Source organism: Dialister succinatiphilus YIT 11850 (genome assembly GCF_000242435.1).
GTDB classification, from domain to species: Bacteria; Bacillota; Negativicutes; order Veillonellales; family Dialisteraceae; genus Dialister; species Dialister succinatiphilus.
The window spans coordinates 674,252-731,866 of record NZ_JH591188.1; the positions used below are offsets into that span (position 1 = coordinate 674,252).

At 46.2% G+C, this 57,615-nt stretch carries 54 protein-coding genes and 3 pseudogenes; 51 read left to right on the forward strand and 6 right to left on the reverse strand.

All coding sequences use genetic code 11. The features are described from left to right. Positions 1 to 597 precede the first annotated feature (597 nt). From HMPREF9453_RS08565 to HMPREF9453_RS08630, 14 genes are all read left to right on the forward strand, one after another. Complete coding sequence (locus tag HMPREF9453_RS08565; RefSeq protein WP_008860152.1) at positions 598 to 954, forward strand: phosphomannose isomerase type II C-terminal cupin domain; 357 nt, start codon at positions 598 to 600, stop codon at positions 952 to 954. A 53-nt stretch (positions 955 to 1,007) separates the two neighbouring features. Next, positions 1,008 to 1,943, forward strand: a complete 936-nt coding sequence (locus tag HMPREF9453_RS08570) for a UDP-glucuronic acid decarboxylase family protein (protein WP_008860153.1) — start codon at positions 1,008 to 1,010, stop codon at positions 1,941 to 1,943. A gap of 79 nt (positions 1,944 to 2,022) precedes the next feature. Then, a complete protein-coding gene (locus HMPREF9453_RS08575) occupies positions 2,023 to 3,291 on the forward strand; it encodes a bifunctional heptose 7-phosphate kinase/heptose 1-phosphate adenyltransferase (protein ID WP_008860154.1) in 1,269 nt (422 codons plus the stop codon). Positions 3,292 to 3,357: 66 nt separating this feature from the next. Beyond that, positions 3,358 to 4,077, forward strand: a complete 720-nt coding sequence (locus tag HMPREF9453_RS08580; protein WP_008860155.1) for a nucleoside/nucleotide kinase family protein — start codon at positions 3,358 to 3,360, stop codon at positions 4,075 to 4,077. Then, the gene (locus HMPREF9453_RS08585; protein WP_008860156.1) at positions 4,052 to 4,729 is read left to right on the forward strand and encodes a hypothetical protein; all 678 of its coding nucleotides are present in this window, start codon (positions 4,052 to 4,054) and stop codon (positions 4,727 to 4,729) included. Before HMPREF9453_RS08580 ends, HMPREF9453_RS08585 begins: the two co-directional genes overlap by 26 nt. Positions 4,730 to 4,977: 248 nt before the next feature. Then, on the forward strand, positions 4,978 to 5,859 hold the full coding sequence (locus HMPREF9453_RS08590; RefSeq protein ID WP_198004151.1) for a glycosyltransferase family 9 protein: 882 nt from the start codon (positions 4,978 to 4,980) through the stop codon (positions 5,857 to 5,859). Continuing rightward, positions 5,846 to 7,045 (forward strand): aminotransferase class V-fold PLP-dependent enzyme, encoded by a 1,200-nt coding sequence (locus tag HMPREF9453_RS08595; protein WP_008860158.1) that lies wholly within the window; start codon positions 5,846 to 5,848, stop codon positions 7,043 to 7,045. The genes HMPREF9453_RS08590 and HMPREF9453_RS08595 overlap by 14 nt, the downstream gene beginning before the upstream one ends. Beyond that, positions 7,042 to 8,844: a hypothetical protein gene (locus HMPREF9453_RS08600; RefSeq protein WP_008860159.1), complete on the forward strand. Its 1,803-nt coding sequence runs from the start codon at positions 7,042 to 7,044 to the stop codon at positions 8,842 to 8,844. Before HMPREF9453_RS08595 ends, HMPREF9453_RS08600 begins: the two co-directional genes overlap by 4 nt. 4 nt (positions 8,845 to 8,848) lie before the next feature. Then, positions 8,849 to 9,805 carry a glycosyltransferase family 2 protein gene (locus HMPREF9453_RS08605; protein ID WP_008860160.1) on the forward strand — a complete coding sequence of 319 codons (957 nt, stop codon included), beginning with the start codon at positions 8,849 to 8,851 and terminating at the stop codon, positions 9,803 to 9,805. Further along, entirely contained in the window at positions 9,789 to 11,015 is a 1,227-nt protein-coding gene (locus tag HMPREF9453_RS08610) for a radical SAM protein (protein WP_008860161.1), read from the forward strand. Before HMPREF9453_RS08605 ends, HMPREF9453_RS08610 begins: the two co-directional genes overlap by 17 nt. Before the next feature lie 12 nt (positions 11,016 to 11,027). Further along, positions 11,028 to 11,858 (forward strand): MBL fold metallo-hydrolase, encoded by an 831-nt coding sequence (locus HMPREF9453_RS08615; protein WP_008860162.1) that lies wholly within the window; start codon positions 11,028 to 11,030, stop codon positions 11,856 to 11,858. Continuing rightward, the gene (locus HMPREF9453_RS08620) at positions 11,859 to 12,452 is read left to right on the forward strand and encodes an AAA family ATPase (protein ID WP_008860163.1); all 594 of its coding nucleotides are present in this window, start codon (positions 11,859 to 11,861) and stop codon (positions 12,450 to 12,452) included. A gap of 4 nt (positions 12,453 to 12,456) precedes the next feature. After that, positions 12,457 to 13,623, forward strand: a complete 1,167-nt coding sequence (locus tag HMPREF9453_RS08625; RefSeq protein ID WP_008860164.1) for a 7-cyano-7-deazaguanine synthase — start codon at positions 12,457 to 12,459, stop codon at positions 13,621 to 13,623. A gap of 291 nt (positions 13,624 to 13,914) precedes the next feature. Next, the gene (locus HMPREF9453_RS08630) at positions 13,915 to 14,196 is read left to right on the forward strand and encodes an ATP-binding domain-containing protein (RefSeq protein WP_008860165.1); all 282 of its coding nucleotides are present in this window, start codon (positions 13,915 to 13,917) and stop codon (positions 14,194 to 14,196) included. 396 nt (positions 14,197 to 14,592) lie between these two features. Here the strand turns inward: HMPREF9453_RS08630 and HMPREF9453_RS08635 are convergent, their stop codons facing one another. Further along, positions 14,593 to 15,468 carry an Rpn family recombination-promoting nuclease/putative transposase gene (locus HMPREF9453_RS08635; protein ID WP_008860166.1) on the reverse strand — a complete coding sequence of 292 codons (876 nt, stop codon included), beginning with the start codon at positions 15,466 to 15,468 and terminating at the stop codon, positions 14,593 to 14,595. Between the two features lie 133 nt (positions 15,469 to 15,601). On the opposite strand from HMPREF9453_RS08635, the gene HMPREF9453_RS08640 reads away from it, so the two are divergent. The 17 genes and pseudogenes from HMPREF9453_RS08640 to HMPREF9453_RS11105 all read left to right on the forward strand — a co-directional run. Continuing rightward, positions 15,602 to 15,805, forward strand: a complete 204-nt coding sequence (locus tag HMPREF9453_RS08640; RefSeq protein ID WP_008860167.1) for a hypothetical protein — start codon at positions 15,602 to 15,604, stop codon at positions 15,803 to 15,805. Positions 15,806 to 15,849: 44 nt separating this feature from the next. Further along, the gene (locus tag HMPREF9453_RS08645; RefSeq protein ID WP_008860168.1) at positions 15,850 to 16,164 is read left to right on the forward strand and encodes a hypothetical protein; all 315 of its coding nucleotides are present in this window, start codon (positions 15,850 to 15,852) and stop codon (positions 16,162 to 16,164) included. Next, the gene (locus tag HMPREF9453_RS08650) at positions 16,157 to 16,660 is read left to right on the forward strand and encodes a lecithin retinol acyltransferase family protein (protein ID WP_050805716.1); all 504 of its coding nucleotides are present in this window, start codon (positions 16,157 to 16,159) and stop codon (positions 16,658 to 16,660) included. The genes HMPREF9453_RS08645 and HMPREF9453_RS08650 overlap by 8 nt, the downstream gene beginning before the upstream one ends. A gap of 526 nt (positions 16,661 to 17,186) precedes the next feature. Then, complete coding sequence (locus tag HMPREF9453_RS08660) at positions 17,187 to 18,584, forward strand: hypothetical protein (RefSeq protein ID WP_008860170.1); 1,398 nt, start codon at positions 17,187 to 17,189, stop codon at positions 18,582 to 18,584. 11 nt (positions 18,585 to 18,595) lie between these two features. Continuing rightward, positions 18,596 to 19,603, forward strand: coding sequence for a hypothetical protein (locus tag HMPREF9453_RS08665; protein ID WP_008860171.1), 1,008 nt, complete (start codon positions 18,596 to 18,598; stop codon positions 19,601 to 19,603). Then, positions 19,603 to 19,923, forward strand: coding sequence for a YkgJ family cysteine cluster protein (locus HMPREF9453_RS08670; RefSeq protein WP_008860172.1), 321 nt, complete (start codon positions 19,603 to 19,605; stop codon positions 19,921 to 19,923). Before HMPREF9453_RS08665 ends, HMPREF9453_RS08670 begins: the two co-directional genes overlap by 1 nt. A gap of 109 nt (positions 19,924 to 20,032) precedes the next feature. Further along, positions 20,033 to 21,250, forward strand: a complete 1,218-nt coding sequence (locus HMPREF9453_RS08675) for a DUF445 family protein (RefSeq protein WP_008860173.1) — start codon at positions 20,033 to 20,035, stop codon at positions 21,248 to 21,250. Then, positions 21,247 to 22,521, forward strand: a complete 1,275-nt coding sequence (locus tag HMPREF9453_RS08680; protein WP_008860174.1) for a DUF445 family protein — start codon at positions 21,247 to 21,249, stop codon at positions 22,519 to 22,521. The genes HMPREF9453_RS08675 and HMPREF9453_RS08680 overlap by 4 nt, the downstream gene beginning before the upstream one ends. 568 nt (positions 22,522 to 23,089) lie before the next feature. Beyond that, on the forward strand, positions 23,090 to 23,908 hold the full coding sequence (locus HMPREF9453_RS08685) for a hypothetical protein (RefSeq protein ID WP_008860175.1): 819 nt from the start codon (positions 23,090 to 23,092) through the stop codon (positions 23,906 to 23,908). A gap of 234 nt (positions 23,909 to 24,142) precedes the next feature. Beyond that, positions 24,143 to 24,958 carry a hypothetical protein gene (locus tag HMPREF9453_RS08690; RefSeq protein WP_008860176.1) on the forward strand — a complete coding sequence of 272 codons (816 nt, stop codon included), beginning with the start codon at positions 24,143 to 24,145 and terminating at the stop codon, positions 24,956 to 24,958. 455 nt (positions 24,959 to 25,413) lie between these two features. After that, on the forward strand, positions 25,414 to 26,007 hold the full coding sequence (locus HMPREF9453_RS08695) for a hypothetical protein (protein WP_148363744.1): 594 nt from the start codon (positions 25,414 to 25,416) through the stop codon (positions 26,005 to 26,007). A gap of 31 nt (positions 26,008 to 26,038) precedes the next feature. Beyond that, a complete protein-coding gene (locus tag HMPREF9453_RS08700; protein WP_008860178.1) occupies positions 26,039 to 26,590 on the forward strand; it encodes a phosphoribosyltransferase family protein in 552 nt (183 codons plus the stop codon). Between the two features lie 732 nt (positions 26,591 to 27,322). After that, positions 27,323 to 28,861: a glutamine-hydrolyzing GMP synthase gene (guaA, locus tag HMPREF9453_RS08705; protein WP_008860179.1), complete on the forward strand. Its 1,539-nt coding sequence runs from the start codon at positions 27,323 to 27,325 to the stop codon at positions 28,859 to 28,861. A gap of 1,198 nt (positions 28,862 to 30,059) precedes the next feature. Further along, positions 30,060 to 30,362 (forward strand): ESPR domain-containing protein, encoded by a 303-nt coding sequence (locus HMPREF9453_RS11710; protein WP_083827282.1) that lies wholly within the window; start codon positions 30,060 to 30,062, stop codon positions 30,360 to 30,362. A 121-nt stretch (positions 30,363 to 30,483) separates the two neighbouring features. Further along, complete coding sequence (locus tag HMPREF9453_RS08710) at positions 30,484 to 30,714, forward strand: hypothetical protein (protein WP_008860180.1); 231 nt, start codon at positions 30,484 to 30,486, stop codon at positions 30,712 to 30,714. 20 nt (positions 30,715 to 30,734) lie between these two features. Further along, positions 30,735 to 31,574 (forward strand): annotated as a pseudogene (locus HMPREF9453_RS12450) (hypothetical protein); the annotation flags it as partial. After that, positions 31,550 to 32,371: pseudogene (locus HMPREF9453_RS11105) on the forward strand (YadA-like family protein); the annotation flags it as partial. The pseudogenes HMPREF9453_RS12450 and HMPREF9453_RS11105, both read left to right, overlap by 25 nt. 114 nt (positions 32,372 to 32,485) lie before the next feature. Here HMPREF9453_RS11105 and HMPREF9453_RS08720 read toward each other — a convergent pair. After that, positions 32,486 to 32,668, reverse strand: coding sequence for a hypothetical protein (locus tag HMPREF9453_RS08720; RefSeq protein WP_008860183.1), 183 nt, complete (start codon positions 32,666 to 32,668; stop codon positions 32,486 to 32,488). Between the two features lie 419 nt (positions 32,669 to 33,087). Between HMPREF9453_RS08720 and HMPREF9453_RS08730 the strand changes: the two genes are divergently transcribed. The 14 genes and pseudogenes from HMPREF9453_RS08730 to HMPREF9453_RS11270 form a co-directional block, all read left to right on the forward strand. Continuing rightward, positions 33,088 to 33,369, forward strand: a complete 282-nt coding sequence (locus HMPREF9453_RS08730) for a transposase (RefSeq protein ID WP_008860184.1) — start codon at positions 33,088 to 33,090, stop codon at positions 33,367 to 33,369. 8 nt (positions 33,370 to 33,377) lie between these two features. Further along, a complete protein-coding gene (locus tag HMPREF9453_RS08735) occupies positions 33,378 to 34,280 on the forward strand; it encodes an IS3 family transposase (RefSeq protein ID WP_232217349.1) in 903 nt (300 codons plus the stop codon). A 62-nt stretch (positions 34,281 to 34,342) separates the two neighbouring features. Beyond that, positions 34,343 to 34,816: a hypothetical protein gene (locus tag HMPREF9453_RS11110; protein WP_148363747.1), complete on the forward strand. Its 474-nt coding sequence runs from the start codon at positions 34,343 to 34,345 to the stop codon at positions 34,814 to 34,816. Continuing rightward, positions 34,806 to 35,144, forward strand: coding sequence for an AAA family ATPase (locus tag HMPREF9453_RS11115; protein ID WP_050805719.1), 339 nt, complete (start codon positions 34,806 to 34,808; stop codon positions 35,142 to 35,144). Before HMPREF9453_RS11110 ends, HMPREF9453_RS11115 begins: the two co-directional genes overlap by 11 nt. 2 nt (positions 35,145 to 35,146) lie before the next feature. After that, a complete protein-coding gene (locus tag HMPREF9453_RS08745) occupies positions 35,147 to 35,485 on the forward strand; it encodes a hypothetical protein (protein WP_008860188.1) in 339 nt (112 codons plus the stop codon). A 151-nt stretch (positions 35,486 to 35,636) separates the two neighbouring features. Next, entirely contained in the window at positions 35,637 to 35,948 is a 312-nt protein-coding gene (locus HMPREF9453_RS12290) for a hypothetical protein (protein WP_040380249.1), read from the forward strand. A gap of 442 nt (positions 35,949 to 36,390) precedes the next feature. Then, positions 36,391 to 37,905, forward strand: a complete 1,515-nt coding sequence (locus tag HMPREF9453_RS08755) for an SPFH domain-containing protein (RefSeq protein WP_008860189.1) — start codon at positions 36,391 to 36,393, stop codon at positions 37,903 to 37,905. Between the two features lie 22 nt (positions 37,906 to 37,927). Beyond that, a complete protein-coding gene (locus HMPREF9453_RS08760; RefSeq protein ID WP_008860190.1) occupies positions 37,928 to 39,028 on the forward strand; it encodes a TFIIB-type zinc ribbon-containing protein in 1,101 nt (366 codons plus the stop codon). Positions 39,029 to 39,041: 13 nt separating this feature from the next. Continuing rightward, on the forward strand, positions 39,042 to 39,794 hold the full coding sequence (locus HMPREF9453_RS08765) for a TPM domain-containing protein (RefSeq protein ID WP_008860191.1): 753 nt from the start codon (positions 39,042 to 39,044) through the stop codon (positions 39,792 to 39,794). A gap of 287 nt (positions 39,795 to 40,081) precedes the next feature. After that, positions 40,082 to 40,552 carry a hypothetical protein gene (locus HMPREF9453_RS08770; protein ID WP_008860192.1) on the forward strand — a complete coding sequence of 157 codons (471 nt, stop codon included), beginning with the start codon at positions 40,082 to 40,084 and terminating at the stop codon, positions 40,550 to 40,552. Between the two features lie 179 nt (positions 40,553 to 40,731). Further along, complete coding sequence (locus HMPREF9453_RS08775) at positions 40,732 to 43,095, forward strand: hypothetical protein (protein WP_148363748.1); 2,364 nt, start codon at positions 40,732 to 40,734, stop codon at positions 43,093 to 43,095. 12 nt (positions 43,096 to 43,107) lie between these two features. After that, positions 43,108 to 44,499, forward strand: a complete 1,392-nt coding sequence (locus tag HMPREF9453_RS08780; protein ID WP_008860194.1) for an ATP-binding protein — start codon at positions 43,108 to 43,110, stop codon at positions 44,497 to 44,499. 34 nt (positions 44,500 to 44,533) lie between these two features. Next, positions 44,534 to 45,157, forward strand: a complete 624-nt coding sequence (locus HMPREF9453_RS08785; protein ID WP_008860195.1) for a response regulator transcription factor — start codon at positions 44,534 to 44,536, stop codon at positions 45,155 to 45,157. A 95-nt stretch (positions 45,158 to 45,252) separates the two neighbouring features. Beyond that, positions 45,253 to 45,405 (forward strand): annotated as a pseudogene (locus HMPREF9453_RS11270) (GMP synthase (glutamine-hydrolyzing)); the annotation flags it as partial. A gap of 294 nt (positions 45,406 to 45,699) precedes the next feature. Here the strand turns inward: HMPREF9453_RS11270 and HMPREF9453_RS08790 are convergent. Beyond that, positions 45,700 to 46,068, reverse strand: coding sequence for a winged helix-turn-helix transcriptional regulator (locus HMPREF9453_RS08790; RefSeq protein WP_040380408.1), 369 nt, complete (start codon positions 46,066 to 46,068; stop codon positions 45,700 to 45,702). Positions 46,069 to 46,293: 225 nt separating this feature from the next. Between HMPREF9453_RS08790 and HMPREF9453_RS08795 the strand changes: the two genes are divergently transcribed. From HMPREF9453_RS08795 to HMPREF9453_RS08820, 6 genes are all read left to right on the forward strand, one after another. Then, positions 46,294 to 47,679, forward strand: a complete 1,386-nt coding sequence (locus HMPREF9453_RS08795) for a replication-associated recombination protein A (protein WP_008860198.1) — start codon at positions 46,294 to 46,296, stop codon at positions 47,677 to 47,679. A 214-nt stretch (positions 47,680 to 47,893) separates the two neighbouring features. Next, complete coding sequence (locus HMPREF9453_RS08800; protein ID WP_198004152.1) at positions 47,894 to 50,404, forward strand: excinuclease ABC subunit UvrA; 2,511 nt, start codon at positions 47,894 to 47,896, stop codon at positions 50,402 to 50,404. A 267-nt stretch (positions 50,405 to 50,671) separates the two neighbouring features. Further along, entirely contained in the window at positions 50,672 to 50,956 is a 285-nt protein-coding gene (locus tag HMPREF9453_RS08805) for a nucleoside triphosphate pyrophosphohydrolase family protein (RefSeq protein WP_232217345.1), read from the forward strand. Positions 50,957 to 51,169: 213 nt separating this feature from the next. After that, entirely contained in the window at positions 51,170 to 52,390 is a 1,221-nt protein-coding gene (locus HMPREF9453_RS08810; protein WP_008860201.1) for an FprA family A-type flavoprotein, read from the forward strand. Between the two features lie 2 nt (positions 52,391 to 52,392). After that, positions 52,393 to 53,490, forward strand: a complete 1,098-nt coding sequence (locus tag HMPREF9453_RS08815; RefSeq protein WP_008860202.1) for an efflux RND transporter periplasmic adaptor subunit — start codon at positions 52,393 to 52,395, stop codon at positions 53,488 to 53,490. Next, positions 53,487 to 54,077: a DNA-3-methyladenine glycosylase gene (locus tag HMPREF9453_RS08820; protein WP_008860203.1), complete on the forward strand. Its 591-nt coding sequence runs from the start codon at positions 53,487 to 53,489 to the stop codon at positions 54,075 to 54,077. Before HMPREF9453_RS08815 ends, HMPREF9453_RS08820 begins: the two co-directional genes overlap by 4 nt. A gap of 117 nt (positions 54,078 to 54,194) precedes the next feature. On the opposite strand, the gene HMPREF9453_RS08825 is transcribed toward HMPREF9453_RS08820, so the two are convergent. The 3 genes from HMPREF9453_RS08825 to HMPREF9453_RS08835 all read right to left on the reverse strand — a co-directional run bounded on the left by HMPREF9453_RS08825 (position 54,195) and on the right by HMPREF9453_RS08835 (position 57,509). After that, positions 54,195 to 55,031: a 5'-nucleotidase, lipoprotein e(P4) family gene (locus tag HMPREF9453_RS08825; RefSeq protein WP_008860204.1), complete on the reverse strand. Its 837-nt coding sequence runs from the start codon at positions 55,029 to 55,031 to the stop codon at positions 54,195 to 54,197. 239 nt (positions 55,032 to 55,270) lie between these two features. Then, entirely contained in the window at positions 55,271 to 55,474 is a 204-nt protein-coding gene (locus HMPREF9453_RS08830) for a hypothetical protein (protein ID WP_148363750.1), read from the reverse strand. 706 nt (positions 55,475 to 56,180) lie between these two features. Continuing rightward, on the reverse strand, positions 56,181 to 57,509 hold the full coding sequence (locus HMPREF9453_RS08835) for an IS4 family transposase (RefSeq protein ID WP_050805720.1): 1,329 nt from the start codon (positions 57,507 to 57,509) through the stop codon (positions 56,181 to 56,183). Between the last annotated feature and the right edge of the window lie 106 nt (positions 57,510 to 57,615).

Below are 57,615 nucleotides of genomic sequence, written 5' to 3' on the forward strand. Positions count from 1 at the left end.
ACGAGGAAAACGAGAATGGAGGAAAATCCTTTGAGCTTGCAAGCGTTGGCCGCGCGCAGAATCTGGCCGACATGATAACGACGGAAGAACGCCGAAGTTTTCTTCGAGATGGATTCCATCTGCTGGGTGGTTTGTGATATACTTTTCATAGCATGAGCCTCCGGTGCTTGGTATGTTTTTGAGCCAACATAATTATACCAAACTGGCAAGACTCATGCTATTTTTCTGTTTACAAAGCCTGGACTTTCAAGGGGTGCAGGGGATTTTTACCTGCGAAGTTTGAGTTCTTTATATTATTCTTTTTGCAAGCGTCGATGTTCCATCGGAGGCATTAGGAATTATCTCTTGCGTATATCTTTAACTGCGCTGGCATAGCTATTATTGAAGATACCATGTATGACGATAATAGTTATGCTACAACGTTGTTCATGCACGTTGACTTTGACAACGAACAAGTCCCTGATGCTGATACCTTGTTGAATTCAGCCATTAGCTGGAAAAGCATAACTGCTTTAATAATGCTTAATAATGCATGCTTGCAAAATTTGCCAGTAATGTAGCAATATCCTATAAAGGGTTTAATAGGGAGGTAAATATTTGCTAAATGAAATTGTTCATAAACCTTGGGGGCGTTATATTATTTTATATAGGGGGCTAAATTATAAAATGAAGCTTATTGAAATCAACCCTGGAGCCAAATTAAGTTTGCAGCTTCATGCTTATCGCAGTGAGCATTGGATCATAACTGGTGGAATTGCACTTTGTACTCTTGGAAATAAGAGTATGATTTTCAGAAAAGGGGAGAGTCTAGATATTCCTGTTGGGGTTAAGCACCGGTTAGAAAATATAGGGAATTCTTTGCTTTGTGTTATTGAAGAGCAAAGAGGGAAATATATTGAAGAAGATGACATTACACGTCTTGATGATATATATGGAAGAATTAAAGATAAGTAATTAATTGATGAGATGATAACCATTAAGATTATTACCAATATAAGGTGGATAAAATGAAAACAATATTAGTAACTGGTGGCGCAGGGTTTATTGGCTCACATTTATGTAAAAAGCTTTTGCAAAGTGGTAATAAGGTAATTTGTTTGGACAATATGTCTACTGGTTCATATGATAACATAGCCAGTATGCTTCCTAATCCTAATTTTAAATTTTATAATGCAAACATTGTTGATGCTCTTCAATTTGATGCAAATGAAATTTATAACCTGGCTTGCCCAGCAAGCCCAACTCAGTATCAGCAAGATCCAATAATGACATTAAGGACTTGCTTTTTAGGAGCATTAAATGTACTTGAATTGGCTAAGAATTTAGGTGCTCGTGTTCTACAAGCTAGTACTAGCGAGATATACGGAGATCCTTTGATACATCCACAGTTTGAAGATTATAATGGAAATGTTGATATTACTGGACCTCGTGCTTGCTATGATGAAGGCAAGCGTATTGCGGAAACTCTTTTTTTTGATTACAAGAGAAAATATGGAGTGGATATTTGTGTGGTTAGGATTTTTAATACATATGGTCCTAACATGTTGATTAACGATGGGAGAGTTATTCCCAATTTCATTGCTCAAGCTTTACAGGATAAAGATATTACTGTTTATGGGAGTGGCTTGCAAACACGAAGCTTTTGCTATATTGATGATTTAGTTAGTGGGCTTATAACTGCTATGGGAAAAAATAATTTTTCTGGGCCGATAAATCTTGGAAACCCATATGAAATGACAATATTAGATTTGGCAAATCTCATAATTAAGCTAATAAATTCAAATTCAAATATTATTCATATGAAATTACCAATGAATGATCCTGCTCACCGAAAGCCTGATATCGAAAAGGCACGAGCAGTCCTTGGGTGGAGGCCCTATACATCAATCGAGGAAGGAATTGAAAAGACGATTAAATATTTCAAAGAAAAGTATAAATTCTAAATGCCATTATTTTTATGTACAATAATAAAATAAATGAAAATGAGGAACTAGTGTTTTACCCGCTTGTGAAGTGACTATTATGAGAGAAAAAATCAATTATCTATTAAAGACAATTAATAACCTTTGCAATAAAAGAGTAATGGTTATAGGGGATGTATTTTTGGATGAATATGATTTTGGGGAAGTGAATACAGTTTCTACCGGTATAAAAGTTCCGATTGTAGAAGCAAAAATTAGTAGGAATTCTCTTGGCGGCGCTGGAAATGTAGCTGCGAATATATCAGCATTAACATCTAATGCCTCTTTTCTGACGCAGTATGCTAATGACGATTCAGGCAAGAAAATTGAACAATTGCTTATTCAATACAATATTTCAACTCGATGCTTCCCGGCAAATAGGAGTATAGTTAAAAAGCGTATATATATTGATCATCAACAGGTAATGAGACTAGACCAAAATGAATATACATATATTAATCATAAAATGATTCGCGATGAAATTAGAAAGAGCAAGTGTGATGTAATTGTTGTTGCGGACTATTCTTTCGGAATGGTAGATCAATTTGTTTTAGATTGTTGCAAAGAAAAGTCTTTGTGTGATCATATCCCCTTAATATTTTCATCTAGAAAAGTAGAAGAATTTGATACTAGTGACATTTCATTGATTGTAGTTAATGAAAGAGATGATTCGAAGTCCATTAAGTACAATTTCAATTTGCAAAATGATACAAATACAGACATCATAATTACAAGAGGCCCTTTAGGAATTAAGGCTCTTGTGAATCATAAAATTTATGATGTCTCAACTGTTAAAGATTTACCAGTTAATGTGTCAGGTGCTGGTGATACCGTATTGGCAATAGTATCATTGCTATATCAATCAGGTATTGACGTCGAAACATATCTATGCTTAGCAAACATTGCAGCTGGAATAGCAATCAAGAATGAATTGACTTATAGATTACGGCAAGAGGATTTAATATCACGTTTATTTGAATTAGAATGCATGCATGCTAAATACCATAAATGTGTAGATTTAGATTCTGCTAATATAATTGTTAATACATGGAAAAAGCAGGGGAAAAACATTGTTCTTATTGATAAGTGTTTAAATCCTTTAGACAGTGAATGGTTAATGATGCTTGAGAAAAATAAGAAAAATAATGATAAGATTATTCTTACAATACGAGCTAATGAGAGTGAAAATAGGCTCCTCATCAATAAGCTTAGTAATCAGACTATATTATTATCATTTATAGGATTGTTTGACTTAATTGTTATTCTTGGAAGTGAAGGAGCGAATGACGTAGTAGAGGTTGTCAAACCAGATATACACATTCAATCATAGCAATGATTAAATATTGTGGGTATTAATACTAATAATGATACCTGGCTGATATAGGAAGCGATATATATGACAGATTTAGATACATTATATGAAGTTATGAAAATAGTTTCTGGAGATAGCAGCAACAAGACGTCTGATATTCCATTATTTTCTTTTGAAGGACTTCCTGGTTCTGGTAAAACAACACAGATAAAACTGGTTACGGAACAATTGGAGCGTTCATATGGGAAAGGGTATTACATAGATTTACCAACAAAATCATCAATTGGATTAATTTTAAAAAACTTATATTCTAATCCAACAAAATGGAATGAATTACGGAAAAAGGCACCCTGGTTTAATCCTATTTTTATCTCAGCAGATTTGCGCTTAGCTTTGGATGAGGCTAAAAAAGAGGGGGCTAGATTTGCCATCATGTCTAGAGGTATTTTATCCACATACTACTATAATTTAGATGCTTATGATAGACAAAGTCTCAATGAACAATGGGATTCTTTGAAAAATGATTTAAAAGCATTTATCATTCCTACAGCTATTATTTTTTTGCGTTTGCCGGTAGAAGAAGCACATAAGAGGGTTATTATTCGAAATCGTGGGCCTTTACGTAAAATGGATGAAATCTCAGAAATGAAAAAAGATGAAGTCAAGTTGGGAGAATATCTGACACGGTTAAATCATATTCCGGTACATTATGTAAATGCAGCTGGTACAACAAAATCTGTAACTTCAAGAATTGTGAAAGTGTTAGAGGGTTATTTTCATGACAATCATAATGGGACAATATAATGGAGATAATTACCAATTAACGCGTTTTTATGAAAATGAAATTCCGGGTTATATTTTTAAAGCGATAGTGCAGCTTGTAAAAAATGAAAATGTAATTATTCGTGGTGGGTTATCGTACGTTTTATTATTTGAAAGGGAGAATTATATTCTGAAGGATATTGACCTTTTGGCATTAAATGGTAATGTGGATAAGTTAGTTCCTTATTTTTATAGTGCAGACATTGTGTATATAAATAAAAATACTCATGGGGAATGTGTAATAACTGCATTTTGGAAAAATCAGGATACCTATTACAAGGTTGATATTTTGATGAATTCTCAAATAGAAGGCGAAGAAACATGCTTTTGGCGAGGAAATAAATGCAAGACGATTACAAAGTCTTTCTTATGGATGGATCGAATGAGAAAAATAGCTGAGAGAAAGCAAAGACATCATTCTAAAGAGAAAACCTTAAATCATTATTGGGTTGCTAAGTATATTTGTGAATATATGTTATCGACAAAATATTTACTTCATCCAGAACATGCAAAGTTTATTTCTTCGAAAATAAAAGAAGTAAAAAATTCATTAGTAGATTTAGTAGAGGAAAAGGAACTCAATGCTTTTCTAAAGCTAAATGATTTTATAATAAATAAATCATTAGGCAATTAGGAACGATGGGATTCCAACAGAGTTAATGCTGATAACTTTGGAAACTTTGATAATCAAGTGTATTGATTGTATTCCTGCGAATTTTCTTTTATATTGAGATTGTCGGATCTTCTGATTTGGAGGTAAACTTGAGGATTTTAATTTGTCAATTGAGAAACCATGGAGACATTATAAGATGTTTTCCTTTGATTGATGCAATCAAAGCTATATATAAGGACGCTTTCATTGGGTTTACTTGCTTTCCGGAAATGATTGAAACCTGTGCTTTATGCCATAATATTGATGTTGTTATTGCTCAGCCTCGGTTTAAGTCTGTAACAGATACGCAAGATGAAACTAGAGTTCTTGATTGTAGTATTTTAGAGGATGCGGTAGCAGAAGCTAGAAAATATAATTTTGATTTGTATATTGATTTACATGGTGTATTTCAAAGCGCATTGTTTGGTGCGATATGTGGTATAAGAACACGCTTGGGAAGAAGTAAAGAAACAGCTAAAGATGGGGCATCGCTTTTTTATACTGTGATAGCAGAAGTAAAAGAAAAAGAACTTAATAGAATGGAGAGACATTTTATCATTACTCGTAAAATTTTAAAAAATGTCAAGCCTGTTTATATACAGGTAAAGAAAAAAGACTATATTACAATCTTTCCTGGGAGCAGCAAAAAAGGAATATTAAAAAGATGGAGTACGGATAGATATATAAAAATCGCTAATAAATATAGAGATAAATATTACGTTAGAATGGTCTTAGGTCCTGAAGAAAGTGATCTAGTGAGGTATATTCGTAATCGGATAGATATTGATATAGTAGAATGTAATTCTTGGGAAAAAATAAGTGAACTAATATCGGAAAGTGGTATTGTAATAGGAAATGATGGCGCATTTGTACATTTAGCAGTATGGAAGGGCATACCATCTATAATGATTTGTGGACCGTTGTCGCCGGTAGTTAATGGAATATGGAAATATGGTATTGGGCAAACTATTTCTGTCCCAAAACATTGTATATGTAACTATTTGTGGCAAGGAAAATGTGATTATAATCATTATTGCATTGATAAAATTACTGTTGCAGATGTGATTAAAGCAGTTAGTCGTTTGGAGATATATTTAAATGAGAGAATATAGAGCAGATTTTGCTGTGTATCGGAATAATCCGGATTTATGCTATTTAGACTATGCGGCTACAACCTTTATGCCGGACTCAGTTATAGACGCTTGGATTAATTTTCATCAGTATTATGGCATAAGTATTGGTAGAGGTAGCAATTATCTATCTGCTAAAGCAAATAGAATTTTCGAAGAATCGTCAATGAAAATTCTTGACTTTTTTCATGCTACTAAAAAGTATCAGCTTATTTACACAAAAAATGCAACCGAATCAGCTAATTTATTGGCATCTATTTTGGTAAACATGATAAATCCAGGAGACATTATTGTAACAACTGAGTATGAACATCATAGTAACCTGTTGCCATGGATAAAATTAGCATCGGATAAAGATGCGATCGTTCTAAAATTACCAATATTACCGAATGGAAATATTGATTATGATTTTATTGAGCGCTCTCTATATGACAAAATTAAAATAATAACTGTAACTATGGAATCTAATGTTAATTCTTATACGCCACAAATTGAAAAAATAAAATTATTGAAAAAAGAAACTAATGCAATACTCGTTTTTGATATGTCACAAGTCGTAGGACATTCGAAGGTTGATTGCGATTCAATTGATGCTGATGCTTATTTTATGTCAGCTCATAAAATGTATGGCCCTAAAAATATAGGTGGGCTATTAATAAAAAATGATATATGTGAAGAATTACCTCCGTTTATGCTAGGCGGAGGTATGGTTTGGAGCAGCTTAGGCGGAAAGCCTACATGGTATAAGGATTTTAGAAAATATATGGCAGGAACATTTGATGTCGGACTTGTTTTTGCTTGGGCTAAAGCGTGCGAATATATGAGAGAAATCGGCATGACTCAGATTGCAAGTTCTGATTTTAATCTAAAGAGGTATTTGAAAGAGAGTGTGGCTCATCTTCATAAGTTCTGTTTAATTCCTGAAGGGACAGAACATGGTTATTCGCTAAGTTCCTTTACACTTGATGGAATTCATTCTCATGATGTTGCTGCGCTGTTATCAGAGGAACATATTGTTATAAGAACAGGTCATATGTGTGCACAACCTACGTTACAGGCTTTTCATCAAGAAAGTATTTGCAGAGTATCATGGGGGATTGGCACAGATGTATCTGATGTAGACCGATTTATAGATGCTATTAGTGAAAGAGTGAATAATAGAAAATGATAGACCATAGTTATAATCCAATGTGGGCGCCTGATTTTGTCCTTGAATCAAGTGGAGTGGCATGTGGAGATAAGATATCTCTTTATGCGATTAATGTTCATGGAAAAATATATTTTCAATATTTCATGAAATCTTGCAATGTTTCAAGAAGAATGGCTGATTATCTAGAGAAAGCTTTTTCCGGTAAAGATGAAGCTGAAATTCGAAATCAACTGGAAAGACTAATTAAAGGGGATTATAACGAGAAGGAAAATTGGATCTATGAATATATCCCCAATAGACAAGGGTGCATAGAGGCGCCGGTTAGTCTTCTTAAAGCATTATTTTTTCAAAATAAATCTTGTATTGTAAAACACCACTCTTTGGATTGCGATGCATGCGTCGAAATGAGGAGAATTAATTGGGATATCCCTGCTTCTGCTAGCATTGATGCTAAGAAAACGGTACATAATATTTATCAGGCAATTCGAAAAGAAGAGGATATGACTGAATCTAGATTGCAAAAATTAGGTTTGGCACAACTCTCAGATAAGGAGCAACTTGAATTTGAACAGCTCATGCGTTCTATGACACCCACTGAAATAAAGAAAATGAAGAGCCTTCGTTTAGCAGCTTTATTTTTGAATAATTGCTATAAATATGATATATCCCCGAATGCGGCTGTTGTTTCTTTAGCGTATAAGCAGCTCGTAAGTATGAAAGTCGCAGATAAAGAGATTGAAAATGTCAAAAATTTTATAAATTCGAATAATTTAAATATTGAACTGGTAAAGGGGAGCAGGCTTAATTCATTATATCCTCAAGGCTTTTTGAGAACTCATATGGATTATGATTTTCTAGCTCAAAACCTTAATGAAGCATTTTTATTAATTGATTATTTGGTCAATAATTGTGATTATAAACTTGTTTTAGGCGGTTCTGTACCTTTTTCATTTAAATTGGTTGAACATAGAAATAAAGAAATTATTACAGGACATATTCATTTGGAAAAAATCTTACAGGATCAATTTCAAGCTGTGATTGATATTAATATGGGGGGATTTCCATTAGGACGAACTGATGTTATTCAAGCTGCAGAACAATTAAGCCCTGAGGATTTAGCCTGCATAACGGTAGCGCATTTGTTTAAGCATGATCACGCTTTTATTAAGGATATCAATGATTTATATTATATGTTACGAGGCAATTGGTTAAATAAAGGCATTTTAAATCAAAAGATAAGGGAATATGGCTTGGAATTTCTATTTGGAAAGGCAGTAAGTTTTATAAATGATAAGTTTGGGCTTCAAGATAACGGCTTGAATCATATTATCAAACACCCTCTTTGTTTTATTACCAATAATGATTGGCCATTTTCTAGGAGTTCACATTTTAAGGTTAGGATGATAAATTTACTGCTGAGTAGTATAAATCAATATGGTGTCATTAATGGAATAACTGAGACAAAAAAACAATTATTGGGGACCTCAAGCCAAAGAGTTCCGGCAATGTTTTCTAGTGCCTTTCATTATTTGAATCAAAGAACATATTTGTTTCCAGTAGTATTTTTCTCACACTATGTCGATATAGATGAAAATAAGGGCGTGATGAGAATCGGAAACTATCCGATTTATACTTATGATAATATTGCAATACTTCCAATTGGAATTTTTTTGATGCATCACAATAAAAATGAATCAATTGATAGAAGACAATTGGAGAAAAATATTGATGAAGTATTGGGGCTGATAGGTATAACGGAAGAAGACTGCAATTATTCTTATTTGATGGAAGCGAGAAAGGATACATGGTTATATTAATAAAATGAAAAAATTATGTCTTGTTACCTATACCAGAAAAAATGAATGTTATACACAAGCAATAGATTTAATTGCTCAAAAGCTAAATGAAGATTTCATGGGAGATTTTAAAGTAGTAATTTGTTGCGAAGAGATGATTCATGTTCCTCAAAGTAATTACGAAATAGATATATTCCTAAAAAAGGGGACTAAATACAGAAAGCTTATATCCTTAATGGAAAATGATGACTCTTTATATTATTTGAGTATTGATAATGATATTTCCGGTAATATACCTGCAATTAGACAATTTGTAAAAAAATTAATGTGTCAAAGAGTTGATATTGGTTGGGGGCGTATTTATGTAGACTCTCCACATGGGTTAATATCCAACTTGGTTGGAGTTGATAAATTACTTTCACATAATTTAATCAGACCCACATTATGGAGTCTAGGTGTTGGAATATCGGTTCCTGGACAAATTTTTTGTATTAAAGGCGGGCGATTTAGAGGGAATTTAATCAATTTAGATACATTTTTAGATGATTTAGCACTAGGCCTATATGTAAATGTTAATAATTGCAAAAAATATATTGTAAATAAGAACCTGGGGTACGAACGTCCAAACAATCACTTTTGGGGATTATGGAATCAGAGAAAAAGGTGGGCAATTGGATATGGCTCAATACTTAAAGGCGTATTTGGAATAAATAATTATAGGTGGAAGGTTATAATACATGGACTGGGATATCATTTTTCTTGGATATTGAACTGGGCAATTGCAGGACTGCTTCTGGTGAAATTTTTCCCGATTTGTATTTTGTATCTTATATTTCTTAGCTTTATAATTGTAGGGAAAAATTTAAAAATGCTTCCTTACGCTTTTCTTTATCAATTTATATTTCCATTATTTCATGTTGTATGGATGATCAGTCTAGTAAGATTCCTTTCAAAGGGTGATTCAAATGAATATTATTCATGATAAGTATATTATACAAAATGAAACATATCTAAAGGGAATGATATTAACAAATGGGATTGTTTTTACACAAAATGCATTGAATGTAGCTCTGATTGAAAAAGCTAAAATTCAAAACCAGGTATACAATATGCCTATTAATTCTGAAGCCAACAGACCTCAGGAGCTTATCATAACCAATAGGAAAGATAATTATAGTACAGTTGTATCATGTGTTTCTCCGGTTGATGAAAGCAAGGCTGTTATTATAGATGCAGATTATAGTGGTGAGCTTCTTGCTATTGTTAATAAAAAGATATTAGATGATGTAGTTATACATTATGTACAAGAGCCAACTTATTACCATAAAAGAATCACAAACGGAGAATTAGTAAAGAGGTATGTATCTGCATGTGGGTTAGATGAATTAGATATACTCCCGTGGAAGGGGTGCTCCATATCGAAACCATGCCGTTTTTGTGGAGTTAATAACTATATAAGAAGAGGTGATGTAACAGCAACTGCAGTTGCTTCGAGTATATGTTTTTGGAATAAAAGATCTTATGATTATTTGAGAAATCTACAGGAAGCGATAAATATCGCATTGAAAGATGCATGTTATAAGGAACATTTCCATTTGATACTAATAGCTGGCAATTTAGCAAACGATAAATTGGATTTGGAATGTAGAATATTTAGTGAAATAGCCCAATTTATAATGCCTTTAGCTGGGCATAAAAGTAGGGAGGGGATAGTGGCGGTTATTTCACCACCTAATGATATAAATCTACTTAGATTACTAAAAAACAGTGGCGTTACTAATGTTGTTTTTAACCTAGAAGCTGTAACCGAAGAGGGCTTTAAAAAGTATTGTCCAGGGAAAAATGATTTAGGATTTAATTATTTTATGGATAGGCTAAATGCTGCTGTTGATATTTTTGGTAAAGGGCATGTATGGAGCAACCTTGTCTTAGGACTGGAATCAGTTGATTTGATGTTACCTGAATGTGAAGCTTTAGCCGAACGGGGAGTTGTTATGAGTGCGAATGTGTTACATTTTGATAAAGGGAATACTTTAGATTGTGGTGCTCCAGAACTTGGAGACGTTGTTAATTTTTTCTTTGAATTAGAAAGAATCAACAGTAAACATAATTTTATCCCTTTTTATTGTGCCAAAGCGCTTAGAACGAGTCTAACTAATGAGGCACATGAAAAAAGAATTGTATTAAAATAGGAGAGGCTAATTTTGAAAGTTAAATACTTAGGCACCGGTGCAGCAGAGGGAATTCCAGCATTATTTTGTCATTGCGCTATATGTGAACAAGCGAGAGTATTAGGTGGGAAAAACATAAGGACTAGAGCGCAGGCACTTATTGATAATGAGTTATTAGTTGATTTTGGACCGGATACATTTTTTCATACATTGAAATATAATATTAGATTGGCTGATATTGAATATTGCTTAATTACTCATAATCACGATGACCATTTATATGCACAAGACCTGAGAGCTCGAAAGCGAAGTAGAGCAATTTTAAGACCCGGAACACCTCCATTAAACGTTTATGGAAGTTTAGGGGTTAAGAATGCATTGTGCCCTGATAAAGAGGGTTTTATAACTAAAAATAAAAGTGTACGTTTTGTATTATTTAATGCATATGAACGAAAACAAATTGGAAAATTTACTGTGACCGCATTGCCTGCCGTTCATGGTGGGGATAATCCTTTTGTATATGTCATACAAAAGGGAGGCTCTACTTTCTTATATGCACATGATACGGATTATTTTATGGATGAAACCTGGAAATTTATTAGAGATTTAAATTTTCATTTTAATGCTGTTTCGTTAGATTGTACTGAAGGTAAAAAGCATATTGATTATATGGGACATATGAACTTTGAAAAAATGGTATATTTTTGTAAAAAAATGCAAAGTATCCATGCCATAAATGATAAAACTCTGATTATTGCAAATCATATTTCACATAATGGTTTAGTGAACTATGCAGAGGCATGTGGAATAGCGCAGAATTATGGAATAATAGTTTCGTTTGATGGAATGGAAGTGGAAGTTTAAATGTTAATAATTATATTTACGGGACCTCCTGCAAGTGGGAAAAGCAGCATTGCAAATCGGGTAGGAGAGATATTAGGGATTAATGTTATCTCAAAAGATGAATGCAAAATACGACTTTTTGAAACCTACGGATTTACAAATCATGCAGAAAAGAAAAAACTTAGCATCCAAGGCGAAAAGAATATGTATAAGGAATTGCTTAATTATGTAAATACGGATAAGGATATAATTGTTGATAATAATTTTAAGAATTTTGATGAATTAAGGAAGATTATAAGAGAATCAACAAATGATGTTCAAACTATTTGTTTTAGTTGTATGGCTGATTATCCTATACTGGCTGAAAGGTACAATGCACGCATACAGAGTGGTAGTAGACATCAAGCATTATATACGTTGAATGTTTATCCAGTAATAAATGGTATCAGTAAGTTTCACCCAATTATTACATCGCAAGATGTGGAAAGAATTGAAGCAAATGTGAAAGAAAAGAGCTTTGGAAATTGTGTGCAATACATAAACACTAATAATATAAAAAGAGACTTTACCCAAATTGTTACAGATGTAATACATTATATTGAATTGTGTAGGTGAGAAAATGAAGGAATGGGCTAAAATAGTATTAGAATCAAAAAATCCCAAAGTTTTATTGATGCTTTCCGGTGGCAAAGATAGTATTGCAACTGCAATTTTGCTTAAAGAAAATAACATCAATGTAGAGGCTATTCATTTTATTCATGCATGGGGATCCTCTATACCTACTAATGAGGCCAAGAGAATTTGTAGCGAGTATTCAATCCCTTTGAAGATTGTAGATTTTACAGCAGAGTTTTGTTCATCAATTTTAGGATATACAGGTGGCCGACCTTGTTTGCTGTGTAAAAAGGAAATGTATAAGAAGTTATTAAGTATAATTTGTGAAAAAGATTATGGTTGGTTAGCTATTGGTGACAATGCAGATGATCGTACTACTATAGCACGTATTAAGAATTATATCCTAGATAGTAGTGCGAATAAGAGCCTGGAATGCACAAGCTATTTTGGATCTGAAATGGGAATTAAATTGCCAGATGGGATGAGAGTATTAAGGCCTATTATTCATATGAAAGCAATAGAAGTCGAATCATTCCTTGCAAGGAAACATGTCAAAGTTCGCAGGATAAATTCAACTGGAGATAAGTATTTTGAATATCATAGGGAAGGATGCCCAATTCAATTTGCTGATTTAGGAGTACCGTTAACAACCAGCATATTTAATAAATTGAAAGTATATAATGAGGCTGTGACGGAATATGCACGAGAAAATCATTTTTTGGCATCTGTGCATATTCCATCTACTTTTGTGGTTACTGTTCCGAAGGGGTATGAAGAAAAATCCTTACAATATTTAATTAGTAGAGGCCTGGATGTTAACCTTGAGATAAATAGACAAAAAAATGAAGGGAAAATGTATTTTGCATATATAAAAAATATATCTGCAGAACTTTTAAAAAGTCGAATGTATAAAAAAATTGTGTCGCGAATGAGTGAGAGGCTAGAAATTAAATGCATAAAGGACGAATATAGTATAGCTGACAAGTTAATATCTGCAGATGTAACTGGTCTCGGAGTGCATTTATCTTTCTTTTTTGACTTTGTAAATATGAGAGCAATGATTCATTTAGAGTTTTATGATGATTCAAGTCTTAGAAGGGAGTTCGGAATTTTTGATAATTTAATTGTTGAATTATTTCACACAAGAGATTACATTGTGGCTCATAACTGAGATATGATTCACTGCACATCTCAAAAGGAATTACGCAAATCAGAAATTACCAAGAAGCAAATAGCACATTATATTGCAGTGGGTATTCAAATTGGGACACATAATTTTATGGGTGTTCAAAGGTACTTAATTGGCCTTTGGAAACTAGCATAAAATTTAAACATTACGTTGTTTTGCAGTTACACGATACGTGTGTAAAATCATATGATACATTCTTTGAAACCTAGCAAATATGTCTGTTAGCGGTGAGTAAAATTCGGAGGAGGAAGCCTATGGCCTTTTCCCGTGTCTGTGGAGCCGGAAGCAGGGAAGGTATGGCTCACTAATGTATACCGTTTTAAAGGACTGGAAGCCAAGGCGGTGCTCCTGGTCGACGTGGAAATGTCTGCACTGCCCAATCCTTTCACCAGACGGCTGATTTACACCGGCGGCTCCAGGGCTGCAGCTTATTTGAAACTGGCACTGAAAGAGGATATCCCAAAGAACGGCTGTGGGGCCCTTCTTTCCCAAATGGGAGCGGAAGGGAAGAATGCCAGGGACCTGGCCGCTTTCTGGGACATGGAAATCAAATAGCACTGTGAAAATAGCGGAAACTTTATGAGGTGCGCAGATCGTTAAATGTGCCATTGTCATTACGAGGGGCGGGAATGCAGCCTGGAAATTCTATTTCTTTCATGGCATCAAGTGCAGTGTGGCGGGAGATCTCTCGACTCAGAGCCTCAATAGAGCAGAAAGCACATACCACCCATAACGACATGCCGCTCCGCTCGAGATGACGAAGCGGCGGGAGGGGATACGAAAAAAGCCGGGCGCCTGCCATTGTGAAATGGCAGGTGCCCAGCTTTGGCTTTTCTATAGATATTTGCCTTTAACAAGCATTATGTAATTTGACTGTTTTGTGATTCAATCCAAACACGTGGCTTTTCCAGACAGGCCGCAATGGGCACGGGTTTACGCATGCCGGTTTCTTCAGATGCCATATTGTTCATAGAGCTTGTTTCTATAGTCTCTATCAATAGATGCTTTTGCCGCATCGGCGGTTTTACCGGCATTCAGCAAGATGGCGATAAGTCTGCCTAGTTTATCTTCTCCCTTTTCAGTGGCGTACTCGAGCTGGGCTTCCCGGTCCATGATGGCCATTTCACGATTGATGTAGCGGCGTCTTTCTTCGGTATTGTTGAGGAAAATTTGAGCGGCATCCATGGCGCTTCTGATAGCGGGTTCACTCATGGCGAGTTCCTCCTTTCCTTTCTTGTCGAGCTTGTTGGCAAAATAGGCCAGCCAGCGTTCCATTTTTGTCATAGCGGCGACTGGTTTGGGCGGTTCCGCAGCGTATTTGGGAATTTCCAGGAAATGAAGCTCCAGGTCCTCCGTCAGCTGGTGGCCGGTCTGGATATTGTACAGCCCATACACGGCGTGGGGCTCTTTCTGCGGGAGCAGGTTGAAGGCGAGCAGATTCACGGTGATGGCGGGCTTCAGCCGGTTGTAGGAATATCCTCTTGGCAGTGACATGAGGTACATCTGCGCCCAGTAGTAGAGGGTGCGGCGTTCCATGTTCTTCTCATTGATGACTTGGACTTCTACGTCGACCTGTTCGCCGGAGTCCAACACACAGGCGATATCGAAACGGGTGGCCTTGTCGCTTTCATTCTCCGGACTCATTTCCGCATTTGAGAACCGCAGGTCCCGTATGGGATGATGCAGCGTGTCCATGAGAACGGCATTCAGGAAATCAATAGTAATCTGTTTGCGCTCTTCCTTACCGAAGATGAATTTAAAAATAACATCGTTCAGTGGATTGTAATTTGTTATATCCAGGTGCTGGAGATTTTCCGGGATCTGCATGGATGACACCGCCTTTCATCAAACAGTCTCTCCTTTCCTCCATTATAGCATGATACGATAAACAGTGTACAGGCTGCATAGGAGTGCAGTCATTTATAAAATTTACACAGACAGTGATAGTATGAGGTGGGGTATGGCCATTTTTTCATCCCATGTGGTGGATTTTCATGGCAGCGAGGAGGAGAAGCTGGCATATAAAGTGCTTCACCGTCTGCCAAATGACTATGTTTTTTTACTCCTTCCGCTGGTTGGAGATAACGGGAATCGGATTTCCCTCATTTTTCTTTTTATGAGAAGCAGAACCCCATATACTGTCCATGTGCTCTGCTACAATTAAGATACAAGCTGTTGATTTCATAATACACAGAAAGGATGAGTCTTATGAAAGTAGTCAAAGGCAATTTTGGAGAAGGGAAAGGGAAGGCCCCGGTTGAGGGAAAAGCATTGGAGGAGGTGCCCTTTGAGCATAAGCTGGTGGACTTTGCCAAGGCAAAGGAGGAGATGGAGGAGGAAACGAAGGGGGACCGCGCTCTGGATGATTTCCTCTCCTCCCTCACGCCGGAGCAGCTGGCGGCGCTGGACAGGGTGACAGAGTCCATGGCGGACGAAGCCTTCGATGCCCTGGACGATGCGGACGAGCTCATGGATGAGCTGGATGAGGAAATCGACAGGCTCTTTGACGGTCTGGATGATTGAAGGTGAAAGTATGGACGATATCTGCGATGCCCTTCTGGGCTATGCCCTGAAGCGGGTGGTTCTGGGAGCCCATGATTATCCGGAGTCCCACAAACGCCTCTACCCCGGCGACGTGCTCTCTGTCTCCCGCTGGGGCAATCTGTATGAACATTTTGCAGTGTACATCGGCAAGGGTCTGGTGGTACACTACGCCTCCGATGACGGCGACTGGGGCGGCGACGTGCGGGTGAGAAAGGCGGCGCTGGACGACTTCGTGGCCGACAGTGACGGCTATCGCATCTGCCGTTTCCCGAAATCCATGCCCATCGCCGGCTACCACCTCTACAGCCATAATGAAACGGTGGAGCGGGCCCTGTCGAGGCTGGGAGAAACGGACTACAGCCTCTTTTCCAACAACTGCGAACACTTCGCCATCTGGTGCCGGACAGGATTGTCATTGTCAAAACAGGTGGAAGAGTTTCTGAGGGAAATCGTAAGGGACACGCCTTTAGCGTGAGGGGTGACGGCCCTGCGGGCCGAGGGCGCGGTTTTTCAATTTTATCATAAGAGGCGCCCTTCATCATTTAAAGGGCGCCTACCATTGCCGCCGGAGGCGGCTTTAGGCTCCTTCCCCAGGAAGGAGCTGGGCGAAGCCCTGAGGATAGGTCCGAAATTTAGAGGAATTGCTTTTTATGCAACTGACTCCCCTATCCTCCGTCGCCTTCGGCGCCCCCTTGCTGGGGAAGGAGGGCTTTTCCTCTTCGTCGTGCAGCACTGGTGACATAAAGTAAATCCCGTAACGCTGACTACAAAACGCATCGCCGAAGGCGATACCTCCACCCTTTGAACCCTTTGAACCTTCTGAACCCTCACGCCGCAGGCGTGACCATAAGCCGCTGTCAAACTTAAGGACCCTCCGGCCTTTAGGCCAGTCCATCTTAAGAACCTTTCTCCTTGAAAATAGGTTATAATGAAGAAAACACATTACACGCAATACTCAATACTCAATACTCACAGTCTTTGATTTCATGGGGAGGTCAGGTATGGACGAGGAGGAAAGGCGCCGGCGGCGGGCGGAAAATGCATTGGGAGCTCTGGCAGCGGGGGCTTCGGTGGATGAATCGGTGCGGCGGCTGGCTGAGGTGTATCGGAAGCCTTTGGAGTATAGGGGGAACCGGAAGCTCTTTGACGACGGCATGGCGAAGCGGCTGGCGAAGGAGAATCTCTTTGCTTCGGGGAAGGCGGTGAAGGATCCCTATACGGGCAAGAAGCTGTTTCTTCGGAAGCAGGAGGCGAAGCTGGCCTATGGGAAGAAGTGGACGGAGCATCTGGCGGAGGCGGACCATGTGGAACCGGTGCACCGGATTTTTGAGGCCCATAAGGACGATGCCTGGGTCACCAATAGCGACATCAAGGATGCGGTGAACAGCCCGGAGAATCTGAAGACTATTTCCCGGAAGCTGAATAATGCGAAACGGGATCGGAGGAATTCGGATTTCTACGGTGATGACAGGTATCTGGCGGATAAGGATATCCACCTTTCCAAAGAGGCGAAGGAGCGGGCCTTGGAGGACGGCCGGCAGGCGCGCAGCCATGTGGACCGGTCCCTTACCTTGAAGGGGGCAGGAAATCTGGCCGCCGAGTTTCATAACGCCGGTGTAAAGGCCGCTGTCGGAGCAGCGGTGTTTTCGGGTGCCATGGCGGCGGTGGATAATATGGTGGCAGTGATTGAAGGGAAGAAGGAGCCCGGTGAAGCCATCAAAGACCTGGTGAAGGCGACGGGCACGGCGGCAGCCCTTTCCTATTTCGCCGGCGGCGCAGTGAGTGTCATTTCCCATAGCCTTTCGGCATCTTCCAATTCCCTGGCCCGCATGCTGGGACAGGCAGGTGTGCCGGGAAAGGTGGTGGCGGCGGTTCTTGCCACGGCAGGGATTATTAAAAATTATATCTATGGAAATATCACCGCTTCCGAGTGTATTGCCCAGCTGGGGGAAACGGGGATTGCCACGTCCACCGCGGCGGTCGGCATGTATGCGGGAGCTGTGTTGATACCGCTTCCTGTCATCGGTTCACTCATCGGCGGTATGGTGGGGTATATGCTGTCAGGAAAGGTGTTTACCGCATTGAGCGGCGCCCTGTCTTCGGCAAAACTGGCCCGAAAGGAGCGCATCCGCATCGAAAAGGAATGCGGGGAATCCATTCGCCGGATACAGGAGTACCGGCGGGAGCTGGATGAAATCACGGAGACATATTTCAAGGAAAACCGGAAGGCCTTCGATGAAGCCCTGGGGGATATGGTGTCGGGCCTGAAGCTGGGGGACGCAGACGGCTATATCCATGGGGCAGACAAAATCATTCAGCAGCTGGGAGGCAAAGTTTCCTATCATAATATGGATGAGTTTGATGAATTAATGAAGAGTGATACCATCATTAAATTATAAGGAGGTACATCATGCCTATTCCATTCATTCTTGGCGGTATTGCTGTGGCGGCCGGTCTTGTGGGAGCAAAGAAGGCGAAGGATGCCAGCGATAAAAATGCCCGGGCGAAACGAATCAACCGCAGAGCTGACGAAAAGTTTGAGAACGCAAAGAAAGCGCTCCTTGCTGCCCGGGACGAGGCAGGCAGGGCCCTGGAAAATCTGGGGCAGGCGAAGGTGGATATCCTTCATGGCAGTGTCACCCGTTTCGTGGATACCTTCGGAAAGATTCATCATGTGGAGCTCACCGGTTCTGCCGGAATGGACGAACTGGCAGAATTTACGGTGAACGAAGATGCCTTAAAGGAAATGGGGGAACTGGGCAGTCTTGCTTCGAAAATGGTTTCGGGCACGGTGGAAGGACTGGCTGCCGGAGGCCTCATGGCTTTCGGCGCCTACAGCGCCGCCGGCCTTCTGGGCACTGCCGGTACGGGAGCAGCCATTGCAGGTCTTTCGGGGGCGGCGGCCACCAATGCTACCCTGGCCCTCCTGGGAGGCGGCACCCTGGCGGCCGGAGGCCTTGGCATTGCAGGAGGCACCGCTGTGCTGGGCGGTCTGGTGGCAGGCCCTGCCATTGCGGTGATGGGTTTCATGATGGATGCCAAAGCCGATAAGAATCTGGACATAGCCAAGAGCAAACGGGCCAAAGCGGAAAAAGCGGAGGCGGAAATGAAGCTGGCCGGAGATGCCTGCCGGGCCATCGGGAAAAGGGCGAATATGTTCAGACATCTGATTTCTGAAATCGACCCTATTTTCAAGTCTCTCATCGGGAAGATGGAAGCGGTGGTGAAGGAAGAGGGCACAGACTATAGGGACTATGGCGAAGAAGAAAAGAAAACCATTGCCATGGCCCTTGCCACCGCCGGTGCCGTGAAGGCGGTGCTTGATACGCCGATTCTTACCAAAGAGGGGGCGGTGACAGAGGAGTCCCTTACGGCCTATAAAAAGGTGGAGGCCTTCCTGCCGAAGGTAGAGGGATAATGGATTTCCCCTGCCTGGCCTGCGGCCTCTGCTGCGAAAAGGCCCGGTACGTGAAAGAACTGAGGCCCTTTTTTGATGAAAAAGGACAGTGCTCCTTTTATGACAGGAAAAGCAGAAAATGCCGTATCTATGACTGCCGTCCCGCCATCTGCCATACGAAAGTCATGTATGAAAAAAGGTTTCGCGCCTTTATGACGGAAAAGGACTATATCCTGGCCAATCTTTCTGTGTGCCTGGCGCTGAACAGGGCCGCCGGGAATCGGGATAATGAGGAAAGAATCCGGAACATCATGGAAGAAATCGAGGAAAGGGCTGATTGAAACATGGAGGTCCTGGGGAGGCACTGGTGTCATTGGAGCATGGGGTTTCTTCTCTTGGCTCATTTATGGATACATCTGTGTTTACTTTGGATTCCTGAAAGGAGGATTTATGCGTAAAAAAACGATGGCCGACGGCATACTGGGCATTTCCATTGCCGCCGCCCTGGCATCGGCGCCTTTTCAGGAAAGCAGTCTGGCTGCAGGAGCCTTGTTTCACCTTTCCTTTGCCGCTTCCGTAGGCGGCTTTGCAGACTGGTTCGGCGTCACTTCTCTTTTCAGGAAGCCCCTGGGCGTACCTTTTCGGACCAGCCTCATCTCCAAAAGCCGGGATAAAATCGTGGCCATGGCCAGAGACATGGTGACGGAGGAAATCCTCTCCGAACGGCGGCTGAAGAGGCTGCTGGTGAACCATGTGCCGTCAGCAGTGGTAGAGCGGTGGCTGAAGGAGCACCGGCAGGAACTCAGCCGTATCCTGACCGACGGTCTGGAGGCCGCCTTTTCCTCCCTCCACGAGGAATGGCTGTGGCAGATGGCAGGAAAGAGCCTTTCTGCTCTGCTGCCTGCCATCGACTGGGCTGCCATTCTGGCGTCGGTGATGCTTTCCTTTAAAAAGTATGAGAAAAAAGAAGCCCTTTCGGAGGCCCTGGCAGAGGAAGTACGCCATTTCCTGCAGGATGAGTTTACTTTGGAAGAAATAGGACATATTTACCACGCCGCCTGGGACCATTATGAGGCTCATGGGCCTTTGCATTTTCACCGCCTCTTCCGGAAGGCCGTAAAGGACAGGGATGAGGAATTCATCAAAGGCATCCAGAAAAAGATTTTTGACCTGGCTGATACCCTGACTCATGAGGACAGCGAGGTAAGAAAGGCATTGGGCGAAAAGTATGACAGACTGCTGGAAAGACTGTCCACCGACAGCCCCTGGAAACAGGAGCTGAACCGGAAAATTTCCCATATGGCAGAAACAGTGCTGGAAGAAAAGGGGAAGGATTTCTTCCTGGAGGCATGGCGGGTCCATCATGAAGAGCTGGCAGGCCTTCTGGCGGAGAAAATCCTACTGTACGCTGAAAACATGATGGAAGATGAGGGAAAACGGCGCCGCTTCGACGCCTGGCTTCTCTCCATGGCCCTGCCCCATGTGAAGGAAATCCATGAGGCTGTATCATCGGTGGTGGAAAAGAAGCTCTCCCAGTACGACGGAAGTGCCATGGCCCGCCTTGCAGAGGAGGCGGCGTCGGAAGAAGTGGCGGCCATTCGCATGAACGGCTCCCTCTTCGGCGCTCTGCTGGGGCTCGCCTTTTTTGCAGCGGGGGTGATGATATGAAACGGTATCAGCGGGCCAATCTTCTCATGGCGGCTGCTTTCCTTCTCTTTCTTGTCACCTTTTGCTTAAGCCGCTGGAGTCCCTGGCAGAAAGAGACCTGGCTTTCTGTGCTCTATTTCCTGGCCCAGTCCTGCTTCATCGGCTGCGTGGCGGACTACATTGCCGTGGAAGCTCTTTTCCGGCGGCCCTTCCATCTGCCGGTGGGACGGCTTATCCCCAAAAGCAGAAAGCGCATTATTAGAAAGCTGGGCGAGGTCAACCGCACCCTCCTTTCCAGAGAAAACATGCTGAAAAAAGTGGAAACTTTTTCTGCTTCCCGTCTGGTGTTCAGCCGTCTTGAAAAAGAAGAAAATCGGAAAGGCCTGGAAAGAAATCTGGCGGAAAAAGCAGGGACCTGGTTCGTTTCCTTTGTCAAAGCCCATAAAAACGATGCCGCCTCCATGGCAAGAAGGGAAGGAGAAAAGAAGCTCGCTTCCTTTACTGCCTTTGCTAAAGAGAAAATCCTTTCTGAAATGAATCGGGAAGAGTGGCTTGACAAAATTCTGGAGGAAGCGGAAAAAAGGACCAGAGACGAGAAAAATAGAGAGGCCCTGGCCCGCTTTCTGGAGGACCGGGGAGATAAAGAAGAAAAGGGATTCTTCGGCTCCCTGGTCTATGGCCTTGGAAAATTTTTCGGCGCCATAGACTACGACAGCCTGGCAGATTCTGCCATGGATGCCCTGGGGGAAGAAATAGAAACCTGGAAGGAAAAAGACAATCCCTTCCGCAAGACACTCCTTTCCGGCTGGGACAGTATGGTGAGACGGTTCCTGGAAGAAGAGGCCACGGAAAGAGCACTGGGGGATTTTGGCAGAATCCTCTTCGCTTCCTTTCCGGTGGAAGATAAAGTGGAAGAGGCGGTGGACCGTTTCATGGAAGAATGGGGAGAAGGCAGGGCCTTCCATGAAAAATTGGTTCCCCAGCTGGAAAATGCCCTGCACCACGCTATCACCGCCGCCGGCCATGACGAGGGCTTCCGAAAACGAATGGACCGATTCGCCAGAGACCTGGCCGTGGAAATCATCTCCTATGAACACGGCTGGCTGGCCCCTGCCATGACGGAAGTGCTGGAAAACTTCACAGACCGGGAGCTCAATGAATTTGTGGAATCCAAAGTATGGAGCGAACTGGAAGGCATCCGTATCAACGGCGCCCTGGTGGGCCTCCTGGCAGGCTGCGCCTTCTATGTGTTCCTCATGTGGGTATGGGTGCCCTTTGTGGGAAAATGGTAAATGAAGGCAGCGGTTCATGGCGGGATCAGGATTGGAAAGGAAATCCCGTATCCCGAGAAACCTTAAAATTATTAGGCCTCTTTGGGGTCTCGGATTTTCTACGAAAATCCAGCTATCCTCTAACGCCAAAACCCCTTTCTATAAAAAGGGGCTTTGGCGCTTTGTTATGCAGCCATGGTGACACAAATGCAAGACCTAACGATGACTTTATCATGATTGACTAAAGGGCTGTCTACACCCCTCAGCCCCATAGGGACGTCAATCCAAAGAAACGTAAGAACCCCTGCCTGCGGAGCTGGCATCAAATGTCCCTTTTGAACCTTCAGGGTCCGCAGAGCCCTTTCTTTTCTGTTGCGTCTTATAAATTTTTTCTGTAATGAAAAAAGGTTTTTATAAAATCTGTCTTTTTCTAATGGTGTATAATTAATGGTGTAAGAAAAGGCCTTGCGAAAAGGCAGGAGGAAGAGAGCCGTGGCGGATGAAGAAGAAACGGGTTTCTGTTATTGTGCTGATTCATGGTCCAAATCCCCGCGGGTGGGGTTTCCGATAGTCCAAAGGAGGAATTGATATGACTATAACTTATGTTCTTCAGGTTCTTCAGGCAATGGAAGATGGGAAAATTCAGGATCCAACCTATATCAAGGATCTGGAGGGTGAGCTTCATAAAGCATTCCGTCGTGTAAGAAGAAGACTGCTTCGCCTTCGCAGCCGCGCCCAGTATGAAATCGGTGAAATGGACCGGGCCAAGGTATCCGCTACTTCCAGCCATATGGAAGAATTTACCAAGTACTGCGCCATGATTCGCAATTTTAACATGAAAGACTGCGAAGGCCTTCCGGGAATTGAAAGCTTCCTGAAGGAAGGCTTTAAGGTCGATGATATGATTGCACGGGCAGATAAAATTGCCAGTCTGGAAGCGGTAAGCGCTGCTGCTTATTCTCCCATGGCCCTGGGATTTGGTATCCTGGACAGCTTTGCTATCCTGCCGAAGGTGAATATTGACAATAAACGTTTCCACAGCATGGATATGACCTACATTCATGAACTCATCGAAGAGCTAAAGAATTATCAGAACCATGTGAGAAAACTCACTGCCTCCATTGATGAAATTGGTCGGAAGGCCAGGGAAGAGGCAGACTGCCTCAATGATCTTCATGATTATTTCGTAGACGGCATTGATGATTTGAAAAACATTCTGGAAAGAAAAGGAGAAGACTGGAACCGCTATTCCCAGTCTGAAAAGATGCAGGTGGCCCGGGCTATCCAGTGCGCCCAGCTCATTACCATCCTCTTCCCCCATCTCTTGAATGACAAAGGAGAAGTGAGTGAGGAAAGCGAAAAGGCTATCGAAAAGGCAAAGAAGGCACTGGCTTTCCGGGATGCCTGAAAGAAGCGGAATAGGGCGGTAAGTGCGATTCTTTTTCCATAGAAACTTTTTATATGTTATAATCATATATAGATATATAGGGAATCGCTGGTTTATTTCCTGGAAATCATGAGGAAGAGCTGTAGGCAGATGTATATCTGCAGGCGGCTCTTTCATTCCTGTTTCCTTTATGCATTTCACTTATCAGTGCTTCCCGGTTTCGATAGATCATACTGATTGAAGGGGGAACGAGTCATGTCGATTTCTTTTATTCTGCGCATGATTGCAGGGGCAGTCAGCGGTAATTCCAATTCTGCCCGTCCGGAAAGCATCAACGGCGAAGTGGAAAGGGCCAGAAGAAGGGCTACGAAAAGAATCAACCGGGCCAAGGTCAGGGCCCAGGATGAACTGGGAGAGCTGGACCGTGTGAGAATCACCCTCATGTCCGGCGATATGAAAAAATTCACCAGCCTCTTTGCCCAGCTGAAAAATGTGGACTTCCACGACTGCGATACGCTGGCAGGACTGGAACATTTCAATAAGGAAAGAAAGAACTGGCGGGAAATGGAAAAATTGTCCGCTAAAGCCATGAGTGTGGTTACCCTGGCAGGTGCAGTGGATGCTGTCGGATTTGGCGCCGGCGTGCTGGATCAGTATGCCAAGGTACCGGAAATCAAAGGACTGGATGTGACCGGGGGAACAGAAGATGTGAATGCCCTGAAGGATATGAGCGCCCGTCTTCAGGAATTCCAGAAGGATGTGAAGAACATGTGCATCCGCATGCAGCTGGTTCGCCACGAAGCCAGAAAAGCGGAAGATGCGCTCCTCGACCTGTCCGATTACTTTGAAGATGGCATTGAAGATATCAAATCCATTCAGAATGATGCTGGCAACGACTGGAAGAAATACTCTCCAGCCCAGAAAATCTTAATCGGCCGCACAGCCCAGATTGCCCGCCTCATCCGCGCCCTTTCGGAAGTTCGTTTCCTTAATGATGACGCCACTTTGCGCCCTGAAATTCAGGAGTCTGTAGACGCAGCGGAAGAACTGCTGGACGAACTGGGAGCTTAATAACAGCCATAACAAATCGGCATCCCTCCTTAGGAAGGGACGCCGATTTTTTTGATTCGTGAGCCGTGGGAGTGGTCTGCTATCGGCTATCCGCTGGTCGCATGGTTTCCAGAGGAAGGAGGCTCTGGCACTTCGCCATGCAGCATTGATGACACAAGGGGATTTCCGCAGCGCAGGCTCCTTCCACAGGAAGGAGCTGGGCGAAGCCCTGTGGATAGGTCCGAAAATTTAAGGAGAACTGACGGCCCTGGTCTCCGCTGCTTTCAGCGGTATCCGACACCCGCTGAAACCTTTTCCTCACCGCATCATATTCCTCTATGAAATCAGTACTCAATCAGCCAAATTTATTGTACAATATAATAGGTGTTGAATCAGACAGGAGATGATAAGGGTTGAAGAGATTTCAAAAGTGGACACTGGTCTTAGGGGTCTCTCTGGCTTTTTCCTGGGGAGGGATGGCCGAAGCTTTTGAGCCTTATTACCTGAATGGGGACAAGACCTATCCTATGATACAGAATACCGGTGGTATTTATAACGACGGTGCTACAGGCCTTTTTCTTGATTTGTCTACTTTGACGGTGGAGGATGTCTTTGAAGACGGCCTTCAAACAAAGGTGAAAATAGTAGATGTGAAGTCTGCTCAAACCTATACGGAGAGCTGGATTCATGTACGCTACAGCGTGGATGGAAAGGCCTGGGCCCTGGGGCAGGACGGGCGCTGGCGGGAAATCCCTTCCAATACGGAGGATCCCGCAGCGCTGACCGTGTATTTCATCAGACAGGCCATGACCGATGACAGTACCCGTGACCGGCTGTCCGGTGAAATTGACCAGATCATGGAGACAAAGAAGGACAATCCGGGAAAAACAGCGCCCGATGATGCGATTCCCCTGATGGATGTACAGGCTCCGCTCGCACAAAACGGGGTGAAGGAAAAGGGTAGCGTCCAGAAGGGAAATGACGATGCCGATCAAGTGACCGTAACCATTACGGAAGCGCCGAAGGTGGAAATTACATCGACTCCGCCGCCACAGGTGGATATTACATAAAGGATATACATTATTTTTTTCGAGGTGTATGATGGCAAAAAGACATTACGAACTTCATGTAGCCGGCTGCACAAGGCAGCTTCCCATTCTGAATATTTCCGATAAATTGGCCATTGCGGGATTTGTTATCCTGGGAGATACGGAAATCGTTGAAAACTGTGCCAAAGAATTGGCTTCCAGGGTGCCAAAAGATACGGATATCATCATGACGGCAGAAACGAAGGGAATCCCTCTGGCTCACGAGCTGGCCAGTGTGCTGGGCATGAAGAAGTATATCGTAGCCAGGAAATCCGTGAAAGCCTATATGGAAAATCCCATCTGGGTGGAAGATGAATCCATTACCACTGCCGGTAAACAGCGTCTCTACCTTATGGATACGGATGTGGAACTCCTGAAGGGAAGAAATGTGCTCCTGGTGGATGATGTCATCAGTACCGGCGGATCCATGAAGGCCATGAAACAGCTGGCTGAAAAGGCAGGGGCCCATGTGGTGGGTGAAGCAGCCATTCTGGCAGAAGGGGATGCTGCTAAACGGAAAGATATTATCTATCTGGAACCGCTGCCCCTGTTTGATGCGGAATAAAACAGGGCCGCCGTGACACGCCCTGGCGGGCGTGAGGGTTGACGGCCCTGTGGACCGAAGGTTCTAAGGGTTCTGAAGATTGACGCGCCGCTGGCGCGAGGGTTGTGGTGGGCGGCTTCGCCGCCGGTTTGTAGAAAACAGCTTTAGTGGGTTAGTGCACTAGTGAGCTGGTAAAAACCAGACAACCGGGCTTTAGCCCGAGAAAAACAGGCAAACCGCCCTGACGGGCGTTGGAAAACCATACAACCGCGCCTTTGGCATCGGTCGGGCAATTCATAGGAAGGTCCTTTTATGTGCAGGCAAAGGACCAACTTTGCCCGACTTGTAGACCCTCTGCAGGGTCTCCACATTGGAAATGCACCCCTTTTGCCGCCTGCGGCGGCGTCTCCCCCGGAGGGGGAGATTTGCTCTATGAAAAACATAGAGTTACTTAAGTTAGCTCAAGGCTGAGCAGTGAATAAACTTCCCCCTCCGGGGGAAGTGGTGCGCAGCACCCAAAGGGGTGCATTTCCATCGGGCGAAGCCCGGCTTTACGGTTTTCGCTGCCTCTGGCAGCATATAAAATTCATCGCCAAAGGCGATACCTTTCCCCTGAGCAAAAGCGAACGCAACCCTGCTACACAACCCGCCGCCGTCAGGCGGCTAACCTGCGGCGCCAGCCGCTTTCCAAATGTGATATAATAAGGAATACATTGTTTACGTTACTGATATTGTCTCCACAGGAGGAAACAGATGAAACATCAGGAAATTGTTATGATTGTTGACTTTGGCGGCCAGTACGCCCAGCTCATCGCACGGCGTGTCCGCGAATGCGGCGTTTACTGCGAAATCCTGCCATACAACAAGAGCGCTGAGGAAATCCTTGCCCAGAATCCGAAGGGCATTATTTTCTCCGGCGGTCCATCCAGTGTTAATGCAGAAAATGCACCCCAGGTGGATCCCGGCGTGTTCAAAGCAGGAGTACCGATTCTGGGCATCTGCTACGGCATGCAGCTCATGGCTAAGGAACTGGGCGGTGAAGTATCGAAGCCTGAAAAACATGAATACGGCCACACTGATTTTTATCGCAACGGCAGCAGCGCCCTCTTTGAAGGCGTTTCCGAAAAGACCGCTGTATGGATGAGCCACGGCGACGCAGTGACCGATATGCCCGCCGGCTTTGGTCTCACCGGTCATACCGACCTCACGCCTACCGCAGCCATGGCCGATGAAGCCCGTCGTTTCTTCGGCGTACAGTTCCATCCGGAAGTAGTTCACACACCGGAAGGTACCACCATGCTGAAGAATTTCCTCTTCAAGATCTGCGAATGCAAAGGCGGCTGGTCCATGGGCAACTACATCGACATTGTCGTGGAAAACATCCGCGAAAAGGTTGGCAAACACAACGTCATCTGTGCCCTCTCCGGCGGCGTAGATTCCTCTGTAGCAGCCGTGCTGGTGCATAAAGCCATCGGCGAACAGCTCACCTGCGTCTTCGTAGACCACGGTTTCCTCCGCCTCGGCGAAGCAGAACAGGTAGTGGATACCTTCAAGAATAAATTCAACATGAAACTGGTGCACATCGACGCATCCAAGCATTTCATGTCCCTCTTGAAGGGCGTCACCGAACCGGAAAAGAAGCGTAAAACCATTGGCGCTGAATTCATTCATACCTTCCAGGAAGAAGCCAATAAGCTGGAAGACGTGAAATTCCTGGTACAGGGCACCCTGTATCCCGATGTGGTAGAGTCCGGTACCGCCACCGCTTCCACCATCAAATCCCACCACAATGTAGGCGGCCTTCCGAAGGATATGAAGTTCCAGCTCATTGAACCGCTCCGCGAACTCTTCAAGGATGAAGTCCGCGAACTGGGCCGTCAGCTGGGCCTGCCGGAAGAAGTGGTCAATCGTCAGCCATTCCCGGGACCGGGCCTGGCTATCCGTATCATCGGCGAAATCACACCGGAACGGCTGGATATCCTCCGCCGCGCTGATTTCATCGTAAGAGACGTCATTAAACAGCATGGCCTCTATAATGATATTTGGCAGTCCTTCGCCATCCTCCCCGCAGCTATCCGTTCCGTAGGCGTACAGGGCGACGAAAGAACCTACGACTACACCGTAGGCATCCGCGCTGTCACCTCCTCCGACGGCATGACGGCTGATTATTTCCGCTTCCCCTGGGAAGTGCTGGACGAAATGAGCCGCCGTATCTGCAACGAAGTGGCTGGAGTGAACAGAGTGGTCTACGACATCACCTCCAAGCCGCCGAGCACCATTGAATGGGAATAGTTGCAACAAGCCTCACAAATCGCTTAACCAAGCCATTTGTGAGGCTTTCTTTTTTTTCAAAAGTTCCAAAAGTGTACCAAAATACAATAGGTTTCACCTCGGACTCAACGCGGCTTTGCCGCAACGAACTCACTATCATATTACAACCATGTACCATTCGTCATAAATTCTGGCTGTACACGGGATTCACGCGGCCTTTTTTGCCCGTCAGGTACCGACCAGAGGAAGGCGCAGGGCGGTTGCCAAAACGGACAGCTGTAGCTGGACGCCTTGTTCAGGACGTCCCCTATGGAATCGCAGCCAGGCGATAAATGGGAACTCTGTTTACTGGCTACAAAAAATACACGGCCTCTGGCCTTGTGCGTAGGGGCCGTCCCGGTTAGGGCGGCCCGTTGTGAGATGCGGCCACAGCCCATTATGCTATAATGGCAGGTTTTTACGAGCCACGTCACTTTTTTCGGACTCTATGCGGCTTCGCCGTGACAAACTCACGATTGTCTTACGACCATGTGCCATTCGTCATAAATTCCGGCTATGCACAAATTTCAGGCGGCCTTTTTGGCCCGTCAGGTGCCGACCAGAGGAAGGCGCAGGGCGGTTGCCAAAACGGACAGCTGTAGCTGGACGCCTTGTTCAGGACGTCCCCTATGGAATCGCAGCCAGGCGATAAATGGGAACTCTGTTTACTGGCTACAAAAAATACACGGCCTCTGGCCTTGTGCGTAGGGGCCGTCCCGGACAGGGCGGCCCGCTGTGAGATTCAACCACATATTTTTTTGTGCCCAAAGCCCACCCTAAAAGTTAGGTCTGTTTTTTCTACGTCAGGACTCTTTCTTTCCTGATTTCCAGCAGGCCGCCTATATTCAAAAAAAGAGCATTTTATGAGACTCTCTGATGAGAGGTTCATAAAATGCTCTTTTTTTATAAAAAATTTTTCTATAACATTTTATTAATATATTGTTAATGCTAAATATTAATTATTTACAATAAAACGAATAAAGATGTATTAATAAATGAAGATAATAACAGCTGGTAATGACGATTCAAAAGCTTAATAAAGCCATTGAATAAGGAAAATAAGTGCTATAATAATATCAACAAATACACATATTATTTGTATAAAAATCTAAATAATGGAATAAGGCATATCGGAGAATATTACATGATATATACGGTGAAATCATTATAAGCAAAGGATGTGCAAAGTCATGGAAAAATATTTAAGGTCATTTGTAGCAAAACAAAACATTGCTACGTTGTCGTTTCGGAATTGGCTAAAAGTCACTGCAAAACGACAGAAAGTCGTACGGCAAGAAATAAAACAGCATTGACGGTGGCGGTGCTGCTGGCACTGGGGACGTTCTCGCCAATGATGATGCCAACAGCTGAAGCCTTAACTGTGCCAGATACTTGGGGCGGAAGTCAGAATTCAGCAACAGTTACAAAAGATGCAATCGTAGCGAGCGGCTCAATAGTGCTACGGGGGCTGCCGATGTCGTAGCTGACAGCTATGAAAATACAGCTATTGGAGAATACACGACGGTAGTCGGTGGCAGATCCAATCGGGCATTTGGTGATGAATCATCGACATCTATATGCAGTTGGTACAATGGAGGTAAGTGATGAAAAAAAGGTATATAGCCACTATTTTATTACTTTATTTGGCATGTGGACCGGTAATGGCTTTTGCAGCAAACCAAACGAAGGGCAGTACTGGCATTGTTATTGACGGAGATAATAATACCGTTTCCAGTTCGAATTCCATTACGCTTGGCAATGAGATTAGCTCTCTTGGCGGCGCTAATGTTGCTATGGATACAAAAGCAAGGCAGGGAATCAGGAAAAACCACTAAATCCGAATAATGCGAATGGTGCAACTGCCATTGGTACAGGATCCCAGGCAACTAACTATAGAGCAACGGCTCTTGGCGATTACACCGTTGCTTCTGGGACAGATTCTATTGGCATAGGGACAACAGCCAAGGCAACAGGTGATCGATCCATATCAGCAGGACTTTTATCACAGGCATCAGGCGTGAATGCCATCGCCATCGGGGATAAAACCGTATCGAGCAGTAATGACACGGTGGCCATTGGTGAAAGGGCAAGCGCAACGAGCAGCCAATCAATCGCCATTGGCAGTGCTTCATCCTCTTCCGGTTCCTATAGCGTGGCCATAGGGTTGAATGCAAAAGCGACGAATGGTTGGTCTGTTGCCTTGGGCAATAGTTCAGAAACCGCTGCAGCTGTTTCAACCAGCACCATGGCAGTCGGAGGAAAGACCTATCAGACGGCCGGTGGAGTTGCAATGAGTACGGTAAGTGTGGGGAATGAAGCAGTCAAGCGCACGATTACGAATGTTGCAGCCGGCCGTGTAACAGATTCTTCGACAGATGCCATAAACGGCAGTCAGTTATTTGCAATAAATCAGAGTGTTGATGCGAATGCCCAAAACATTGCAAAGGGAATGAATTTTGCTGCAGATACCGGGACTCCTTACACGGCACAGTTGGGCAGTACCGTTTCCATTAAAGGCGGGAAAAACCTGTCCACTTCGGTAGATAAGGGGTCCATTACCGTACATATGTCGGACACTCCTGTGTTTACGGCAGTAAAGGCAAGTACTATTACCGGCAATACAATTAAAGCGGGTGATACGGTTACACTCAGTCAGCAGGGCGCTGATATGGGGGGAACAAAATCACTCATTTGAAGGATGGCGATATTTCTCCTACTTCAACTGATGCAGTGAATGGAAGTCAGCTGTATAGCACAGAAAACCGAATTAATTTTTTGGACAGTCAGGTCAATCGTCTAGGCAGTCAGATTAATCGGGTAGGTGCAGGTGCTGCGGCTCTTGCCGGACTCCATCCTCTAGATTTTGATCCCGATGATAAATGGGACTTTGCAGCGGGGTATGGTAATTACAAAAATGCGAATGCAGTGGCTATTGGTGCCTATTATCGCCCAAATAAAGATGTCATGTTTAACGTGGGAGGTTCTTTCAGTGGTGGAGAAAACATGGTGAATGCAGGCATCAGCTGGAAATTTGGACAAAAGAACCATGTTTCTCGTTCGAGAGTTTCGGTGGTCAAAGATGTGCTGGCGTTGCAACAGCAGGTAGCTATTCTAACGAAAGAACTGGAAGCGTATAAGTCTATAATTGGTAATAACGGGAATGCGTCTATGAAGCGCAATATAAATTTCCCTGATGTGCCTGGAAACCATTGGGCGTATACTTATGTGCAGACCTTGGCAGATAAGGGATATCTGAAGGGCTATCCGGATGGCGAGTTTAAAGGCAATCGTGCCTTGACCCGTTATGAATATGCAGCCATCATCTATTGTGCGCTGCAGAACGGAGCACCTTCCGACGGAAATATGATAAGATCGATGGATGAATTTGGGACGGAAATTTCAAAAGCCAGAGAACTCGACCGCTTCCGGGTAGATAGGATTTCCGGTAAGGATAATGATCGAAAAAGTAAAATGAATGCAGATTCCTACTAATGACTTAAAGGGATCGTGCATGATGGTTTTCACTATCATGCACGGTCCCTTTTTCTTTGAAATACTATGGACAATCGCATAATCAATCAAAGCGCATAGTTGAAAACTTTGATTTTATAATTTTTCCGTTCGTCTTGAAAGGGTCTTATCGTCGAGGGCGTTATCGAAGTCCTGCAAGCGGCCGTCGGATTTCATCCGTTTAAACAAGGTCGTTACTCGGTCTTCCCCTTCCTCCAATCCTTCCTTAAATCCTTCTCTTTGTTCCTCCAGCAGCCATTGTTCCAATTCCCGACTCATGGTGAACACCTCCTTCATTTTTATGATATTGGTTGGATAGATGCCTCGTCACGCTGCTTTTCCTTTCTACATGCGGGAAACAACCTCATAGAGGTTTTGGGTACACTGCATGATGTCTATGTAAGAAATCTCATTGGCATAAGAATACTTCTGTTGATAAGATTTCCACATTTCCATTAAATGGAAATCCTGCTGAAGGGCAGAGATAATCTGAGGACCCGTAGTCAAAAGCAGCAGGGAACCGCGCTTCGTGCAGGTGGCATGAAAAGCATCTTTCAATAGCAACTGGTCGATTTTATCTTTATAGACACTGGTCAGCTCATATAAATCGTAGAAGTGGTGCTAGCATATAAATAGGACAAGTCAAACTGAGGTTTTCCATAAAGTGATACAATAAAAGTATATATAGGGGCCTTAGTATGACGAAGTTCAACAAACAATTCAAAGTGGATGCTGTCCAATATTACCATGATCATCGTGACTTAGGACTGATTGGGTGTGCCCATAATTTAGGAATTTCCCAACAGACACTGTCCCGATGGCAAAAGCAATTGCGGGATAATGGGGAAATGCCATATCGCGGATCCGGAAACTATGCATCTGATGAAGCCAAGGAAATCGCTCGTTTGAAACGTGAATTACGAGATGCCAAGGATGCCATCAATGTCTTAAAAAAAGCGATCAGCATTCTAGACAAATAATCCCTGCCATTTACCATAGCGTCAAACAGGAAGCCGAAAAAGCCCATCAGGAGAAACGCCATTTTTCGGTATCTGGAGTGCTGGCAGAACTGGGCGTTTCTACATCAGGTTACTATGGATGGAGTCATTGCAAATTATCCAAACAAGCTACGCACCGTAAGGAGGTAAAAAAACAGATTCAAACCATTTACGAAGATTCAAAGCATATCTATGGAGCACCCAAAATTACTAAATTGCTTCAAAAGAAAGGTGAATGTATTTCCGAAAGGACAGTGGGCCTTTACATGCGGCAAATGGGGATTCGTGCTTGTTGGGTCAAGCATTATACCGTTACGACCCAGAGCCGTTGTTTGGATGCCATATTGGTTAACATTCTGCAAGAACAATTTAATCCGCCAAGACCAGACACAATCTGGTGCAGCGATATTACTTATATTTGGACCACTGAAGGATTTGTGTATCTGGCCAGTATCATGGATTTGTTTTCTCGAAAAATCATTACCTGGAATTTATCCCGGAAGTTGGATGCATCTGGCATTATTAGGATGCTTCAAACGGCAAAGCAAACCAGGAATCCAGGCCGTCTGGTAGTAATCCACACTGACCGCGGTTGTCAATATCTTTCGCAATCCTATATCAAGGAAACCGCACAGATGTGCCGCAGCTATTCGAAGAAAGGCTATCCATGGGATAATGCCTGCATAGAATCATTCCATACCTTGATTAAGCGAGAATGGCTGAATCGATTTAAGATTGAAAATTATCAACAAGCCTATATGCTGGTGTTTGAATACATTAACACGTTTTATAATACCGTTCGAATTCACAGTCACTGTAACTATATGTCACCAAATGACTATGAGAAATTATATGCAAACTACAAGAAAAAGACAGCTTTGATTGCTGGATAACTGATTGATAGAAACCTCAATTTAATTTGTACTCAAACTTGACATAGGACCAGACTTTTCAAGTGGAAGCTTTGGGAGACTTGGTTGAGAAAGGGAAGAGTGCGTTGAATTTTTCTATGGTTGAGGACTCGGCCGAGTTTTGTTTTACTTTCGGAAAAGATACGAATATGAAAATCGGCAAAATTCAAAATACCTTTGATACACCGCGTCAGAATAAATCTGTTTTTATTCCTGCTAAGGAAGTCTTATCGCTTTTTAACATCATCTTGAAATCGCGAGATCAAGATTCGTTATTTGGATTTGACGATACGTATCTTGACTTGGTTAAGGCACTGCAAATTGCTCCACAGCGGGGGCGGAATTTTGATGCTTTTGCTGATGGACGAAAAAAATTGGAACAGGTCATCAAGGGGAAGATAGAATACGATGATCAAAAGAATGAATGGTACTATAAACGAGGAAATGCGCGCTTTACGATTGGGATGACCTCAGAAGGGGTAAAAAAAAATTGCTATTTTCAATCGATTGCTCTCTAATCGTTATTTGGATAACCACGCAGTTATCCTTATTGATGAACTGGAATCGGCGCTTCACCCGAAGGCCATTTCCGATTATTTAGATATGATTTTTGAATTGTCTCAAGCGGGGATTCAGTTCTTTATTGCGACTCATTCACATTTCGTCGTAAAAAAATTGTATCTTTTAGCTAAAATGCATAGCCTGTCCATTCCGGTATTGTCTTTAACAGCCGATGGGAAGAAGCCATCTTATGATGATATGGAAGACGGGATGCCTGATAATTCTATTATTGATGAATCCGTTCGATTATACCAGCAAGAAGTGGATTGGTCGTTGGGAGGATAGGTATGCTTACTTTTGAAGAATCTAGCATGAAATTTTCTTTTGAGGAAAATAGATCCTTTTATCGCTTAAGCCCCGCCAGAAGACTCCCACCTCTTAGGTGGGGGATGAATGGCTGGGCTTGTGGTATAATATCAATAGCAGTTAGAACTTCTGCAAGAACAAAAAAGTATTTTCAATCAACGGTCTTTGAGCCGTTTTCGGAGGAGCACTCCCTCTTGCCGCAGCACGACGTAATAGGCGAATCGCGACGGGTAGAAAAGAAGTGCAAAATGTGTATCTACTCAAGTAAGCAGAACTTCGATTTCAAGGGACTGTGTAGGGGCTTTTGGACAGCCCTTTGAGAATAAGGATATCCTGACAGCTAACTCCTCTGGGATAGGCTGTCAGGCGTTAGTCCATGTATCAAACTTCTCAAGAATCTCCCGCTTCTATAAGCGGGAGAGGTTCAACGAGGCTAAAACATCTGCACCGAACCCTAACAGTCACGAAGGGATGGCTTTCAACCAGTTCATTGATGAAATTGCTAAAAAATTTCTTGATTCCCTGTTGATTTGTAGTGCCATTCATAGTGAGGTACAAAGTGTGAGTGGCAGTATTGTATTAGGGAAAGAGCTCCAAAGACATTTATATTCTCAACCTAAAATCCAATTCATCTTAATCATCAAAAATCATCAGAAAGAATGGTGTAATTCAGTACAAGAGGCTTTACAGAAACGATTACATGCTCTATTGAAAATATGGAAAGCAGAAGTTTTAGTTTTGAATGAAGCACAGGCAAGGATATTTCACTTATGTCAATCGTAAAGTATTGATAACTAAGGGGCAAGCTGTCTGAATTTTTATGTTGTTTTTGGCTATGTTCTGATGAGGAGATTTTTCAGAGATGAAGTGTACCAAAATTGTACCAAAATATAGTGTAAATCACGAAGATAGACCTGTTTTTACGAAATGGATGAACCAGAAATGCGATAATTAAGCCATTTCAGTTTGGCGAAATTCAGTAGAGCATAGAATGGGAATAGTTTGAACAATTCAAAAAGCATGACCTCATCGGCAGCACCGAATGGAGGTCATGCTTTTTTGCGTGTGTATAAACTGCAAAATTCTATGTTTAATTCCTATGAATTCATAACCTGTAGTAAATTACAGGTGTTTTTTTATTTCATAATCAGCTATTCTATATATGAAAGGAAAGCTGATTTTATTGATTCCTAATCAATAGGGAAGTGAAAAGGAGGTAAGTATTATGGGTTTGATCAAAGCAGCCATGGGTGCCGCCGGCGGCGTACTGGCCGACCAGTGGAAGGAGTTTTTCTACTGCGACAGCATGCCTGCCAACATTCTTATGATGAAGGGGCAGAAACGGACCAGTTCCCATAATCGCAGTTCCAATACCGGCGGAGAAGACAATATTATTTCCAACGGTTCCAAAATCGCCGTCAACAGCGGCCAGTGCATGATGATAGTGGAGTCCGGCAAGGTGGTGGATGTATGCAGCGAACCGGGGGAATACATTTATGACAAATCCACAGAACCTTCCATTTTCACCGGCACCCTGAAGCAGGGCATAAAAGATATGTGGGGCCAGATGAAGGAACGGTTCACCTTTGGCGGCGACACGGGAAAGGATCAGCGGGTCTACTATTTCAACATGAAGGAAATCCTTGGCAACAAATACGGCACGCCTCAGGAAGTCCCCTTCAAAATGAAAGATCCCGATACGGGGCAGATTCTGCTCATCCGCCTGCGCTGCTTCGGCGAATACAGCTACCACATTGTGGACCCAGTGCTTTTCTATACGGGTGTGGTCGGAAATGCAGCGGATGTGTTTGACCGCAGTCAGATCGACAGCCAGCTGAAGTCGGAGCTTCTGAACGCGCTGCAGCCGGCCTTTGCCAGACTGAGTGCCCAGCGCATTGACTATGTGGAGCTGCCGGGGCGGACTTTCGAAATCGCCGATGCCCTGAATGATGTGCTGTCCAAGCGCTGGCGGGAGCTCCGGGGGCTGGAAATCGTGTCCTTCGGCATTAACAGTATCAAGGCCAATGAGGAGGATGAAGCTAAGATTCAGAAAGTGCAGATGAGCAAGACTTTTGCCGATCCTTCGATGGCCATGGGTGCTATGGCCGATTCCACCAGTGATTCCATGCGTATGGCTGCCCAGAATGAAGGGGGCGGCGGCGCGGCTTTCGGCTTTATGAATATGAATATGGCTGGAAACGCAGGAGCCGGCTTGTATCAGCAGATGGCTCAGCAGCAGGAGTTTATGAGGCGGCAGAAGGAACTCGATGAGATGGCCCGCAGGCAGGAGATGATGGACCGGCAGAAGCTTATGGATAAGCAGGCCCACGCGGAGGTGGCCCGGGCAGCAGAAGGATCTGCTGCCGGCGGCTGGACCTGTCCTCAGTGCGGCACTGTGAACCAGGGCAAATTCTGTCCGGGCTGCGGTGCCAGAAAGCCGGAACCCAAGCCGGCGGAAGGTGCCTGGACCTGCCAGTGCGGACAGACGGGCAATACAGGAAAATTCTGCATGAACTGCGGAAAGACAAAACCGGAACAGAAGGAAGAAAAGGGCTGGGTCTGCCCAGGCTGCGGCGCAGTGAATCAGGGAAAATTCTGCATGGAATGCGGCAGTCCGAAGCCGGCAGGAGCTCCGCTCTTCAAGTGTGACAAGTGCGGCTGGCAGCCGGAGGATCCCCATCATCCGCCGAAATTCTGCCCCCGGTGCGGTGATCCTTTTGACGATAAAGACAAACAGTAGTCCATGAAATGAGGTGAGGAATATGGCCAATACATCTGTAGGCTATACATGTCCGAACTGCGGCGGTCCTCTGTCATTTTCCCCCGGCGCCGCCAAAGTGACCTGTCCGTACTGCGATACGGAATTCGAGACTGCTAAAATCGAAGAGATTTTTGCAAAGCAGGAAAAAATGGCGGCGGAAGCCCAGGCGGCAAAGGAGGCCAAATGGCATACGGAAGGCGCAGGCGGTGAATGGAGCGAAGAGGAAGCAGCTGCCATGAAGGCTTTTACCTGCTCTTCCTGCGTCGCGGAAATCGTCAGTGACGGCAACACCATGGCCACGGAATGCTGCTACTGCGGTAATCCGGTGATGCTGCCCAGCCGGTTTAACGGTATGCTGAAACCGGATTTCGTCATTCCCTTCAAGAAGACCAAGGAAGATGCGGTGGCTCAGCTGAAGGAGTTTTACAAAGGCAGATGGCTCCTGCCCAAAGCCTTTACTGCAGGCAACCGGGTGGAATCCATCCAGCCCATGTATGTGCCTTTCTGGCTTTTTGATTCGGAAGTGACGGCGTCGGCGGAATTCAAGGCGGAGTCGGATACGGTCTATGAAACCCAGGATGAACGGGTCACGGAAACGAACGTGTATCGCTGCGACCGCAGAGGAAAAATGCGTTTCCGGCGGATTCCTGTGGATGGCAGCAATAAAATGGACGATACCTATATGGAGAGCATCGAGCCCTACGATTACGGAGATCTCAAACCCTTCAGCAGTGCCTACATGGCAGGGTGCCTGGCCGACAAGTACGATGTGGATGCGGAAGCCGCCGCACCCCGGGCTGATGAGCGGGTACGCAAAAGTGCCGTAGGTGTTCTGGAGGATACGGTAGAAGGATACATGCGCCGCGAGCTGGTGAACGATGTGATTAACAAGGGCGAAGGCAGCGTTTCCTACGCCATGGCTCCGGTGTGGATACTAACCACCCGCTATGAGGACAAGCCCTATACATTCATGATGAACGGCCAGACAGGAAAAATGGTGGGCAGCCTTCCCTGGGATAAGAATAAGGCCAATCTGTACTGGGCCGGCAGCACCGCTGTACTAACCGCTGTATTCTATTTCCTTGTCAGAATGTTTGTGTAAGGAGGGGAGAGGCATGAAGAAATATGTGTTACCACTGTTTATGTTTCTGGCAGCTCTTTTCCTCACTGTCACTGCAGCGGCATCCGACGTTTTGGGACTCCATGACGGTGCTAAGCTTCTGCAGACCTCCGAACGCACTGCTGTCATGAAAGAACTGCAGGATGTGGAAAAGCGTTACGGTGTAGGAATGGCAATTATCACTGTGCCTTCTACAAACAAAATGAAAATCGGAGACTATGCCAACAAGCTTCTGGACAGTACTTTCAAGGATGGGAAAAAGGGTAATATGGTTCTTGTCCTGGCCATGGATACAAGGGATTACTACATTGCCACTGACAAGGCCATGAAGGAACGGATTACCGATGCAAAGGGCATCCCGGCGCTGGAAGAAAAATTCCTGCCTGCTCTCAAGAAGAGTGATTATGCCGGAGCCTTTACGGCTTATGCCCGGGGCGTGGGAGAACAGCTGGCTTATTACGAAGAAAACGGGAAAGCCTATGATCCGAAAAGCGGCTTCAGCCCGCTGGCCCTGGCCATCGCCCTGGCCATAGGCGGGGCCTGCGGCTTCCTCATCCGCGCCGGCCTCATCCGCGGTATGAGCAACGTGGTGCCTGCGCCGGCGGCGAATACGTACCTGGACAGAGAGAGCTTCGAGCTGCTGGATAAGGAAGACACTTTCCTCTATATGAATGTCACCCGTACACCTAAAGCAAAGAAGAATGACAGCACCGATGCCGGCCATGGAGGAGGCGGCGGTAAATTCTGATATTCCATCCTGTTTACTCCATTCTTTTGGTCACTGTGCCTGCGGGGGCCGGATCATCATGGGTATCGGTGGTATTCGGGCTTCCGGGAAAACGCTGATTCAATCGTTGCAGCCTTTCATTCTTGAATTTTGGGGCAATCCAGGGAATATGATGACGCGAACAGCAGGCTGTTTAAGAATCTCCTGACGAAGTGGTACATCAAAATTCTTATAAAGGCATACTCTGCGAATGAATCAGTGCTTTTCTGGTACAGTGGGCATTTGGAAAGAAATCCGGGAGGTTCACTATGAGATTTGGAAAGATACTGCTCATGGGACTGATGGCGGCCTGCCTTATGGGAGCTTCGTCCCGGGCCTGGGACGAAGGGAATACAATCTGTCCCGGCGATGGCGGTGCGGAAGCTGAGCAGATCCGCATTTTTATAAAGAACTGGAAAAAGGTTTATCCCATGGACGGGGAACCGGTACGGGAATTTGCGGTCACTGACCTTGACGGCAATGGTCTTTTGGAAATCCTGGTACGTTCTCCGGAAAGTGAAGACATCCCTGTTGTGTATGAAGTGACACCGGATCATGACGGACTTAAAAAGAGAAATAAAAAATGGTATAGCCGCCAGATTTCCGGCCAGTCCATTGCCTGGTTCGTCATGCATCCGGAAACAGCGGCGGGTCCCTGGACAGGGAATATCGATGACGCTGAAGCGATGCTGCAGGACAGCTATGATGTAAACACAGGCCGTAAAGAAGCCTTTGGTTAAGAAGGAGCAAAAGGACTATCATCTTTGCAAATGAAATCGTAAATAAATAAAGGAACCGCACAGGATACTTCCTGTTGCCGTTCCTTTTTTGTTCTGGTATGGGGCTCTTATGCTATAATGAAGGTAACAATTATTCGATGCATCCTTCTTTCGAGAATCCCCGGGGGCAGGTGAGGGCTATGGGGAAATGGATCAGACTTTTATGGCTTGGCCTTCTCTTCTGGCTGTCCGCACTTACGGCGGTCTCGGGAGCAGTTATCCTGTACAACCATGACGAAGGAGAAAGCTATGGCCGCATTCTTTCTGAAAGAGGGGCAAAGGTGCAGGGGATTCCGTCATCCCAGCTGCTGCACCATCTTCCGGAAGATGATGTACAGGCTGTAGAAGCTTACGATGTACAGGCGGCAGTGCTGCAGGGAGGCAGCCGCACCTCCTATCAGTGGTATCCCCAGTATACGGCCACCGTAGTTCTGGCTGTATCAGACAGCTGCCCGGTACCGGTTACAGGATGGCAGAGTCTCTCTTCCGCTCCTTTATCCCTGGCTGTGACCGGCACCAATCCGGCCCGGCTCTTCTTCATACAGGCCATGAGCTATGGGCTGAAAGGAGATCTATCCGGCAGGGCAGGGGTGGAACTGCTGAGGCAGCTTCAGGAGGATGGGCGGCTTTCAATGGAGGAAGGAGAAAATCGGCCTTCCGCGGATGTTTATGTGCTGTTCGATTACCAGGTCCGTGAGTGGCAGAGACAGGGCATTCCTGTACATCCGGTAGTCCCTGAGGAAGGAACTCTGGCGTTCAGGAAGGGACTTCTGGCTAAGGAGTCTTTATCCTTTGACAGCCAAAAATTGTCGGAGGCGCTGGAGGGCGCAGGATATGCTCTCTCCCCGCCGCCCGGGGCCCGCTTCGTTTCTGATGCGGAAGCCTTTCTGCAGGCCGGCGATGATATTCCCCGGCAGATTACCAATCATGTTTTCCAAAGCTGCCGGCCCACCATCCTCACCGGTTTCAGTCATATGGTCTGGTATACGGTAACTTTGTTCTTTGTCATCCTCTGGGGCGGACGCCTCAGGCGGCAGGTGCTGCAGCCCCAGGTTCGCCGGGCCTATCTGGGGGTCATCATTACCCTGTGCTGCTGGATACTTTTCCGGGAAATCAAACTGAGCCTGCCCGGTTTCATGAATGACGGCATACGCTATATCTGGTACAGCTATTATCTTTTCTATGGTATCCTGATTTCTTTTCTTCTATGGATCGGCTACAGCGCGTCCTATGCCTTTCTTACCAGGCCCTGTCCCCGGTGGATGAAGGGAATCTTCGCAGGAAATCTGCTTCTTGCCTTCCTGGTGATGACCAATGATTTCCACCAGCTGGTCTTTACGCTGCCTGCTGGTCTGGCGGCGGCTTACAGCCGTCATGGCTATGGGCCCCTGTATTTCGTCCTGGCTGCTGTCTATGGCATGGAGCTTCTGGCTGTGAATGGCGTGCTCTGTTATACCTCCCTCTCCAGGAAGGTGAGCCATCCCGCCCGGATGATCCTGCCCCTGGCCGTTGTGGTGGGATATGGAATCTATGTGGTCGGGTATGCTTTGCCTGGTTCCCCTTTCCAGCCATCGGAGCTGGTGCTGGTGACGATCTGGACTGTTCTTCTTTGGCTGGAACTGGTGACAAGGGGAAAATTCGTCCCGGCCAATGAGGGGTACATAGACTTTTTCCGCCATTCCAGCCTGGCCATGCAGCTCTATGATCATGACGGGCACCTGGTCTATACATCCAGTGGCACGGCTCCGCTGCGGGGAGAGGACTTTGAAGTACAGTCCATGCCCATTTCCGGCGGCCTGGTGCGCTGGTACAGGGATGTAGGCCCTCTGCGTCGGCGGCAGGCTCTTTTGGAACGTCTTAACCAGGATCTGAACTGGTCCTATGAACTCCTCAGTTGTCTTAGTGATATCCGCCGTCAGGCGATTGAGCAGGGTGTCACCCTTAGAGTTTACAGAGAACTGGAGGAAATCATTGCCCGCAAGCAGCCGGCCATCCGGCACAGGCTGGCTTATCTGAAGACCGCAAAGCCCGGGCCCCACACCGATGCAGTCATCAGCCGTCTTCATATTCTGGCCTGCTATTTGAAAAAGCGATGTATTCTTCTTCTGCAGGGAAAGGAGGCAGGCATGCTGGATGCCCGGGAACTGGCTATGGCGGTGGAGGAATCCTGGCGATATTTGGAAAAGGCTGGGCTCCGGGGCTCTGTGGGCTTTGATTTAAAGGGAAATCTGCCGGTGCAGGCAGCCCTGACCCTCTATGATATTTTCGAGGATGTGGGAGAAGAGGTGCTGGCCCGGGGAGAAGATTTTTGGCTTTGTCAGTTCAAAGAGACGGAGAAGGACTGGATTTTTTCCGTAGTGCTGGAAGAAAAAGAAGGAGAACCCCGCCCTGCTTCCTGGCAGGCTCTGTCGGAGTATGATGTTTCTGTGCAATGTGATGACACGGGCTATGGCACAAGACTCACGGTTCGGCTTTCCAGGGAAAGCACCGATTCATTCACATAGGAGGGAAACATTATGGTTAACTTATACACACTTCCTTCCTGGGAAATCCTGCTTTTCATTGTTGTTTCCATGGTTCTCTTCCTGGTGAACAGCGTCCTTTATTATTTCCTCATGCCCCAGGCGGAATTCAGCCATCTGGGACGGAAATGTCTGGAAGGGAGCAGTCTTATCCTGCTTCTGGCAGTTATGGCGGTGTTATATGAAATTTTTACGGACGGCAGGGATGGTATCGTTTATGCCCACGGCACCGATATCTGGCGGTGGGCTGCAGTTTTGTCGGGTACGCTGAGTGCTCTGTACTGGTTTCGTGACCGACGGGCCCGGAGCCTGTGGATTTTAGGGGCTTCCCTTCTTTTATGGCCTGTATTTGATGACATCCTGCCCTGGTCCCTGGCCCTTTCCCTGGCCTTCCTGGCATGGCGGCTGCTGCGCCTTTTCCCTGAAACTTATGGCCGTTACCGGCAGCAGCTCACGGCCCGCTCCATCCAGACGGCGGTGGACTGCCTGGATGAGGGCCTTCTCATCAGTCAGGAAAAAGGGGAACCGGTGCTTGTAAATTTCACCATGTACGAGGTGATGGAGAAGATTCTTGGCACGGTAGTTCGCAATGGCAATATTTTCTGGCACCTGCTGCCCCTTTGTGACGGCAGGCCGGGTCTTTCCATGGAGCGCCACGGGCCGGATATGCTCTTCATCCTGGAGTCCGGAGAGGCCTGGCTCCTGCAGCGCCATCCCATCCACTTTCGCAGTGAGTCCGGCTGGCAGATTACTGCATCCGATGTGACGGACCTCTATCGGTTGAACCAGGAGCTGGACGAAAAGAACCGGGTGCTGAAGGAGCGGAATGCGGCGGTGAAAGATGCACTCGGAAACATGGTGGAACTGCAGACACGGAAGACTATGGAAAATCTGCGCTATAAAATCCATGATATATTAGGGCAGCGCATTACCATCCTGCAGCGGCTCCTGAATAATCAGAATATCAGCGATTACAGAACCATTCTTCCCAGCCTGGAAGACATGATGGCAGATCTGCGAGAGGACAGAATGGCAGACCCGAAGGAAGAACTGGATGCACTCATTGCTGCTTATGGCAGACTGGGGGTCTCGGTCATCCAAAAGGGGGCTTTGCCCGATGATACCTTTCGGGCGGGAGAATTTGTTCATATTATACGGGAAGCCCTCACCAATGCACTTCTCCACGGGCAGGCCGGATCCATAACAGTGACCTTTGGCAGGGACGGAGAGACAGCCCTTAGGATTGTCGATGATGGCAGGGGATTAAAAGGCCCTCTTCGGCGGGGAACCGGCCTCAGGGCCATGGAACAGTGCGCCCGGAATCTGGGAGCAGACCTTCAGTATAAGACTGCACCGCACTTTATGATTATTTTAAGGAAACACTGATTCATTCAATGCTTTCTGGAAATGGAGGATGTCTATGATTCGGCTTATGATTGTGGATGACCAGAAAATCCTGCTGGAGGGACTGGTCAAAATCTTTGAAGGGCAGAGCCATATTGAGGTAGTGAGTGCCCTGCCCTTTTCAGAGCTGGTGGAGCCGGTCTGTGACCAGCTTCATCCCGATGCGATTCTCCTGGATATCTGCATGGAGGGAAAGAACAGCGGCATTATTCTGGCAAAGCGCCTGAAGGAGCGGAAGAACCCTCCTAAAATCATCATTATGACCGGATTTCAGGATATCAGCTTTCTGGAAATGGCCCGAAGCGCCGGAGCGGACAGCTTTATCTACAAAGAAAGCACGGCTCGGGAATTTATGGACTGCCTGGAGAAGACTATGGCAGGGGAGCATATTTTTCCCGATGTCCGGGGTCAGGTGACCTTCGGCATCCAGGGGGTGACACTGACAGATCGGGAACTGGATATTCTGCGCCTGGTCTGCCGCAACCTGTCTTACAAGGAAATAGCAGATGAACTGCACATCAGCATACGAACTGTCAGCTTCCATGTGAGCAATATGCTTCGTAAGACAGGACATAAAAGTTTAATCGGCCTGGCTGTGGAAGCGGCGGACAAGGGCTATGCGCCGGGGATCCGGAAATAAGGCGGTCTGCCGGAAAGCACGAATCCATTCCGGGCAGTCTGCTTTTATAAGAACTTTATGCATTACTTTGTCAGGAAACTCCTTACATCGCGGATACTTCCTCCGACGGCATGACAGCTGATTATTTCTGCTTCCCTTGGGAAGTGCTGGACGAAATGAGCCGCCGTATCTGCAACGAAGTGGCCGGAGTGAACAGAGTCGTCTACGACATCACCTCCAAGCCGCCGCGCACCATTGAATGGGAATAAATGCTCAAATCCCCGCAAATCTTGATTTTTCAAGATTTGCGGGGATTTTTACTATTTTCATAGGGACGATTGTGTACAATTATGTATCCTGATTCTTCGGGTGATGGCCTGTTTCTTCCATGAACTGGTCATGTTTCTTCTGTACATGCAGCAGGAAATGATCCGGCTTCCCGGCAGATACTGATTCATCCGGAAATTAAAGGATTTCTCGGGAGCGTTTGGAGTATTTTTGTTCCTTCAGATTTTTGATTTCAGTGAGAAGCTTCTGAAGTTAAAGATCCTCCAGAGAGTTTATCAGCTCTTTGGAAGATCTTTTTCGTGCTTAAATCCCCAGCACATGATGGCATAGAACACCGGGAGCAGGTCCCTGCCCATAGGAGAGAATGAGTATTCCACGTGAGGCGGAATTTCGTTAAACTGCCTGCGGGTGATCAGACCATGGGCTTCCAGTTCGCGCAGTGTCTTTGTCAGCATGGTGTTCGTGATACCGGTCAGATCTTTTTTCAGAACGCCGAACCGTACGGTGTCATAGATGCAGAATTCATAGAGAACCTGGGTTTTCCATTTCCCCTGCAGCATTTTAAGGAGAGGGGTCACGGGGCAGTTTCCGCTATCCGTTAAGATTCCTGTTTTCACTTTCTGCAAATACTCTTCATAACTCATATAGTTCTGATCAGAATTCTTTTGTGATGCATTGTCTGATGGCATACATTCCTCCAGTATACTTTCTGATACTAAGCAAGTAAAAACTGAGTACTTGCATATTATTATGGAACAAGTATAATAAATGTACTTGGTAAAGTCAACGTCTGAAGACTGGTATCACAGTGCCTGTAATGGTGGGCCGCATTGTGAGACAGAAGATAAGTGAAGGTGGTGTCAACGTAGATGAATCTTTTCGATTATGCAGCGGAAGGCCTGAAAGAAAAGGAGGCTCCCCTTGCTGCCAGGATGCGTCCTAAGACTTTGGAAGAGGTGGTTGGTCAGGAGGATATTATAGGGAAGAATAAGCTCCTTTACCGTGCAATCAAAGCGGACCGGATCAGTTCGGTTATCTTTTATGGACCGCCGGGCGTGGGGAAAACGACTCTGGCTCGTGTCATCGCTGGTACTACATCCGCTGATTTCCATCAGGTGAATGCAACGATTGCAGGAAAGAAAGATCAGGAGGAGGTTGTGGCAAGAGCCAAGGAGAATCTGGGCTGTTACGGAAGAAAAACAATTCTCTTTATTGATGAAATTCATCGGTTCAATAAGGCGCAGCAGGACTATCTGCTGCCATATGTGGAAGACGGAACGGTGATTTTGATCGGTGCCACAACAGAGAATCCCTATTTTGAAGTGAATGGTGCGCTTCTTTCAAGATCGAGAATTTTTGAACTGAAACCGCTGTCGAAGGAGAATATTCTGACTCTGATTCACAGGGCTTTCGTTTCAGAAAGGGGAGTTAAACCATACCATGCTGATATCACGGAGGAGGAGGCAGATTTTCTGGCGGATATCGCTGATGGCGATGCCCGCGCCGCGCTGAATGCTATAGAACTTGCTGTGCTCACAACAGATCCGGGAAGTGATGGAAAGATACATGTCACACTGGAGGTGGCAGAGGAATGTATACAGAAGAAGGCCATCCGCTACGATAAGACCGGGGATAATCATTACGATACCATTGCTGCTTTTATTGAGTCCATGTGTGGCTCCGATCCGGATGCGGCCCTTTATTATCTGGCCCGTATGCTGGAAGCAGGCGAGGATGTAAAGTATATTGCACGCAGAATGCTGGTAGCTGCATCTGAAGAAGTCGGTAATGCCGAACCCATGGCAATCTGTGTGGCAGCATCGGCGGCAATCGGCGTAGAGCGCGTTGGCATGCCGGAGGGGAGAATCATTTTGGCACAGGCCGCTTCCTATATCGCTTCAGCTCCCAAATCCAATTCTGCTTATCTTGGCATTGAGAAGGCTCTGGCCATTGTCCGGAAGACAGGAAATCTACCGATTCCTTCCTACCTGCAGGACTCTAGTTATAAAGGTGCCAAAAAGCTGGGACGGGGGATTGGTTACAAGTATGCCCATAATTATCCGAACCACTGGGTGAAGCAGCAGTATCTTCCGGATGAGATTCGTGAAGAGAAGATATATGAGCCTAATGATATCGGTCATGAGACAGACATTAAAGCTTATTTCAGAAAAATTGGAAAAGACCCGGAAAGGTATGCTTTTGTTGACCCATCGCTGTCAGGAAAGCCCTGGAAACCATGGGAAGATAAAAAATGATACCTGGGAATGGGCGAAAACGCATCCCAATGAAAGGCTTTTGATTGAAGATACAAAGAAATGACGCCGTGCGTAAATCATGAGCCTGTATGGGATCATGGTGGAGCTTGAAAAGGCTTATTGGATAGGGCGCAGGACCCGATGGCATCCATTGGCAGAGTATAATCAAGATACTTTGACGAATGGCTGTCATCCCGGGCAGATGAAGGAGAATATGATGAAGAAAGACAATCACAGGATACAAAGGCTGCCGAGAAATATTGAGGTACGGGGGGCCAAAGTCCACAATCTGAAAAATATTGATGTGGATATCCCGCTCCATGAAATCGTAGCGATTGCCGGTGTTTCGGGATCGGGGAAATCCTCACTGGCTCTTGGCGCGCTCTATGCGGAAGGGTCCCGCCGGTATTTGGAATCCCTGTCTACCTATACCCGCCGGAGGATGACACAGGCGGAGCGGGCAGATGTGGATGATATCAGATATGTGCCAGCGGCTCTTGCGCTGCGCCAGCGCCCGGGAATTCCGGGCATCCGCAGTACCTTCGGAACACTTTCTGAACTTTTGAACAGTCTGCGTCTTATGTTTTCCCGGCTGGCAAGTCACCGCTGCCCCAATGGCCATTACTGCCCTCCTTCGCTTTCTGTGGCAGCCATGCAGGAAATCACCTGCCCTGTATGCGGGGTAAAATTTTATGGTCCGGGAGCGGAAGAACTTGCCTTCAACAGCAGCGGCGCCTGCCCGACCTGCGGAGGGACAGGGGTGGTCCGAAATGTGAATGAGGCAGCCCTGGTGCCTGATGATTCCAAGACCATCGATGAGGGAGCTGTAGTTGTCTGGGGAACTCTGATGTGGTCGCTCATGAAGGATATCGTGCGCACCATGGGCGTCAGGACAGACGTGCCCTTTCGCGACCTGACACCGGAAGAAAAAGAAATCGTCTACCACGGAGAGCTGAAGAAGCACCATATCCACTATGTGAATCCAAATACACTGGAACCGGCGGAGATGGATTTCAATTATTACAGCGCCGTGAATTCCGTGAAAAATGCCCTGGCTAAAGTGAAGGATGAAAAGGGAATGAAGCGGCTTGAAAAATATCTGGAAGAGGATGTGTGCCCAGACTGCGGGGGAACCAGGCTGTCGGAAGCGGCCCGGGGTCCCCGTCTTAGAGGAATCGGGCTGGATCAGGCATCGGCCATGACCCTTTCTGAGCTGATCCCCTGGGTACAGGGAGTTCCTTCCTCGCTTCCGGAAGAGATGCGTCCCATGGCGGAAAATATATGCGAATCGTTTATGGATGTTTCCAAGCGGCTCATGGACCTGGGACTGGGGTATCTTTCGCTGGACCGGGCGGCTTCTACGCTTTCTACCGGCGAGAGGCAGCGCGTACAGCTGGCAAGGGCAGTAAGAAACCGTACAACCGGTGTGCTCTACGTTCTTGATGAGCCATCCATTGGACTTCACCCTTATAATCTTCAGGGCCTCACCGGAGTGATGGATGATTTGCAATCCGATGGAAACTCTGTCATCCTTGTGGATCATGATACGCAGGTGTTGAAGCATGCTGACTGGATGATAGAGATGGGGAAGGGTGCCGGTGCGGAAGGCGGAACGATTATTTCCCAGGGAACAGTGGAAGATATTTCGAAGAATCCGGAATCTGTCATAGGCCCCTATCTGTCCGATCACTATGAATCAAGAATCCGACCCGTCACAAAGAGAGAGGCCCTGTTTGACAAGGGGGCGATTCATCTGGAGACTGGGGCCATCCATACGGTGCATCCTCTGGACGTGCGGATACCGATGGGGCGTCTGACGGTAGTGACAGGGGTCTCCGGATCCGGAAAAACGACCATGGTCCTGGAAAGTCTGATTCCCGCCCTGAGGGCTGAAATCAGCGGACAGAAGCTGCCTTCCCATGTGAAGAAGGTAGAGGCAGACGGCATTACCCAGGTCAAGCTCATCGATGCTACGCCCATTGGTATCAATGTACGTTCCACGGTAGCCACTTATGCCAATGTACATGACGGACTCAGAAAAGTATATGCCCGAACGGCAGATGCCCGGGAACATCACTATAAGGCAGGAGATTTTTCTTACAACACAGGGAAACTCCGCTGCCCAACCTGTGACGGCACAGGCGAGATTTCACTGGATGTCCAGTTTCTGCCGGATGTTCAGATTCCCTGCCCCGACTGCCGGGGATCCCGGTACAGAAAGGAAGCCTATGACATTCACCGCAAGGCCAAAGATGGAAAGGAATACAGCCTGCCGGAACTTATGAATATGAGTGTGGATCAGGTGCTCAACGCCCTGGGGGGACTTAAACTCCTGCAGCAGCGCCTGCAGGTGCTGCATGACCTAGGACTTGGATACCTCACACTGGGGGAGGAAACGCCGGGACTCTCCGGCGGCGAGGCACAGCGGCTGAAACTGGCCAGCGAAATGGGAAAAGGGCAGAGTGATTCCGTATTCGTCTTCGATGAACCTACCATAGGGCTGCATCCGCAGGATGTGAGGACGCTTCTCCATGTTTTCCAGACCCTCATTGATCATGGGGCAACACTGGTTGTTATCGAACATGATCTCGATGTCATAAGGAATGCGGATTACATTGTAGATATGGGACCGGGAGGAGGAAAGGAAGGCGGCCGGATCATTGCCCGGGGTACGCCTGAGGAAATCCGGCAGAATACAGACAGTTTGACCGGCAGGTTCATATAATGACATGATAGGGGATGAAGTTGTTCTCCTGTATGCTCCGGGAAAATGTTTTTCTCTGCCCTTTGCCTTAGAAACCCGGGATAGATGCGTAAAATTCCTCAAAGGTTTCCATTCAGTGCCGAGGATTGCATTTGCGCCATAAAAGTAGATAATAAAAGGATAAGAAAAACCTCCCTCTCTGGTCGGAGGCTTTTCTGCTTTTTGTGGAATAAAAACCAATGAAAAGAGGATGAGAAAATGACGTTACAGGAAACAGCAGAAAAAACTATGGACATACGAAAGATATATCATGCCCTGGAAAAGGAAATGCACAGGAAAGAATGGACCTCGGAAGAAGATGCACTGGCTTTTCTTACGGATGCCGCTCTCATCGGACGCCTTGTTATGGCCAAAGAAGGCCGCTGGCCCAGCAGCGAAGAATCCATGCTTCCTTCCAAAATAGGAGAATGCGTATGGTGGCTTGCTGTACTGGCGGAGGAAAATGGTCTTTCCTTCGCTGACTGTGTGGAAACGTTTCTGAAAGAAAAAGAAGGATTTCTGAAGCAGGAATAGATGGGAAAGAGAACTGATATGCATGGATTCTACTCTGATGCGGAGAAGCTTTGCAAAGCCTGAGGAAAATTGTCACAGACCGTGAAACAGGACAAAACTCATGGCAATGACAAATAGAAGAACCCTTCCGGATACAGTGCATATACCGCTCATTCGTGGTATACTTAAAAAGCGAAAAAATCTGTATTTGTAGGCTTTCATAAGGGGCTCACCATGCATAACGAACAAAAGGTAACAGACCATATCTACTGGATTGGCGGCAATGATTTCGTTTCTACCCGGTTTGAGAATCTCATTCCCATTTCCCGGGGGATTTCTTATAACAGCTATTTTATTGATGACGAAAAGACGGCGGTACTGGATACAGTGGATTCAGTGATTCGTGATGTTTTTATGGACAACGTATCCCATCTGCTCCATGGCAGGCAGCTGGACTATATCGTCATCAACCATATGGAGCCGGACCACAGCGGTTCCCTTCTGGCCCTGGCCAGGGCCTATCCTGAAGCGAAAATCATTGCCACGCCTCAGGCTCAGAAGATGATTGGCCAGTATTTTCATGTGACCCTGAAGGACCGCTTCCTTTCCACTGACGAGAAGCTGGAAATTTCCCTGGGCACCCACCGGCTCCGTTTCCTGAAGGCGCCCATGGTGCATTGGCCGGAGGTGACCTTTACCTATGAAGAAACGGAAAAGGTGCTCTTCTCTGCCGATGCCTTCGGTACTTTCGGTGTGCTGAACGGCTCTGTTTTTGCCGACGATGTGGATTATGAAGAGGAATATCTCCCGAGCTTCAGGAAATATTATGCCAATATCGTGGCTCGTTACGGTATGCAGGTACAGATGGCTCTGAAAAAGGTAGAGAAACTTGATATAAAGTATCTCTGCTCTCTCCACGGCCCCGTTTTCCGCAGGAAGGAAGATATAGCAGGAATCACTGCCCTTTACAGGAAATGGGCATCCTGGGAGCCCGAAGAACAGTCTGTTTCCATCTTCTTTGCCTCCCCCTATGGCAATACGGCCATGGCTGCCCAGATCCTGGCAGGAAAGCTGGCGGCTAAAGGCGTCAAAAACCTGAAGCTGGTGGACCTCTGCAGCTCCTCCATTACAGAAGCCTTCCCGGAGGTTCTTCGCCGGAGCCATATGGTGCTGGCGGCGGTGACCATGAACATGGGCCTGAACCCCGTGATGAATGCAGTCTTGGACCTCTGCCATGAAATGGACGTGCAGAACCGCACCATTGCCATTGTTGGAAACAGCAGCTGGGCGCCGAACGTAAGCGGTAAACTGATGATGGAAAAAGTACAGAATTGGAAGAAATGCACTGTTCTGGGAGAACCGGTCCATATTTCCTCCGCTCCTGCCGACGATGATACCCTAGAAAAACTGGCAGGGCTCATAGCTGACGATATAATGAAAGAAAAGAAGGCATGATAATGAATAAATGGATGGCCTGTGCGGCAGCCTTTTGTGTCTCTGCGGCCCTGCTCCTAGCAGGCTGCGGAAGCCGCCCCACAGTACATGTAATGAAAGCAGAACCAAGCAGGGAACCCTTTACCTTGGAGACAAAGGCGGCACCGGAAGCTCTTCATACGGCTCCCGTGATTCCCCAGGTCTCTGGAAATCTGATTTCCAACCCTCCCGACGTAGGTACTATTGTCAATGCAGGGGACGAGCTCTTTAAAATCGACTCCTCCCAGTATGAGTCCCAGGCGGCGTCGCTTCGAAGCCAGATTGCTGCCGCCTCTCAGGCAGCAGCGCCGTCTCCCTCCTACAGCTACAGTGCTCCTGCTGTAGATGACAGTCTGGAAGCATCCCTGCTGAAACAGGGTATCATCACCAGGGCGGAATATGAACGAATTAAAGGCAGAAAAGGCGGCGCCGCCCAGGCAGCACCGGCTGCAGCACCCGCACCGGCAGAGGCACCAGCCCAGCTGGTGGCCTCCCTCCAGACACTGGAGAAAACCATTGCGAACTGCACTGTCCGTGCCCCCATCAGCGGCGTCATTTCCCAGGTATACATCGGCGACACCCATCTGGCTATGGCAGGAAAACCGGCTCTCGTTATCCGCCAGGATTCTCCGGTCACTGCTTCCGTGCAGATTCCATCCAAGCTGGATAACGTGATGGATAAAGCCAAAGATGATAAAACGCTGACTGTCACCATGAGCGACGGCTCAGAAGTGTGGTATGGTGAACTGAAAAAACAGCCCAATGAAAACGGTGATAAGCTGACGACCTACAAAGTGCAGGTAGATAATCCCGACGATGAGATTACCATCGGCAATGAATACAGCATCCGCATCGAAAGTGGCCAGAACGTTTCCTGCTACATGATTCCCAAGTCTGCTATTATCGGTGACAGCACCGTGGCTGTTGTCAATGATGACAACCTGGTGGACATGAAATCCGTTTCCATTGCCAGCGACACCGGCGGCTACGTCCTCGTCATGGACGGCCTGGCAGAAGGAGACCGGGTCATTACAGATCCGCCCAAGAGCCTGGACATGGGCATGCAGGTAGACGTGAAATGAAATGGGAAAGAGAAGACTTCCTTGGTGACGCTGTCACTACAGCCCAAAAACTGATAGGCGCCGTCATTGTTCGACGCTCTCCAGAAGGCGTCACCGCCGGTCGTATTGTAGAATGTGAAGCCTATGGGGAAACCTATAAGGGACACAAAGACGACGGGGCCCATGTATTCAAAGGCCTCACACCCAGGACAAGAATCATCTTTGGCGAAGGTGGCCATGCCTACGTATACCTCATTTACGGCATGTATACCTGCCTCAACTTCGTCTGCGGGCATGCCGGTGAGTCCGGCTCCGTCCTTATCCGCGCTCTGGAACCACTGGAAGGCCTGGACCTCATGAAAAAAAGAAGAAACCAGACTAAGGAAAAGCTCCTTACCTCCGGCCCCGGCCGCCTCACCCAGGCCATGGGCATAGACATGACCTTCTACGGTATGGATCTCACCGGAGATACCCTTTACGTGGAAAGCAGAGAAGACGGCCCCTGGCCCATTGAAGTGACCAAAAGAAAAAACATAGACTACGCCACTTATGGAAAAGACTTTCCCTGGCGATTCCTGCTGAAGGGAAATCCCTATATATCCAAATAGAAAAAGAGGCTGTGAAAAAATGTAAATCATTTCTTCACAGCCTCTTTTTATGGTGAGATATGAAACTGTCAGCAGGTAGAGGAGGGGTGGCATGCGAAAACGCTCCTTAGACTTCTTTTATTTCGTCAGATACTTCCGGTTCACTTCATTTCTCTTTTCCACCGGCAGTTTCATATAATGGGGATCCATGGCGCTGACCCAGGAGCCGTAGGCCGGATTGGGAAGGACGATGAAGCGGGTGCCGAAGTCCTTTGCGCTGGTATCTATGATATGCTGCCGCTCTGCTAAAGATTTTCCTTTAACTCCCAGAGGGAAATCGCCTGCATTATCGCCCAGATAGAGAAGAACCTGGTGAGATTTCTCTATCTTTGCAAAACGGGGCATTTTATCACTGTTTTTCGTAAAGAGAAGGACATGATTCCTGTCGGCAGAAGGAAATCCCAGAGTTTTCAGATTGTCTATGGTCACATCCAGATTATCCGGCTTGTACCGGTTGGATACATAGAAAATCTCCACTCCCCTGGCAGATACCTGCTTTAGGAAATCCAGAGCGCCGGGCATGGCGGCAGATTTTCCTTCATGTACCCGGTCATGCCACCACCACCCGTCCCAGTACCCCTTTCCCCGGGATGCATAGGTGCCCATGGCGCGGGTATTATCCAGCACCGTCTCATCACAGTCGAGAATGATGGCAAAGGGCTTGTGACGGAAAGGGGTCTCCTTCATGGCCTTGTTCAGAGAAGAAAGAGCCGTATTATAGGCTTGATAGCAGAGAGCCCGGTACTCTGCAGAAGTGCGCATCCACAAAAGCCCCATGGTCTCCTGCTCCGCCAGTTGACGGGAAGAAGCAGCACGGGAAAGACTGGTTTCGTAATCGGCGAAAACCTCTCTAGTACACAGGCAGGATGCAGAAAGCGAAAGAGCCGCAGCAAACATAAGAATTTGACGTTTCATGGGAACCTCCTGAAAAAATATATTACTTATCATACCATAAAAAACCTTTGCTGAAATAAAAAAGGCAGCACAAAAACACGGATACCTATCCGTGCCAGTCAGTATTGCAGGCCTCTTGGAATCAGGCGGCAGCGCTAAACCGCAGGAAAAACCTGTGTCAACCCTGCTCTTGTCGTCCGGGAATGCGGGCTCATGCTGCAAGGGATGGTATCCGTGCTTTCGATTGGTTGTGAAGCTTTTTACGAATCTGCAGAATCCGTTCCCATTTCCCCGGGCCCCGGGAAATAGTGGAGAAAAATCAGGAGCCTGTATACAGGGATTCTTGATTTCCCTGCTGCCAAAGCTGCATTCCGGCCGGAATATTCGCGACATACATGACAGATTGGGACATAGAATCCTCCATGGAGTTTCCTGATTTCCTTCTCCATACATTTATATTGCATAAGCCCCTCATTTTTACAACCTCCCTCAAAAGATTTGTTATAAAAAGCAGATACAGCTTCTATGTAGAGAATTTGCTCTGTCCCAGATGGCAAGTGGAGCGGAAGGAAAGAACGCAGCGCAGATTCCTTTCACAGAAAGGAGCTCCGCGTCAGCGGTGAGATCAGGGCTGAGAAAAAAATTCAAAATTTTTTCTCCGGGGGGGTCAAAAAATCAAACCTTCTGCGATGTTAGTATCAGAGGGATGAAAAGACCTCATGAGATGATGAATCCCATCTTCAAATGCCTTTTTCCACATCCGCGGTAGAGAAGAGGGCAGGGAAGAAGGGAAACGTCAGGAAATTTCCCTTTCCACCCTCCCTTCTCCTAAAGCCGGCCGGCAATAGACAGAATCAAATGCAGGATAAAAAACGGAAGACAGAAAAGCAATAAGGAAGAGCGCTCGCAGGACTTTCCTCTCTTTAGCGACAAGTATCGAGCAGCACCCATGTATTGTGGGAGAGCCAAGGCGCGGACGCCGTATCTACTGGTTGAACTTACCTGGAGACTCCCCTGATAGGCTTTTCTGTTTTTTGCGTGGGAGTTTTGATGCAATATAAAACGGACGGGTGGTTAATCCGTCCGTTTATATTATTATCTCAAACTTCGCACACGGAAAACATCCCGTATGCCTTGATAAATCAGCTTGAACTGAATGTCGAAAGCCATTCACGCACACTTCTGTGCACGCAGACGACTCATCCAAAGAGCGGGCAGATCGTTCAGGAATCGTTCCAAGAGCGATTCGACCAGCAAGACTTCTGACGGATATTCTGCCCGAAGCTGCTCCGCAAACTCCTGCAACACGAGGCGAAGCGCTTCCATGTACTTCAAGTCCGGAAGCTCATCAAGCCCCAGATAGAAGAGCTCGCCGAGGCTTCGCCCATCCGTGTTCTCACGTTCCTCGACAGCCAGGAGCATATATCGTGTGCAGACGACGGCAACATGCGCCGTCATCGCATCGTAAGAGACGGAACGGCAGTCTTTGCCGAGTCGCAGGTAAGACTTGCACGCCTTGAAGAACACCTCGATGCCCCAACGTTTCCCGTAGAGCTGGATAACCTCTTCTTCTGAAAGCGAGAGGTCTGTCGTGACGAGGACGAGATAATCCTTCCTCTTGTTGCGGTTTCGGACGAAGACCAGCCGCACAGGCACAAGGGATTCTCCCTGTTTCATTGCGACAGCATCGACGGACAGAAGGTAGCGCGAACGCCCGCGACGCTTCTTGTGTTCCTTGTAGATGGCCTTGACGTTCGAGATCTTCCCTTCGCAGAGATAGCGCACCTTCTTGCTCTTCTTTGCCATGGCGGTGACGTCGTAACCGAGGTCATGGATGGCTTTCAGAGAGGATGGCGAGCAGAACCATGTGTCGAAAAGGACGTATTGCGCGGGAACGCCAGCGGCTTTGACCTCCTGCAACAACTTGAGGACAACGGCAGGCGCTTCCATCTGCGCGAGCTTGCGCTGCTTTCCACCGTTGCTCCTGGCATCGACGGACGCGTCGGCCTCGTTGAGACGATTCTTTCCCTTCGATGTCGAAAGGAGGCAGAACGTGAGCGGCAGGAAGGTGTTCCCATCCGTCCAGCCAAGGACGAGCAGGCGGAAGCCCTTCGTATAACGGTGGCTCACATGGTCGTAGACGTTCGCCAAGAGTTCCACGCGCTTGGAGCGCGAGCGGCTGAAGAGCGAATCGTCGACGATGATAGCGCAACGACGTCCGGCGTCTGTCAACGGTTTGATGGTTTCGTTGATGATCCGCGCCGCAAGGAGCAGCGTGAACCTGCGCCAGTTCGTGTGACAGGAGTTCAAGAAGCGGTAGGCCGTGTCCTTGCCAAACGGCAGGGATTCCTCGTGAAGCCGGCGTTGCATGTAAAGCGAGCGGTTCTCGAAGATGATGCTGACGAGCACAAGGAACACCAGAATAGCGGAAAAGCCCTTGAGTTTGCATGCGTTGGCAGACCGCAAAATCTGGCCGATGCGATATTGGTGGAAGAACAGCGAAGTTTTCTTCCTTAGTGTAAAATTTTACTCGGTAGGGGAATTTTTCCAGAAACAATAAAAGAGGAAAGCCTCCCCTTGAGTGGAAATGTTATAATTTCCGTGG

What these genes read in the sequence shown, in the direction of transcription:
- HMPREF9453_RS08570 (WP_008860153.1), top strand. Translation starts at nt 1,008, where the DNA reads ATGAAAACAATATTAGTAACTGGTGGCGCAGGGTTTATTGGCTCACAT.
- HMPREF9453_RS08575 (WP_008860154.1), top strand. Translation starts at nt 2,023, where the DNA reads ATGAGAGAAAAAATCAATTATCTATTAAAGACAATTAATAACCTTTGC.
- HMPREF9453_RS08580 (WP_008860155.1), top strand. Translation starts at nt 3,358, where the DNA reads ATGACAGATTTAGATACATTATATGAAGTTATGAAAATAGTTTCTGGA.
- HMPREF9453_RS08585 (WP_008860156.1), top strand. Translation starts at nt 4,052, where the DNA reads ATGACAATCATAATGGGACAATATAATGGAGATAATTACCAATTAACG.
- HMPREF9453_RS08590 (WP_198004151.1), top strand. Translation starts at nt 4,978, where the DNA reads ATGATTGAAACCTGTGCTTTATGCCATAATATTGATGTTGTTATTGCT.
- HMPREF9453_RS08595 (WP_008860158.1), top strand. Translation starts at nt 5,846, where the DNA reads ATGAGAGAATATAGAGCAGATTTTGCTGTGTATCGGAATAATCCGGAT.
- HMPREF9453_RS08600 (WP_008860159.1), top strand. Translation starts at nt 7,042, where the DNA reads ATGATAGACCATAGTTATAATCCAATGTGGGCGCCTGATTTTGTCCTT.
- HMPREF9453_RS08605 (WP_008860160.1), top strand. Translation starts at nt 8,849, where the DNA reads ATGAAAAAATTATGTCTTGTTACCTATACCAGAAAAAATGAATGTTAT.
- HMPREF9453_RS08610 (WP_008860161.1), top strand. Translation starts at nt 9,789, where the DNA reads ATGAATATTATTCATGATAAGTATATTATACAAAATGAAACATATCTA.
- HMPREF9453_RS08620 (WP_008860163.1), top strand. Translation starts at nt 11,859, where the DNA reads ATGTTAATAATTATATTTACGGGACCTCCTGCAAGTGGGAAAAGCAGC.
- HMPREF9453_RS08625 (WP_008860164.1), top strand. Translation starts at nt 12,457, where the DNA reads ATGAAGGAATGGGCTAAAATAGTATTAGAATCAAAAAATCCCAAAGTT.
- HMPREF9453_RS08635 (WP_008860166.1), bottom strand. Translation starts at nt 15,468, where the DNA reads ATGCAGATCCCGGAAAATCTCCAGCACCTGGATATAACAAATTACAAT.
- HMPREF9453_RS08640 (WP_008860167.1), top strand. Translation starts at nt 15,602, where the DNA reads ATGGCCATTTTTTCATCCCATGTGGTGGATTTTCATGGCAGCGAGGAG.
- HMPREF9453_RS08645 (WP_008860168.1), top strand. Translation starts at nt 15,850, where the DNA reads ATGAAAGTAGTCAAAGGCAATTTTGGAGAAGGGAAAGGGAAGGCCCCG.
- HMPREF9453_RS08650 (WP_050805716.1), top strand. Translation starts at nt 16,157, where the DNA reads ATGATTGAAGGTGAAAGTATGGACGATATCTGCGATGCCCTTCTGGGC.
- HMPREF9453_RS08660 (WP_008860170.1), top strand. Translation starts at nt 17,187, where the DNA reads ATGGACGAGGAGGAAAGGCGCCGGCGGCGGGCGGAAAATGCATTGGGA.
- HMPREF9453_RS08665 (WP_008860171.1), top strand. Translation starts at nt 18,596, where the DNA reads ATGCCTATTCCATTCATTCTTGGCGGTATTGCTGTGGCGGCCGGTCTT.
- HMPREF9453_RS08670 (WP_008860172.1), top strand. Translation starts at nt 19,603, where the DNA reads ATGGATTTCCCCTGCCTGGCCTGCGGCCTCTGCTGCGAAAAGGCCCGG.
- HMPREF9453_RS08675 (WP_008860173.1), top strand. Translation starts at nt 20,033, where the DNA reads ATGCGTAAAAAAACGATGGCCGACGGCATACTGGGCATTTCCATTGCC.
- HMPREF9453_RS08680 (WP_008860174.1), top strand. Translation starts at nt 21,247, where the DNA reads ATGAAACGGTATCAGCGGGCCAATCTTCTCATGGCGGCTGCTTTCCTT.
- HMPREF9453_RS08685 (WP_008860175.1), top strand. Translation starts at nt 23,090, where the DNA reads ATGACTATAACTTATGTTCTTCAGGTTCTTCAGGCAATGGAAGATGGG.
- HMPREF9453_RS08690 (WP_008860176.1), top strand. Translation starts at nt 24,143, where the DNA reads ATGTCGATTTCTTTTATTCTGCGCATGATTGCAGGGGCAGTCAGCGGT.
- HMPREF9453_RS08695 (WP_148363744.1), top strand. Translation starts at nt 25,414, where the DNA reads ATGGCCGAAGCTTTTGAGCCTTATTACCTGAATGGGGACAAGACCTAT.
- HMPREF9453_RS08700 (WP_008860178.1), top strand. Translation starts at nt 26,039, where the DNA reads ATGGCAAAAAGACATTACGAACTTCATGTAGCCGGCTGCACAAGGCAG.
- guaA (WP_008860179.1), top strand. Translation starts at nt 27,323, where the DNA reads ATGAAACATCAGGAAATTGTTATGATTGTTGACTTTGGCGGCCAGTAC.
- HMPREF9453_RS08710 (WP_008860180.1), top strand. Translation starts at nt 30,484, where the DNA reads ATGAAAAAAAGGTATATAGCCACTATTTTATTACTTTATTTGGCATGT.
- HMPREF9453_RS08720 (WP_008860183.1), bottom strand. Translation starts at nt 32,668, where the DNA reads ATGAGTCGGGAATTGGAACAATGGCTGCTGGAGGAACAAAGAGAAGGA.
- HMPREF9453_RS08730 (WP_008860184.1), top strand. Translation starts at nt 33,088, where the DNA reads ATGACGAAGTTCAACAAACAATTCAAAGTGGATGCTGTCCAATATTAC.
- HMPREF9453_RS08745 (WP_008860188.1), top strand. Translation starts at nt 35,147, where the DNA reads ATGCTTACTTTTGAAGAATCTAGCATGAAATTTTCTTTTGAGGAAAAT.
- HMPREF9453_RS12290 (WP_040380249.1), top strand. Translation starts at nt 35,637, where the DNA reads ATGGCTTTCAACCAGTTCATTGATGAAATTGCTAAAAAATTTCTTGAT.
- HMPREF9453_RS08755 (WP_008860189.1), top strand. Translation starts at nt 36,391, where the DNA reads ATGGGTTTGATCAAAGCAGCCATGGGTGCCGCCGGCGGCGTACTGGCC.
- HMPREF9453_RS08760 (WP_008860190.1), top strand. Translation starts at nt 37,928, where the DNA reads ATGGCCAATACATCTGTAGGCTATACATGTCCGAACTGCGGCGGTCCT.
- HMPREF9453_RS08765 (WP_008860191.1), top strand. Translation starts at nt 39,042, where the DNA reads ATGAAGAAATATGTGTTACCACTGTTTATGTTTCTGGCAGCTCTTTTC.
- HMPREF9453_RS08770 (WP_008860192.1), top strand. Translation starts at nt 40,082, where the DNA reads ATGAGATTTGGAAAGATACTGCTCATGGGACTGATGGCGGCCTGCCTT.
- HMPREF9453_RS08775 (WP_148363748.1), top strand. Translation starts at nt 40,732, where the DNA reads ATGGGGAAATGGATCAGACTTTTATGGCTTGGCCTTCTCTTCTGGCTG.
- HMPREF9453_RS08780 (WP_008860194.1), top strand. Translation starts at nt 43,108, where the DNA reads ATGGTTAACTTATACACACTTCCTTCCTGGGAAATCCTGCTTTTCATT.
- HMPREF9453_RS08785 (WP_008860195.1), top strand. Translation starts at nt 44,534, where the DNA reads ATGATTCGGCTTATGATTGTGGATGACCAGAAAATCCTGCTGGAGGGA.
- HMPREF9453_RS08790 (WP_040380408.1), bottom strand. Translation starts at nt 46,068, where the DNA reads ATGAGTTATGAAGAGTATTTGCAGAAAGTGAAAACAGGAATCTTAACG.
- HMPREF9453_RS08795 (WP_008860198.1), top strand. Translation starts at nt 46,294, where the DNA reads ATGAATCTTTTCGATTATGCAGCGGAAGGCCTGAAAGAAAAGGAGGCT.
- HMPREF9453_RS08800 (WP_198004152.1), top strand. Translation starts at nt 47,894, where the DNA reads ATGATGAAGAAAGACAATCACAGGATACAAAGGCTGCCGAGAAATATT.
- HMPREF9453_RS08805 (WP_232217345.1), top strand. Translation starts at nt 50,672, where the DNA reads ATGGACATACGAAAGATATATCATGCCCTGGAAAAGGAAATGCACAGG.
- HMPREF9453_RS08810 (WP_008860201.1), top strand. Translation starts at nt 51,170, where the DNA reads ATGCATAACGAACAAAAGGTAACAGACCATATCTACTGGATTGGCGGC.
- HMPREF9453_RS08815 (WP_008860202.1), top strand. Translation starts at nt 52,393, where the DNA reads ATGAATAAATGGATGGCCTGTGCGGCAGCCTTTTGTGTCTCTGCGGCC.
- HMPREF9453_RS08820 (WP_008860203.1), top strand. Translation starts at nt 53,487, where the DNA reads ATGAAATGGGAAAGAGAAGACTTCCTTGGTGACGCTGTCACTACAGCC.
- HMPREF9453_RS08825 (WP_008860204.1), bottom strand. Translation starts at nt 55,031, where the DNA reads ATGAAACGTCAAATTCTTATGTTTGCTGCGGCTCTTTCGCTTTCTGCA.
- HMPREF9453_RS08830 (WP_148363750.1), bottom strand. Translation starts at nt 55,474, where the DNA reads ATGCAATATAAATGTATGGAGAAGGAAATCAGGAAACTCCATGGAGGA.